Source organism: Vibrio breoganii, from assembly GCF_024346795.1.
GTDB lineage: Bacteria > Pseudomonadota > Gammaproteobacteria > Enterobacterales > Vibrionaceae > Vibrio > Vibrio breoganii.
The window spans coordinates 2,535,733-2,592,254 of sequence record NZ_AP024864.1 but is presented as its reverse complement, the minus strand read 5'-3'; the positions used below and the strand labels follow the sequence as shown (position 1 = coordinate 2,592,254).

Genomic DNA, 56,522 nt, shown 5'->3' with positions numbered 1-56,522 from the left:
CGCAAGCAAGTAGCTGATGGCGTAGCGCACATTCATGCTTCTTTCAACAACACAATCGTAACCATCACTGACCGTCAAGGTAACGCACTAGCTTGGGCTACTGCAGGTGGTTCAGGTTTCCGTGGTTCTCGTAAGTCAACTCCGTTCGCAGCTCAGGTTGCAGCAGAGCGCGCTGGCGAAATGGCTAAAGAATATGGCCTAAAGAACTTGGAAGTTATGGTTAAGGGCCCTGGTCCTGGTCGTGAGTCAACTATCCGTGCACTAAACGCAGCTGGATACCGCATCACTAACATCGTTGATGCAACTCCGATCCCTCATAACGGTTGTCGTCCACCTAAGAAACGTCGCGTTTAAGTTTCGTTTCTAGGAATATTGGAGAAAGAACATGGCTAGATATTTGGGTCCTAAGCTGAAGCTTAGCCGTCGCGAAGGTACTGACTTATTCCTTAAGTCTGGTGTCCGTGCGATCGATACCAAGTGTAAAATTGATAACGCACCAGGTGTACACGGCGCTCGTCGCGGTCGTCTATCTGAATATGGCGTTCAGCTTCGTGAGAAGCAAAAAGTTCGTCGTACATACGGCGTTCTAGAAAAACAATTCCGTAACTACTACAAAGAAGCTGCACGCCTTAAAGGCAACACAGGTGAAAACCTGCTTCAGCTTCTTGAAGGTCGTCTTGATAACGTAGTTTACCGCATGGGCTTTGGCGCAACTCGCGCAGAAGCACGTCAGCTAGTTAGCCACAAAGCTATCTTAGTTAACGGTAAAGTTGTAAACGTTCCTTCATTCAAAGTAGCGGCAAATGACGTTGTTTCTATTCGTGAGAAAGCTAAACAGCAATCTCGCATTAAGGCGGCTCTAGAAGTTGCTGAACAACGCGAAAAGTCAACTTGGATTGAAGTAGATGGCAGCAAAATGGAAGGCACGTTCAAGCGTTTACCAGAACGTTCTGATCTGTCTGCTGACATCAACGAACACCTGATCGTCGAACTTTACTCTAAGTAAGGTTTAAACTAAAGAGAGGACACAATGCAGGGTTCTGTAACAGAATTTCTTAAGCCACGTCTCGTTGATATCGAACAGATTAACACGACACACGCAAAAGTAACTCTTGAGCCATTAGAGCGTGGTTTCGGCCATACTCTTGGTAATGCACTTCGCCGTATTCTTCTATCTTCTATGCCGGGTTGTGCCGTAACAGAAGTAGAGATTGAAGGTGTGCTACACGAATACAGCACTAAAGAAGGCGTTCAAGAAGACATTCTTGAGATCCTACTAAACCTTAAAGGTTTGGCTGTACGCGTAGCGGAAGGCAAAGATGAAGTGTTTATTACACTGAACAAATCAGGCTCAGGCCCTGTGGTTGCAGGTGACATCACCCATGATGGTGATGTAGAGATCGCTAACCCTGAGCACGTTATTTGTCACCTAACGGATGACAACGCTGAGATCGCTATGCGTATCAAAGTTGAACGTGGTCGTGGTTATGTTCCAGCTTCAGCTCGCATCCATACTGAAGAAGATGAGCGCCCAATCGGTCGCCTACTTGTTGATGCTACATACAGCCCAGTAGACAAAATTGCCTACTCTGTAGAAGCAGCACGTGTAGAGCAACGTACTGATTTGGATAAGCTTGTTATCGATATGGAAACGAACGGCACTCTTGAACCGGAAGAAGCTATCCGTCGTGCAGCAACTATTCTTGCTGAACAATTGGATGCGTTCGTAGATCTTCGTGATGTACGAGTTCCAGAGAAAGAAGAAGAGAAGCCGGAGTTCGATCCTATCCTACTTCGTCCTGTAGACGATCTTGAGCTAACAGTTCGCTCTGCCAACTGTCTAAAAGCAGAAGCGATTCACTACATTGGTGATCTTGTTCAGCGTACTGAAGTGGAGCTTCTTAAAACCCCTAACCTTGGTAAGAAATCACTTACTGAGATTAAGGATGTGCTTGCTTCTCGCGGCTTGTCTCTAGGTATGCGCCTAGAAAACTGGCCACCAGCGTCAATCGCTGAAGATTAATCAATATTAGTTAGAAGGATTAGGTCATGCGCCATCGTAAGAGTGGTCGTCAACTCAACCGCAACAGCTCACATCGCAAAGCGATGTTCAGCAATATGGCTAGCTCTCTTGTACGTCATGAAGTTATCAAGACTACATTGCCAAAAGCAAAAGAGCTACGTCGCGTAGTTGAGCCTTTGATTACATTAGCTAAGACTGACAGTGTTGCTAACCGTCGTCTAGCATTTGCTCGCACTCGTGATAACGAAGTTGTGGCAAAACTATTTAACGAACTAGGTCCACGTTTTGCTACCCGTCAGGGTGGTTACACACGTATCCTAAAAGCTGGCTTCCGTGCTGGTGATAAAGCTCCAATGGCTTACATTGAGCTTGTAGATCGCCCAGCTGCTGAAGAAGCTGCTGAGTAATAGTTCAGTTAGAACTGAAAAGCCGGGCATCTGCCCGGCTTTTTTGTGTCTGCAATTTGAGAATGAATACCTTGTTAGCTTGCCCTGACTATAGTCGAATAGCCCATTCATATAGTCTTAGCGACAAGGCTTATGTTAGATAGCCTCTATCCCCACAAACTCGTTAAAGAACCTAATAACCCACTACTTGCGCCCTCTGAGGTCAGGTACTGTATGATAATGGGTGCAAATTGCGATACCAAAACCGGATCGATTCCCAACCCTTCAAAGGTCCTCTTCACTGAATCCATATCGGTAATCATCGACGTCAAACCGGTTGAACCGGTAAAACTGTTTAGCCCTGGAATTAAAGAGCTTAGTTCACTGGAATTCTCATCCGATAATTGTGTTTGAGCCAAAGACAGTAAAGCACCCGCACCACCTGCCGCTTGGGTTGGAGTAACATCCAGCTCACTAGAAAGTAGATCTGCGAGGGGTGTACTTTGCGCTGTATTAAGCTGTTCGCCTATCTGGGAAGTAAGCGCAGACATATCTGGTTGTTTCTCTTCATCATCATCTGAACCAAATAGTCCAAACAAAGCATAACTTGGTGTACTTAAAACCAAGGCACCAATTAAGGTAGATACAGCTAATCCCTTCATTCCGTATTCCTCTTTATTTTAGGTTTCTTAAGTCTAGGAAAAGAATGAACGCTTTGCTGAGTTTGCTTGAATGAATTGGCAATAAAAAACGGCGCTTAGTACGCCGTTTTTCTTGTATGACTCGAAATGAGATTACTGGTTTAATGCTTGCTCTAGGTCAGCGAGGATATCGTCAATGTGCTCGATACCAACCGATAAACGAATCATCTCTGGACTTACACCTGCATTTTTTTGTTCAACCTCCGTCAGCTGACGGTGTGTTGTCGATGCAGGGTGACAAGCAAGGGACTTCGCATCACCGATGTTAACTAAGCGCTTGAAGATCTGCAAAGCGTCATAGAACTTAACTCCTGCCTCGTAACCATCTTTCAAGCCAAATGAAAGGATACTGGATGGCTTACCCTGCATGTATTTCTGAGATAGAGCGTAAAACTCTGAATCGACAAGTCCTGCGTAACTCACCCAGCTGACTTTTGGATGCTGTTGTAGGTAGTTTGCAACCTTAATAGCGTTCTCGCAATGACGCTCCATGCGCAATGAGAGTGTCTCGAGACCCTGCATTAACATGAAGGCATTCATAGGAGACAAAGCCGACCCCGTATTTCGTAGTGGAACCGTACGAGCACGGCCAATAAATGCCGCTTCACCAAAGGCTTCTGCATACACCACGCCGTGGTAAGAAGGCTCTGGTTGGTTGAATACTGGGAATCTGTCCTTGTGTTGCGCCCAAGGGAACTTACCTGAGTCGATGATCATACCGCCCAAAGTCGTGCCGTGACCACCTACGTATTTCGTCAATGAATGAACTACGATATCGGCGCCATGCTCGATCGGTTTGCATATTGCAGGAGTCGCGACCGTATTGTCTACGATGACAGGAACACCTTGCTGGTGTGCTAGCGTGGAGATGGCTTCAAGATCGGCGATGTTACCTGCAGGATTACCAATGGACTCACAGTAAACGGCTTTGGTTTTGTCGTCTATTAGCGCCGCTAGGGTTTCTGGCTTATCATCTGCTGCGAATCTGACCTCAATACCTAAGCTTGGGAACATGTGGGCAAACAGGGTATAGGTGCCACCGTACAACTGTGGCGTCGAAACTATGTTATCGCCTGCTTGTGCCAATGTGAGCACTGCGTAATGTATTGCAGAGCTTCCCGCACTCACCGCAAGACCTGCGATACCGCCTTCTAGTGCCGCCATGCGCTTTTCTAATACATCATTAGTTGGGTTCATGATTCGGGTATAGATATTACCCGGAACGGCTAGATCAAAGAGATCAGCACCATGCTGAGCATCATCGAATTCATAGGCTACGGTTTGATAAATCGGGGTAGCACAAGATTTAGTGGTTGGGTCGGTTTCGTATCCATGATGGATCGCTAGAGTTTCGTCTTTCATCTGCTTATTCCTATCCTTGTGGAAGAAATAAGATGCCATGTTTTGATGGGGTTCGACAAGAGGGGCTGTGTCGCGTTTTTGAATATAGAGTTTGCATAAAAAAAGGCTTTTCCCTAGAGAAAAGCCTTTCTAAACATAGTGTTTGTAAGAATTACAGGATAGCCAGTAGTTCTACTTCAAATACTAGTGCAGCAAACGGAGGGATTGCAGCGCCAGCGCCACGCTCACCGTATGCAAGATCTTGAGGAATGTATAGCTTCCACTTAGAACCAACAGGCATTAGTTGAAGAGCTTCAACCCAACCTTTGATAACGCCAGTTACTGGGAACTCAGCAGGTTGACCGCGAGATACAGAGCTGTCGAATACAGTACCGTCAGTTAGCTCACCGTGGTAGTGAACACGTACTTGTGCGTCAGAAGTTGGAACTTCACCAGTACCTTCAGTCAGTACTTCGTATTGAAGACCAGACTCAAGAACCGTTACTTCAGAACGAAGAGCGTTGTCTGTAAGGAACGCTTCACCGTCTGCAGCTGCTACTTTAGCTTGCTCTGCACGTGCAGATTCAACACGAGTGTGAAGCTCTTGAAGTGCGTTGTTGATCTCGTCAACTTCGATTGCTGGCATGCCGCCAGTTAGAGCTGTTGCGATACCTGCAGCGATAGCGTCAACGTTAAGGCCTTCAAGACCGCTGCCAGCAAGTTGCTGACCCATTTGTAGACCGATACCGTAGCTTGCTTTTTGCTCTACAGTTTCGAATTGAACTTCAGACATAATTGTCACTCTCAGTTTTTTGATATAAAGGCGCAAGCATACCAGTTCTGACCTGCGTTGAAAATTGCTCCTATAAATGCGGGTCAAATTTTATATAAATATTTCAGGGTCTCTTGATCTTTTGGCCACCAAGTTTGTAAAAAGCAAGTCAGCCAACACTGGAGTAGCTCCCAATTTCAGTTAAATTTCGTTCAATTCTGTTTCATAGAGAGAGTCGGGTGTGTTCATTGAGCGGTTTTTTTTATATCCTGATAGAAATGGATAAGTCGGAGTGATATGGGATGAATCGACGTACCCGCTCTAAGAGACACACAGAAGTATTATTAGACACGTGGAACCAAATAGAGTGGAAAGCACTGCCTTCAAAGATTAAAGGTGGAGTGACTTCGTTACCGAAATTACATCGCAGGGCGTTGATGATCATAGTACCTGTTACCTTGATCCTTGTTTTTATGCCAACCCCCAAGATCACTTCAGGGATTGAAGCTGGCACGCCCATCAACGAGAGGGTATCAGTACCCATTAACACTCGTGGTTTGAGTGAGCAATCAGTCAGCGCAACCACGACCACAACAAGCGTTGCCGTGGCAGGTGAAGAACCAGTTAAAGAGCAATGGATCGAGTATGAGGTGAAAGCAGGCGACACCTTAGCCAATGTGTTTCGTGAAAACAGCCTTGCCATGACCGATTTGAATGCCTTGGCAAAGATTGAGGGCATTGATAAACCCCTCAGTCAGATTAAGCAGGGACAGCTTGTACGATTCAAGCGAGATGCAGAAGGTCGCCTAGACATTCTTCAGCTTGAGCGTTCTGGTGATTCAGTGATGTTCTTCAGATTGTCAGATGGTGGATTCGGTCGTAGTAAGTAACTACTTACTACGCTTTTCTTCGCATATCTATATGCGGAATGCCATCCTCAAGATAAGGGGCTGAAAAAGCCTCAAAACCATGTCTTTTATAAAACTGCTCTAAATGCGCTTGAGCGCCAATCTCAATGGCTTGACTGGGCCACAGGTACAGACACTCTGCTACCGCCTTCTCCATCAAGCTGTGCCCAAGCTTTAACTCTCTCACTGATGGACAAACTACCACTCTACCTATGCTAGTTGCCGGGTAAGATAATCCAGCAGGTATGAGGCGAGCACCAGCAACCACACGCTCGTCAATGAGACCGATGAGATGCTTAACCCCATCAAGTAAGTCTTTGCTGTCTAGCTCTGGGTAAGCACACTCTTGCTCGACAACAAAGACATCGACACGAAGCTTTAATACTTGGTAGAGAAGTCGGTTGTCTATTTCGTCAAACGAAAGCAGTTTCCATTCAATCATGTAAGTAAGTACCCATTTACTAAAAGTGTGGCCATTCCCAATAGGTTATCACAACTCATCAGCGATTTGAGATAGAGTCGCTATGTCTATTTTTAAGTCAATTAAGTAATAACAGATAAAAATATAGAATTTCCAGTTATAAATTGAACGCTGCATAATCAAGCGTAATCTCATTAACAGGATGTTAGTATGCTCGACACAGTTGTTCCTCTTACCCCGCGCTCGGCGATTGACTCTAAATTGCCTTATACCGCCCTTAGAAAAGGGGAAGTTGCATTAGTTGGAGCAGGTCCTGGTGACCCTGAACTATTAACGATCAAAGCGCTCAATATGCTGAGACAGGCTGAAGTTATCCTGTACGACTATCTCGTATCAGATGAGATCATGTCGTTAGTTTCTAGCGACGCTATTCTTGTTTGTGTGGGTAAGCGAGCCGGCGCTCACAGTGTTCCACAACATAAAACCAATCAACTGCTGGTCGACTTTGCCAAACAAGGCTATCGCGTTGTGAGGATTAAAGGCGGCGATCCCTTTGTCTTTGGCCGAGGTGCAGAGGAGCTTGAGATCTTGGTCGATAATGGTGTGAGTTTTCAAGTGGTGCCAGGCATTACTGCCGCCTCTGGCGCCACCGCTTATGCAGGCATCCCTCTTACACATAGAGATTACGCGCAGTCAGCTCTATTTGTCACAGGCCACCTCAAAGATGAAGACTCGAGTGTTGATTGGTCTACTTTAGCGAGAAAGAACCAAACCCTAGTCATCTACATGGGGTTAATGAAGTCTGGTTTTATTGAAAAGCAGCTTCAGCAACATGGCAGGGCAGAAGATACCCCAATCGCGATTATTGAGCGTGGTACACAGTCTTCGCAGAAGGTCATCTATGGCAAGCTTTCAGAGTTAAGTGAGCTGTCTACACAGGCCGCATCGCCAGCGCTTATTGTGATAGGAGAGGTGGTTGCTCTAGGGAAGAAATTAGAGTGGTTTAATAAAGACAGTGAGCACAGCCAAGAGTTGGCCTATGTATAATAAAAAGGCCTGAGTAGTAACGACTCAGGCCCTTAAAATGGGTTAGAAGAATTAATCTTCGTAAGCCTCTAATGAGACACCATTAAGAAGGTACCCCGTTTGAGCTAACTCGTGCTCTATAGTTTGCGCTTTTAACTCACCCACTACATACACCACGTCCCATAACTCTTGTACAGGAGCCCCACTTGGGAACTTCACGTAGATGATTTGGTTTGGCGGTGGTGGTGGTACGTGAATACAAGCACCAAAGTAAGGAACGAGCAGAAACTCAGTCACCTGATTTGCATCACCTTCCAGTGGGATTACAAATCCCGGAATCTTGACTTGGCTACCATCAAGTTCTGTACGCACCGAACCCACCATAGATTGCGCTTCTGCATTAGTCCCGTCGTGATTTGAGGCAGATGGCATTCCCTGAATATCAAATTGAGCGCGCTCACTTTCAGGAACCAGATCAATCCAGTTCAGCTGAAGTGGTTCAGCATGGGCTGCAATGTTAAACATTGCTAGCGCTGCAGTAGCAAGCCATAGGGCTATTTTTCTCATAACTTCTCTCTTAAATTCGAATTGTCATGCCATCAGCAAGTGACTGACGATATGCCCTAAATGCTGGAATAAATCCGATGACGACTCCGGCTCCTAGCACTAGGCCAATCAATGTCCACTCATGGGTGGTCAGCATATTCAACTCAATACTTATACCATAAAGTTGCTGCACTATGGGTTGTAGTATTAATAACAAAGCGTAAAGTCCTACGACACCCGTCGCAATACCGGCCATAGTTAGCGCTGTTGCCTCACTGACTAGCAAGACAAAGATGTGGCGAGGTCGCGCCCCCATGGCTCTTAATATAGCCATTTCTCTACGGCGTTCTTGTAAGCTGGTTAACAAGCTACTTAGCATACCCAGTAGACCTGCGATAACCACAAAGCCTGATACCGCCAGTAAGGCTTGCTCTGCAACAGACATCATGCCCCAAAGTTCATGTAAGGCAATGCCAGGGAGTATCGCACTCAGAGGCTCTTTGTTGTACGTGTTAATTTGTCGCTGCAGAGTAAAGGTTTGTATCTTAGATTTTAACCCCAGCATGAAGGCGGTAATTTCTTTAGGCTGAAAATCAATCTTCTCTAGCACTTCAGCTCCGGGGTTACCCCCCATGTTCGTGCCTGATTCCCACCCCACATGAATCGCTTCAATAGCCTCTAAAGAGACATGTACCGTTTTATCTACAGGCGTCCCTGTCGGCGCTAATATGCCGACCACTTTGAATGGAAGGTTGTCGTGCCTTGCAAAGCCAACGTCGGCTATGCCGTGGGCGATGATGATCTCTGTACCTACTTCGTAGCCCAGAGTCTTAGCAACATCTGCTCCAATGGTTGCTTCAAAAAGACCATTGAATGGCTTACCTGCACTGAGCTCTAGGTGTTGTTTCTTGCCGTATTTGTAGTGATCAAAATAGGCTTGGGTGGTGCCCATTACCCTAAAACCCTTGTGGGAATCGCCAAGTGAGATAGGGATAGCCCAGTCTACGGCAGGGTTGTTGCTGAATTCTTCATAGCTCTTCCAATCGATATTATTGGTGGCATTACCAATACGAAAGACGGAGTAGAGTAGTAGGTTTACTTGTCCTGAGCGAGCACCCACTATCAAGTCAGTGCCAGAGATAGTGTTAGCAAAGCTGTTTTTAGCTTGGGTACGAATACGTTCTACGCCAAGGAGTAATATGACGGAGATTGCCACTGTTAAAATGGTGAGAAAGGCTGTGGTCTTTCGGTTTGATAGGCTTTTCCAAGCTAAATGCGCGGTCGCGTTCATTAATTTAAGGCTCCGGTTTTAACTAGGTTGATATCTTGCAAGTTGATACCCGTATCGAACAGTTTTTCAAGCGTTGGGTCATGGCTAACAAAAACCAGTGTTGAGTTAGCTTGCTCTGCCTGCTCCATAAGTAGCTCGATAAAAGCGGTTCGGTTTGCATAATCGAGCGCAGAGGTTGGTTCATCGGCAATGATCAGCTGTGGCTTGCCAATGAGTGCGCGCGCCGCTGCGACACGTTGTTGCTGTCCAATACTCAACTCAACTACAGGCTTATTCAATAGCTCTTCAGCTAGATGAAGTCGCAACAACAGCTCGCGGCCCTGCTGCTTAAGATCTCCGTCTACAGCATTTTTCCTTTGCTTAGAAAAATGGCAAGGAAGCACCACATTATCAATCACAGATAAATAAGGGAGTAGGTTAAATTGCTGGAAAATATAACCAATGTTATCGGCACGGAATCTATCTCTTTGAGTTTGAGATAGGGAAGATAACTCAGTGTCCAACACTTTGAGAGAGCCACTTTCACAAGAGGCAATACCTGTCAGAAGGCTAAGCAGTGTCGATTTACCGCAACCACTTGGACCCTTGATAAACACATGCTCTCCTCTATTTACCTTGAGTTTCGGTATATCTAGGGTTGGCGTTGGGTTATCTGGCCATGAAAAGCGAACATCTTGCAGTTCGATAACGGTGTCTATTTGAGAGTGTTCGGTCACTATGTTTCCTATATCAATCTGTTGAAAAGTGACAGGAGATGGCCACCACCTGAGTAGCGGCCATTTTTTGATTAAAGCTTGATAACAGTGTTGCCTTTGGTGAGTTCCGTAGCAATCTGTGCAGAGTCGGTTAGCAGGTTAACACGAATCGTCTGCGTGCCACTGAATAGCTTGAACCAGTCGCTATCAATCTCGGTAAGTTTGCTGACATCTTTACATTGGTACTGATACGCAATGTTGAATTCACCGTGGCCACCACTATGGTCATGCGAGTCATGATGATCGCCGTGATCATGTTCAGAATGGTCGTGCGTGTCGTGGTCATGATGCTCGTGCTCATCAGCATGTTTATCATGGTCGTGTGAGTCATGGTCATGTCCATCATGATGATCAGCATGATCGTCATGATCGTGACCTTCATGATCAGAGTGGTCATGACCTTCATCACCACCGAGAGTATGTGAGACTTGTGCAGTGGAAAGCTCACAGCCTGCTGCTGAGCTCATTTTTAAGATAGAGTCAGCTGCATTGAGTTGAGTAAGTGCTTTTTCCAGAGCTTGGCGCTGCTCATCGTTGCTTGGTGCGTGCTCAAATCCAACCACGTCTGCACCTGGAGCAAGAATTTCCACAAGAAGGTCTCGGCCATCTTGAGCAATGTTAAACTCAACACTGCCGTGAACGTGAGCACTATGTTGACGGAAGTTTTCTTCAGCATGAACTGAAACGGAGGCTACCGCTAGCGTTACAGCGCTTAGGGTGAATAGTGGCTTAACAGCTTTTATCATTGTTCTAATTACCTAAAGAAGTAGAAACGACGCATTCTAGCGTCGAAATCTTTCAATCATATTTCTCTGCTATCTCTAACCCTAACCAATTGCGTTGGAGCCAGTTAACAGAACTCAGACAGTCAAGCTTCTAAAAAGTTTGAGTTTTATAGGTTTTCCCTAACTAAAGTGATCACTTGTTGTATCTCTTCAGCGGTTAACTCACCCTCTTTAGCCCAAAGGATATTGCCGTTGTTATCTTGAACCGCAATCAACGAGGTCTTTGGTTCAAGATCCCAGGCTTTAGCCACTGCGCCATTTTCATCTAACACGATTGAGGAGTGCGGGAATTCAATTTTGCTGTCCTCTGCACTCGACTTTACAAATGAGCTAGTACCCCAAATGGCATCGTCTTGATTGACTATGGTTGTGGTTTGGTATTTATCCTGTGGGAAGTCGGCTTGGACGATTGCATCTATCATTGGCTTATTTAAAGCCTTAGCTGCAGAGCGACCGGCAATAGCTTGTATTACGCGCGTCTTACCCACCATGCTTGCTGAATCCCACTGATGATATGTTATATCATCATTTTTTACCATCGCTTCCCCATGACCAGCAACGCTCACCATTGGAGCTTTCTCTCCGGTGGTTAGATTCAGTGCCCATGAAGACAAAGGTAGAGTCATTCCCAGAACTGCGATTAAGTGTTTTGCTTTCATATATCTTCCGTTGTTGTGCTACACGCGATAGTTGGCTTTAAGTATATGTTAAATAGATTATTTCACACTTAACACTAGTCGTTTTGTGGTGGGAAACAAACTCCCGTTCCACCAATTCCGCAATAACCATTGGGATTTTTGGCTAAATATTGCTGGTGGTATTCCTCTGCAAGGTAGTAAGGGCCAGCTGTTGCGATCTCTGTGGTAATAGAAGGTTTACCTGATTGAGCTAATAGCTGTTGATAGGCCGTTTGCGACTCTTTTGCTGTATTCATTTGCTCATCGCTGTAGGTGTAAATAGCAGAGCGATATTGAGTGCCTCTGTCATTACCTTGACGCATCCCTTGAGTGGGGTCGTGCTTTTCCCAAAATACTTGCAGTATCGTCGTTAAAGAAACCTGACTTGGATCGAAGATGACACGCACGATTTCGGTATGACCCGTTTGCCCAGAACAGACCTCTTCATAGGTTGGATTGGGCGTATAACCACCGGCATAACCGACGGATGTAGAGACAACCCCAGGGATATTCCAGAAAAGACGCTCCGCTCCCCAAAAACATCCCAAACCGAGTAATATTTGCTGGCAACTTTTTGCTGGTGGCATGGTCAAATCTGTGTGGTTTACAAAGTGTTGTCCCGACTCAAGGATGGGATTATCACGACCGGGTAGTGCATCTTCCTTTGAAATCAGGATTTGTTTGTCAAACATGTGGCCTCCTAGCGAAAGTAAGTGATTTTTTAAATTTTTTATCATGGATCAATCCTTTATACTATTTAGTCGCTCCCTTGGGGAATTTTTCTGGCTACACACCTCTGTTTCGTTACAGGAAGTACAGTAACAATTACATAATGAATCAACGCGTAATACGGATATTTATCGCTTTCGCTTTTTTGGTTTTTAGCCAATTAGGTCGAGCTGAGGCTACTCTCAACGTTAATGGACTTTCTGATAAGGCCGAAGACAACGTTGAGGCATATCTGTCTGCAATTCCTGAACAAGAGTATTCCACATCCCTTCGTTTTCAGTCTCGTATTGAAGAGAGCATAGTTCAAGCGGTCAGGGCTTTGGGCTATTACCATCCTGAACTCACCTTTACTGTCAACGAAGAAGACCAAGAGCTTAATGTCGATGTTAAGTTGGGCGATCCTGTGATTATCGAAGAGTTGGATATTCAACTGAGTGGTGAAGCAGAAGATGACCCGGCATTTGAGGCGTTAATCAAGGCCAGCAAACTTAAGAAAGGTGCGCAGCTCAGTCATGGTGATTATGACGATCTAAAGTCCGGCCTGCGCAACTTGGCGCTCAAGCGAGGCTATTTTGAGGGAGACTTCAGCGTTACACGCCTAGAGGTTGCCCCAGATCTCAATCAGGCGTTTATACATCTGCATTACGAAAGTGGTATTCGCTACACCTTCGGCCCTACTAGCGTGTCAGGCTCACAAATAGAGCGAGACAGAGTCTTCTCACTGATCCCATTCGAGCAAGGTGACCCTTATCTTGCTAGTGATATAGGAAAGCTCAACCAAAATCTGTCCAGCACTTCATGGTTCGCTTCTGTGTACGTAGAGCCAGATCTAAGCCAAGTTGGTAATGGAAACAGAGAATTGCCGATGGCGATTCGTCTCTCTCCGCAATCTCGCCACCAAGTGGAAACGGGTATTGGTTACTCAACGGATGTGGGAGTCAGAGGCTCATTGAACTGGAAACGTCCATGGTTGAACCCTCAAGGTCATAGCTTTACCAGCAGTTTTTCACTGTCCAAGCCTGAACAGGAAATTGTCGTTGGTTATAAAATCCCACTGGAAGATGTGCTTCACGAATACTATCGAATTCAATACGGTATGAAATACCTAGATAACAACGATACGCAAAGCTTTGAGTCGAGCTTAGGTTTAGAGAGGCACTGGCAGCTCGAGAGTGGCTGGCACCGCACCGTGTTTATTCGTCTTCTTAATGAAGATTTTACCCAGGGTATTCAGGAAGACCGCTTTACTATGCTATTGCCAGGGATTTCCTATTCCAAAACACGCTCACGCGGTGGGGCTATGCCTACCTGGGGTGATAAGCAGACGATTTCCTTTGAGTATGGCGATCCCGCCGTTTTATCTGAAGCTCGTGTATTACGAGTGCAAGGAAGAACCACATGGATTCGCAGTTATGGTGGCAATCATCGCGGTATCTTCTATATCGGTGGTGGTGCCAACTTTACTGAATCTGTGTTCGACCTACCACCATCTTTGCGTTTCTTTGCCGGTGGTGATAACAACCTCCGTGGTTATAAATACGAGTCGGTTTCTCCGAAGGATAGTGAGGGTAAACTAACGGGTGCTAAGTTTATGGCCACGACTAGTCTAGAGTATCAGTATCGAGTCTATGGAAACTGGTGGATGGCCGCCTTTGTGGATTATGGCGACGCATGGAATGAAACACCCGAGGGAAAAACCGGTACCGGTGTTGGCATAAGGTGGGCGTCACCTGTGGGGCCAGTTAGGCTTGATTTCGCCTTTGGTTTGGATGTAGAAGAGGGTACAGATAAGTTCCAGCTTCACTTTGGTTTGGGGCCTGAGTTGTAATGACGCAAGAATCACAACAAAACGAACAGCAAGCAACAGCGGAAACTCCGCCTGTTACCAAGAAAAAACGCTCCTTGTGGCGTCGTTTCTTGCGTGCGATTGCTCATCTATCGCTGGGTATGCTCGCTCTGATTTTGTTCGTCATCATTACGTTATGGGTACTGCTTTTCACTAACCCAGGGCTTAATGGCATTATTTGGACAGCAGAAAAGTTTGTCCCTGAATTAAAGGTAGAGGACACAGAAGGCGCGCTACTTAACGACTTCCAGCTTTATGGCATTGAATATAACAACCCTGACCTGTTTGTCGCATTGCAGGCAGAAAAGCTTGCGCTAGACATACAGCTGCGCTGCATTCCTAAGGTTGAGTTGTGCATTAAAACCTTAGGTATAGAGGGAGCCACCTTTGCCCTCACCGATATCGCGCCAAGTGAAGAGGTGGCAGAGCAGGAACCAAGTGAGCCCATTACCAGTGTCTCTCTTCCTTTCGGTCTGGGCGTAAAGATTGAGCGCCTGTATCTGAATAGAATCGATCTGGATATCTTGGGTAATAAGATCGCATGGAGAGAATTTGAGACTGGAGCGCAAATGCGCTTTGATAGCCTTACCTTGAATCCGACGCGCCTTGATGGCGGCCGGCTAACACTTGCTACAAGTGAAGGTGAGCCCGAGGTGGTACAAGAGGCCAGCGCTGATTCGCCCAAGTCAAAGATTGTTTTACCTGAGGTATGGATCCCCCTTAGCGCCAAGATTGACGATATTACCGTCACCGACTTTAAAATGACCTCGCCAGAGGTAGAAATAGACCGAGCGCATTTGGTTGGTTCTGCCAAAGGAAATAACGTTACCGTTGAAACCTTTGAATTGGCTATGCCACTTGTCGATTTAAATCTAGATGGCGAAGTTGAACTCAAAGAAGACTACCCACTCACTATTAATACCGATGCAAAGATAAAGCAAACCACGCTTGCAGGTCAGACACTGTCATTAAATGCCGAGGGCAGTGTGGCTGATTTAGCGCTAAGTGCAGGGTTGAGAAAACTCATTGTTGCGGATATTGATGCCAAGCTAGAGCCTCTAGATCCCGACATTCCATTTGATATCGATTTAAGGCAAGCGCAAGTGCAATGGCCGTTGCAAGGCGAGGCCGATTACAAAGCTCAAATAGCCTCTCTACAAGCCAAGGGTATTTTGGACAAGTACACCCTCGACTTAATGGGTGCAGCGCAGGGCAAGACAATTCCTGATGTGGATCTTACTGTGGATGGGGAAGGTAGCCTAGAGCACATAGATCTAGAAAGTATCGATGTTAAAACGCTGCAGGGTGTTATCGAAGGCAGTGTGATGGCGAATTGGGCTAGCCCTATCAACTGGGCCGCCAACCTTCAATTACAGCATATTCAACCAGGGAGCTATTGGCCGGAGGCTGAAGGCGATATCAGCGGGAGTTTAGCAACAACCGGTCGATTGCCAGAGAAAGGCGGTTGGGAGGTTGAGCTTTCCGAACTTGATATTGACGGCATATTCCGTGATTACCCGCTCAATATTAATGGTGTACTTGACGCCAAAGACGCGACAGGCAAGGGAGACTATCGATTTAATACTCCGGGCTTAGTTGTGGCGCATGGGCAGAACAATATCCGTATTTCAGGGGACCTTGATCAGAACTGGAATCTGGATACCAAACTCGATATTCCAGCAATAAAGCATACAGTGCCAGATTTAGATGGATCTGCTATTGGATTAATCGAACTTCGAGGGCCCTTTGCTGAGCCTGAGGTCATTGCTGATGTCACGGCGAACAAGATTGCTTGGCAAGATCAGCTGACGATTGAGTCTATAACCCTGAAAGGAGATGTTGAGCCATTGCCGACTCCGGGCGGAAAGCTCAACTTGGTTGTGCAAGGCTTGCAGCATCTGGAGCAGAAAGTAACGCGCAGTGAGTTTAGTTTTAATGGCACTCAACAGCAGCACAGAGCGTCATTTAGCATTGACTCAGAGATGGTCAAGGGTGGCGTGAGCGTATCCGGTAGCCTAGAAACCGAGCCTGGTATTAAGTGGAAGGGCGAACTGCAAGATGCCAGCCTGACCACAGTACAAGGCGAATGGACGCTAGATCGTAGTCCGAAGCTTTCCTATGACGTTGACACACAAGTGGCATTTGTTGAGACTCACTGTTGGTTACAGGCCGACTCTAAGCTGTGTCTTGATAAGGATGTGCAAGCAGGCCAATCTGGCGAGGTGTTTGCTAGTGTTCAGAATTTCAATTTCTCCCAAGTCGCATCACTGCTGCCAAAAGAGGTCACCTTAGTGGGTAAGGTTGATGCCAATGCCCGTGCAAAATGGTCACCAACAGCTTTGCCTGAGGTAGAGGTTAAGGTCGACCTTCCTAAGGGAAGTGTCACACAACAGCTAGATCGCCCTGTGACGGTCGGATGGAACAAAGCCGACCTTAAGGCGAGTCTTGTGAAAGACGACCTTAAGGCTGAGTGGTTAATTGATTTGACCGACAACGGCGATATCAAAGGGCGCGTTGACTTAGATAAGGTATCTAAGGAAAACAAACAGATAGATGCTCGCTTGCAACTCCAGCAGATCACTTTGGGTATGCTAGAGCCCCTGTTCGGTGAATTCAGCAAGGTGGGCGCCGATATCAACTCTGACATTCAATTACAAGGTCCCGTTGAACAGCCCAAGATCTTTGGCGATTTTAGAGTTGAGAATATTGTCGCCACAGGTGATGTCAGCCCTATTGATGTGACTTCAGGTCAAGTAATAGCAAAATTCTCCGGTTATCAGGGAGACTTTGACGCCAAGATCAAGACCGAAGAAGGCGAACTCTTGATCTCGGGTAACAATGATTGGCAAGACATGAAAAATTGGCGAGCTAATTACAATATATCGGCCAATGAATTGCTGGTGGACGTTCCCCCTGTGGTGAAGGCGAAAATTGAGCCTGATATTGATGTCGCTGTTTCTCCTGGTCTCATCGACGTCAAAGGAGAGGTGAGATTACCTTGGGGAAGAATCACCGTTGAAGAGCTTCCACCGTCAGCGATTTCAGTGTCTTCGGATGAGGTGATTTTAGATAAAGACCTAAAACCATTAGAGAAAAGCTCTGATTTCCCATTTGCGATTAAGACGGACATTAAGGTCATTATTGGCAACGACTTCTTGTTGAGCGCCTTCGGCTTGAAAGGCGGCCTTGTTGGTGAGATTAATGTATCTCAAAAGAATGAGGCTCCGTTCATTCTTGGAGAGGTAAACATTGTCGATGGTAAATATCGCTCCTTTGGTCAAGACTTAATTATTGATGAAGGTAAGGTTCAGTTTAATGGGCCAGCAGACCAGCCATATCTGTTGATAAAGGCGATTCGAAACCCAGACAATACTGAAGATGATGTTATCGCGGGTATCCAAGTTACAGGCCCCGCTGATGAACCGAGCATCGATGTGTTCTCAGTGCCCTCGATGCCTCAAGCGAATGCCTTATCGTATATTTTGCGAGGGCAGGATATAGACAGCGACTCTGGCGGTAACTCCATGACGACAGCGCTTATCGGTTTGAGTTTGGCTCGAAGTGGACGTGTCGTCGGTGAGATCGGCGAAGCCTTTGGCGTAAGCGATCTGCAACTAGATACAGCGGGTACCGGAGATGATTCTCAGGTTACGGTAAGTGGCTACATTCTCCCTGGCTTACAGGTCAAATACGGTGTGGGTATTTTTGAACCCGTTGGTGAGTTCACATTCCGCTATCGATTGATGAAAGACCTGTATTTAGAAGTGATGTCAGGCACAGACAGCGCCGTAGATTTGTTGTATCAGTTTGAATTCGATTAAACATAGGGTGAAGGTATGCAGCATTTAGTTTTTGTTTATGGAACCTTGAGACAAGATGAAGCGAATCATTACCTTCTGCAAGGAAGTGAGTTTCTAGGCTTGTTTGAGACTCCACCACAGTACGCTCTTTACGACTTCAGCACGCTTCCTGGCATTGTTGAGGGACACGAGGTGATTACAGGAGAGGTCTATAGGATCAGCGATGAAGTACTAGTGAAGCTAGATATTTTTGAAGATGTGCCTATTGAATACAGAAGAGAAACCATCGACACTCCCTTCGGTGAAGCATGGATCTACCTTTACCAAGGAACTGAATCAGGCAAAGCGATAGAGTCAGGAGACTGGAATTTACGTAACTAGGCTAATAGGCTTTGGTCATATTAAACAAGGATGTATGTATGAAATGGATGTTAACGGCGTTGAGTTGCGTGATGCTATGGGGCTGTGTGGGTAAACCGGATCAGATCACTCCGGTAAACAACTTTGAGTTAGAAAGGTATCTTGGTAAGTGGTATGAGATTGCGCGTCTTGACCACTCCTTTGAGCGGGGCATGAATCAAGTATCAGCAGAATATACGATGCGCGAAGATGGCGGCGTTAAGGTGCTTAACAGTGGTTATTCCACGGAAGATAAAGAGTGGAACAGTGCTGAGGGTAAGGCCTATTTTGTTGAGTCTGAAGACTTAGGATACTTGAAGGTTTCCTTCTTTGGGCCTTTTTACGGCTCCTACATCGTGTTTGAACTAGAAAAGCAGAACTATGATTATGCCTTTGTCTCAGGGCCTAATCATTCCTACCTTTGGCTACTCTCGAGAACACCGCAAATCAGTGATGACATAAAGCAGAAATTTAAAAGCCAAGCAAAAGAGCTTGGCTTTGATACTAGCGAACTAATCTGGGTCGAACAGACTGTGGATTAGTACTGTTCTGGGTTATCGCGCAGGAAACCGTGTAAGGTTTCAATCATCTCGGTTGAACCAGCAAAGAATGGAACACGTTGGTGCAGTTCTTCTGGTTTGATCTCCATGATACGGCCTTCGCCATCTGTCGCTTCACCGCCCGCTTGTTCCGCTAGGAAAGCAATTGGGTTGCACTCATAAAGAAGGCGTAGCTTGCCCGTTGGGTAAGCACGGGTGCTAGGGTAAAGGAAGATACCGCCAAGTAGCAGGTTACGGTGGAAATCTGATACCAAAGAACCAATGTAGCGAGAAGTGTAAGGACGCTTACCTACTTCATCTTCTTCCTGGCAGTATTTGATGTACTTCTTCACACCAGCAGGGAAGTTAATGTAGTTACCCTCGTTGATAGAGTAGATAAAGCCCTGCTTAGGAATACGCATGTCTTCGTGAGACAGGCAGAAAGAACCGATAGACGGATCGTAAGTGAAGCCGTGAACGCCTTTACCCGTAGTATAAACTAGCATGGTTGAAGAACCGTAGATCACGTAACCAGAAGCCACTTGCTCTGTACCTGGCTGCAAGAAGTCACGCTCTTCTGCTAGGCCGCCAATTGGCGACAAGCGACGGTAAATAGAGAAGATAGTACCAACAGATACGTTTACGTCGATGTTGCTAGAGCCATCTAGTGGGTCCATCAATACAACGTATTTCGCTTGTTTGTTTACTTCTTTGTCGAAGCAAACTACTACGTCTTCTTCTTCACTCGCAATACCACAAACTTGGTCACGATTTTCTAGTGCGGCTTTGAAGGTATCGTTTGCTAACACATCAAGTTTTTGTTGTGCTTCACCTTGGATATTTTCTTCACCGGCTGCACCCGTAATATCGACAAGGCCAGCCTTGTTGATTTCACGGTGTACGATTTTTGCCGCCAGATTAATAGACGACAAAAGAGAAGAGAGTTCACCGCTAGCATGGGGGAAATCATGCTGCTTCTCTATGATAAATTCACCTAACGTTCTTAAATTGGACATGGGGGGTTCCGTTTATTTGTATGACAAGTTCTTTTTTTAGCCAAATATACAGGACAAAACATATTACGACACGCGAAGTAACTGATCTATTTCACAGTTTTCTGACTTTCATCACTCGCAATGCTATGGGTTAGTGTCCAGAATCTGGTTAGAATCAATTATAAGGCTTATTGACTCACCTTGGGATAGAGCCACCTCTCAAAGCAAATGGAAACTTTATGCATATTCATATACTCGGAATTTGCGGCACCTTTATGGGTGGCGCTGCGGTACTAGCAAAGCAACTTGGTCACAAAGTGACGGGTAGTGATGCGAATGTTTATCCTCCAATGAGCACATTGCTTGAGTCGGAAGGGGTTGAAATCATCCAAGGCTACGACCCTGATCAACTGGAGCCTCGTCCAGATCTCGTGGTGATTGGTAATGCAATGAGTCGCGGTAATCCTTGCGTTGAATATGTGTTGGACAACAATCTTAAATACACCTCAGGCCCGCAGTGGTTACAAGAGTTCCTTTTACACGATCGTTGGGTGCTGGCTGTGGCGGGCACTCATGGTAAAACGACTACTTCAAGCATGCTGGCTTGGATACTGGAAGATTGTGGCTATGAGCCAGGATTTCTTGTAGGCGGTGTGCTGGGTAACTTCGACCAATCGGCTCGCTTAGGCGGCAGCATGTTTTTTGTGGTAGAGGCGGATGAATACGACAGCGCCTTCTTTGACAAGCGTTCTAAGTTTGTTCATTACCACCCTAGAACTCTAGTGATGAATAACCTCGAGTTTGACCACGCAGATATCTTTGATGACCTAGAAGCCATCAAGCGCCAGTTTCATCATCTAGTCAGAACCGTTCCGAGTAACGGACGAATTTTATCTCCTGCTGACGATGAAGCCTTGAGTGATGTATTGACGCGCGGATGCTGGAGTGAAACCGAATTCTCCGGCAAAGAGTGGCAAGTGAAAAAACGAAAAGCAGACGGCAGTCACTTTGAGGTGTATTTGAAGCAACAGAAAGTGGGTGAGGTGAATTGGAACCTAGTAGGCGACCACAATGTAAATAATGCCTTGATGGCAATAGCGGCGGCGAGACACGTGGGCGTTGTTCCTGACTTGGCTTGCGAGTCTTTGGGGCGATTTATTAATACCAAGCGCCGCTTAGAGCTGAAAGGGGAAGTCAATGGTATCACCGTTTACGATGATTTTGCCCATCACCCAACAGCGGTTGAACTCACTTTAGATGGTTTGCGTAATAAAGTCGGAGAGCAACGAATCTTTGCGGTACTAGAGCCAAGGTCGAGCACCATGAAGATGGGCGTTCACAAAGATACTCTTGCGGCTTCCCTAGGCTTGGCTGACAAGGTATTCCTTTATCAGCCTGACAGCATCGAATGGTCAGTGGAGGATATTGCACGGCAGTGCTCTCAGCCAGCACAAGCGTCCAACTCAGTGGATGATATTGTCAAATCTTTAGTGGAAGAGACTAAGCCAGGCGATCATATATTGGTGATGAGTAATGGCGGCTTTGAGGGAATCCATACTAAGCTTCTACAAGCACTACAGGTAGCGGAACATTAATGCAGCGTAGCCAACAACAAAAAAGCATCACACTGGCCATGACGGGAGCCTCTGGGGCTCCTTACGGCTTAGCATTGCTCAAGAAACTGCTAGAAGCGGATTATAAGGTCTTCTTTCTTGTCTCTTCTGCGGCCCGCGTGGTGTTAGCCACTGAACATAACCTTAAGCTTCCTAGTGGTCCTGATGCCATCAAAGCGGCATTGGTGGCGCATTTGGGGTGTGATGACTCTAAGCTGGTGGTGTGTGGTAAAGAAGACTGGTTCTCTCCAGTGGCATCAGGCTCAGCCGCGCCTAAGCAGATGATTGTGTGCCCTTGTTCTGCAGGAAGCCTTGCCTCCATAGCTCATGGTATCTCTGACAATCTTATTGAGCGCGCTGCAGACGTGGTGCTTAAAGAGCGTGGTCAGTTAATTCTAGTGGTGCGTGAGACGCCATTTTCCACCCTACACCTAGAGAATATGCTTAAGCTGTCGAAGATGGGGGCGACTATTATGCCTGCCGCTCCAGGGTTCTATCATCAGCCGCAGTCCATTGAAGACCTGGTTAATTTTATGGTGGCGCGAGTGCTCGACCATATCGGTGTCAATCAAGACTTGGTGCAGCCTTGGGGCTACGATAGACGCCAGTAATTACTTCAAAACAGCAACGCCAGCATATTGCTGGCGTTGTCATTTCTAACCTTTATCAATGTAGGTTGAGTTTGAACTACAGGTTCTCCTCGGCAAATTCGGCTAATCGACTGCGCACTACACCGTTGAGGTGAATGTTTGCTGAGCCTTCAAAATTTTTGAAGCGCTCCACCATATAAGTAAGGCCTGAAGTTACAGGGGTTAAATAAGGGGAGTCTATCTGTGCAAGGTTGCCAGAGCAGACAATCTTGGTACCTTCACCACAGCGAGTAATAATGGTCTTGATCTGCGAAGCGGTAAGGTTTTGGCACTCATCGAGTAAAACAAAAGCGTTTTGGATGGAGCGTCCGCGCATAAAGTTGATGGATTTAAACTGAATGTTAGCCTTCTCACAGATGTAACGCAGTGACCCCTCCGTGCAGTGGTCATTCTTGTGTAGCGCTTCTAGGGTATCGGTGACCGCAGCAAGCCAAGGCAACATTTTTTCTTCCTCGTTGCCGGGTAAAAAACCGATAGACTCGCCAATCTCTGGCGTATTACGAGTCACGATGATCTTATCAAACATATTATGTTCAACGGATTGCTCTAGAGCAGCTGCCATGGCGAGCAGGGTTTTACCACTGCCTGCTGCACCGGTTAATATCACCAAGTCGATATCAGGGTCCATAAGGGCATCGAGCGCCATTCCTTGATAGATATTTTTTGGTTTAATATCCCAGGCACGACGACTCATCATCTTGTCTCGGCTTAGGTCTTTTAGAGTGACTGACTCTGAATCCATCTCAGTGACACGTGCAGCAAAGTTACTGTCAGAATCTAGAATGTACTGGTTGATGTAGGGTTGTTCGATACTGGATTGGTTGATTAAGTGGTGGGTTTTTCCGGCTAGAGCAATGGAGTTAACGTCGTTTATCTTGTCCCAAAATGTTCCTTCGTATTCTACAAATCCCTTAGTTAAGTACTGCACATCGTCAATGAGTTGGTCGGTGCGGTAGTCCTCTACGTGGCGGACACCGGCTCCCTTGGCGCGTAGCCGCATATTGATGTCTTTGGTGACGAGCACGACATCACGTGGTGAGCGTTTGTTTTGTAGGTAGATAACGGCATTGAGTATTCGATTATCCCCAGCCTTATCCGCAAAGGCCTTTACCGTTTCTTGCAGTTCAAAATCAGCCAGTATGGAAAGTGTGCCTGTAGATTTTGATTCATTATTAAAACGGATACCTTCGGATATTTGGTCTGGCGTTGCTTCGCGGAACAGATCCTCTAAGGTACGAATCGCAACACGCGCATCACGAGCAACATCTCGTTTGCTGTCTTTGATTCGGTCTAGTTCTTCTAAAACCGTCATGGGAATGACGACGTCGTGTTCTTGAAAGGAATAAATGGCGTGTGGTTCGTGAAGTAGGATGTTGGTGTCGAGTACGAAAATCTTGCGTTCGCTATCACCCATAAGCGTCTCCTTTGCTTATCTGACGTTGTGTATCCAAGCGATCTCAAAACCCAGTTTGTAGACTGATGAAGAGAGCTCAGTTAGACAGTTAAAACCTCTTCTATTTTGAGTGTAGTTTGGTTTCATTTGTTTGACAGTTTGATTGCATAATTTATATCCAGCGAAATTAAGGTTTTACGTGCCCAGCATGCACCGATGTACTATCATGTCGCCCTTTTTCTGATAGGAAACTTAGCCAGTTTTGCTCGGTTTTCTTCTACTATTGTTAGAGTCAATTATACAAAAGGGTTTTAGCTGAATGGCATTTGCGATTGGTCAACGTTGGATTAGTGATACAGAAAGTGATTTAGGTCTTGGAACGATAGTTGCCATTGATGCACGAACGGTAACCTTGATGTTTGCCGCCTCAGAAGAAGAGCGACTGTACGCTATCAGTGATGCCCCGATTACTCGTGTCACCTTTGCTGTTGGCGACACCATCGAAGCGCATGAAGGCTGGTCACTGAACGTCGATCAGGTCATTGAAGAAAAAGAGGTGCTTTGCTACGTAGGTACGCGTGAAGATACCGGTGAGCAAGGCGTGGAGCTTCGTGAGATTTTCTTAAGTCACCAGATCCGTTTCAACAAGCCACAAGATAAGCTGTTTACCGGACAAATTGACCGCATGGACAATTTTGTATTGCGTTATCAGGCTTTGAACAACCAATACCAGCAGCATAGAAGCCCACTTCGAGGGTTGACAGGTATGCGTGCGGGTTTGATTCCTCATCAGCTGTTCATTGCTCAAGAAGTCGGTCGTCGATACGCACCGCGTGTTTTACTGGCCGATGAGGTAGGTCTAGGTAAGACCATTGAAGCCGGCATGATCATCCATCAACAAGTGCTGGCGGGTCGCGCGGAACGAATTCTTATCGTGGTGCCTGAAACCCTAACACACCAATGGCTGGTGGAAATGATGCGTCGCTTCAATTTGCACTTCTCGGTGTTTGATGAAGAGCGCTGTGTTGAGGCCTATGCAGAAGCCCATAATCCATTTGATACGCAGCAATTGGTGCTTTGCTCGCTGGACTTCCTTAAGAGCAGCCCTAAGCGTCATCAACAGGCGTTAGAAGCCGAGTGGGACTTATTGGTAGTCGATGAGGCTCATCACCTTGAGTGGAGTCTTGAGGCGCCAAGCCCTGAGTATATGGCTGTTGAATCGCTAGCATCCAAAATTCCTGCTGTGTTGCTGTTAACCGCAACGCCTGAACAACTTGGTCGTGAAAGCCACTTTGCGAGGTTACGCCTATTAGATCCAGATCGTTTCTATGATTACCAAGCCTTTGTTAGTGAAGAAGAAAACTACGCTCCTGTGGCTGAGGCTGTAAGCCAGTTGCTATCCGGTCAAGCGCTAGCTAATGATGCTAAGAATCAGATCACAGAGCTGCTATCCGAGCAAGACGTAGAGCCAATGTTTAAGGCCATATCCGATGACCAGCACCCTGAACAGCAGGCATCAGCAAGACAAGAGTTGATTGATAACTTGATGGATCGCCATGGTACGGGACGCGTATTGTTCCGAAATACTCGTGCTGCGATCAAGGGCTTCCCTGAGCGCCGAGTACACCTGCTGCCTATGCCTTTGCCAGAGCAATACGCTCGCGCCATTAAAGTGTCAAAGATGTTCAATGTTGACCTGCCAATTGAAAAACAAGCAGGCATCATGCTTTACCCTGAAGAGGTTTTCCAAGAACTGGGAGATACCGGGTCGTGGTGGCAATTTGATAGCCGAGTAGATTGGCTGATCGAGAAGGTGAAAGAAAAGCGCTCTGAAAAGGTACTGGTTATTGCCTCAAGAGCCACGACAGCATTGCAGCTTGAACAAGCATTGCGTGAGCGTGAAGGCATTCGAGCTACGGTGTTCCATGAAGGTATGTCGATCATAGAGCGTGATAAAGCGGCCGCTTACTTTGCGCAAGAAGAGGGCGGCGCGCAAGTACTGATCTGTTCAGAAATAGGCTCAGAGGGTCGTAACTTCCAGTTTGCTAATCAGCTAGTGATGTTTGACCTGCCATTTAACCCAGACTTGCTAGAGCAGCGTATTGGTCGCTTGGATCGTATTGGCCAGAATTCTGATATTGATGTATTCGTTCCTTACTTAGAGGGAAGTTCTCAGGGCGTACTGGCGCATTGGTACAATGAAGGTCTTAACGCCTTTGCTGAAACCTGCCCAACGGGTCGCACAGTGTATGAGAAGTTCTCTTATGAGTTGACTGAGATGATCGCAACCGGTGATAGCTCAGCGCTTCCCGATGTGATTGCTCAATCGGCAAAGATTAATCAACAGCTTAAACAAGACCTAGAGCAAGGCCGTGACCGACTGTTAGAGATGCACTCTAATGGCGGTGATCGAGCGCAAGACTTGGTTCATGAAATTGCCTCTAAAGACAACGATACCCAGTTCGTTAGCTTTGCCCTTAGTCTATTCGATTGTATTGGCCTAAACCAAGACGATAAGGGAGAGAATGCATTGGTCGTAACGCCTTCTGAGCACATGCTAGTGCCGAGTTACCCTGGTCTTCCATACGATGGCGCCACCATCACCTTTGATCGTGATACGGCGCTTTCCCGTGAAGATATGAACTTCATGTCTTGGGAACACCCAATGATTCAAGGCGGTATTGATTTACTGCTGAGTGAAGGGGTGGGAGCGTCAGCGGTTTCTTTATTAAAAAACAAAGCCTTGCCAGTAGGTACTATGCTTTTAGAGTTGGTGTATCTGGTTGATGCACAGGCGCCTAAACGCAGTGGTATTTCTCGCTTCTTACCGCAAACGCCAATTCGCTTGATGCTAGACGGTAAAGGCAACGATCTCTCCGAACAGGTTGAGTTTGGTAGCTTTAATCGTCAGTTGAGCCCAATTAACCGTCATATGGCGAGTAAGTTGGTTACCTCTGTTCAATCGCAGGTTCAGGCCTTGATTGCTATGGGTGATGAGAAAGTACTGCCAAAGCATGAGCAGGTTAAGCAGCAAGCTAAGGCTGAAATGCAAGCTAGCCTCAGTGCTGAGCTAGAACGTCTACTTGCCCTTAAAGCGGTTAACCCTAACATTCGAGACGAGGAAGTATCGGCAATCGAAGAGCAAATTAGCGAGCTCGATGGCTTTATTTCTCAAGCGCAGATTCAATTGGATTCCTTACGCTTGATCGTTGTTTCCCATAACTAATACTGGAGTGAAAACATGGCCATGACTGAGTACCATCCTCCAGTAGACCCGTGGATAGATATCATTTATCAAGATGAGCACATCTTGGTGGCCAATAAACCTGCTGGCTTGTTGTCTGTTCCTGGTAGGGAAGAGCGCCACTACGATAGTTTATGGAGTCGTCTTGTCGAGGAGTACCCTGAGATCCAAGTGGTGCATCGCTTGGACATGGCCACTTCCGGTTTGATGTTATTTGCCCTCAACAAAGAGGCCGAGCGTCACCTTAAAAAGCAGTTTCAATACCGCTTAACGCACAAGGTGTATTACGCACGTGTGTGGGGTGAGCTTGAAGAAAAAGAGGGGATCGTCGATCTCCCTCTGATCTGTGATTGGCCAAACAGACCAAGACAGAAGGTATGCACCCACGATGGCAAGCCTTCAAGAACGGATTATCAAAAGGTATTGCAGGAAGAAAAGACCTGTATTGTGCGTCTGTTGCCTATTACTGGACGATCACACCAACTGCGTGTGCACATGAATGAAATGGGACACTCCATTGTTGGCGATGAATTCTATTCTGAAGGGGAGGCGAGGGCCTATTCTGAACGCTTGCAGCTGCATTCAACGGAACTGAGCTTTTATCACCCTAAAGATGGCAAATTAGTCAGTATGTTTGTGCCATGCGACTTTTATCCTGAGGCAGAACCTTTAGTATTGAAACTCTACTCTGCAGAGCCTGAGTTACCAGACTATAAAACCTTGCCAAAGCATTAAGGATTACGCATGCCACAATCGTTACCTAAGGTTGTCTTCTTAGATAAGGCGACCATTCCTGCACATGCTCACTTTCGTGAATTAAGCTTTCCACATCAATGGGTGGAGTATGATTACACCTCGCTTGATGAACTAGAAGAACGATTAGTTGGCGCTGAGATTGTCATCAGCAATAAGGTCGCGCTTAATGGCGAAATACTTAAGCAGTTCCCTAGCATCAAGTTGATAGCAGTCTCTGCCACGGGAACCAACAATGTTGATTTGGATTACTGCGCCCAGAATCACATAGCAGTGTGCAATATCCAAGGGTATGCCACACGCTCTGTACCTGAGCATGTGATTGGGATGATCTTTGCTCTCAAGCGCAATCTGTTCGCTTATCATCAAGATATAGAAAAAGGTGTGTGGCAAAAAGACAAACAGTTTTGTTTCTTCACGCATCCTATTACTGACGTAGCAGGGGCAACGATAACGATTGTTGGCAGTGGCAGTTTGGGGCAAGCGGTCGCTACCCTAGCAAGCGCTGTGGGCATGAAGCCTATCTTTGCCGAGCGTAAGGGTGTGTCGCAGGTGAGAGAGGGCTATGTGAGCTTTGAAGAGGCTCTACAGCAGGCAGATATAGTCACCTTGCACTGTCCGCTTACCCAGAGTACAACGGATTTGATTGCACGAGATGAGTTAGCTTTAATGAAGCCGACCTCGGTTCTGATTAACACGGGTAGAGGCGGTTTAGTGAACGAAGCTCATTTAGTCGGAGCGCTTAAATCGGGTGATATAGCGGGGGCGGGATTTGATGTGTTTACCCAAGAGCCAGCTGATACCTCCAATCCCTTGCTTGCCAATATGTCACTGCCTAACCTATTACTTACCCCGCATGTAGCGTGGGGGAGCGATTCTGCATTGCAAAGCCTTGTGGATATTCTTCTCAATAACATTGATGACTTCATGGCAGGAAAGCACTCAAACAGAGTTGTTTAGTACAAAAGTATTTAGCACAAAATGAAGAGTACAAATAAAAACGGTCACCTAAAGAGGTGACCGTTTTTCATCTAAATACAGTTTAGCCTTGCGGCTTAATCACGAGTACGTTTACTGGAGAGTTATGTACCACCTTACTCGCCACTGAACCCAAAACAACATTATCGATTCGTGAGCGCTTGTGGCTTGGCATGACGATTAAGTCTGCGCCTAGCTTTTCGGCATAATCGATAATGGTAGCGTAGGGCTTACCTTCAGCGATATGAACCTGATAAACCAGTTCTGGGTCTACAAAGCTATCTGCGAAGTTTCGAAGCTGAGCTTCCACATCCTTCTTCATATCTTGTACGGCATCCTTAGGGAAGTAGGTTGCCACCATGGACATATGAATCCCTGGTAATACGTTCAGAAGATGCAGCTGTGCATTGCTTTGCTTGGCATGCCAAACGGCTGCCTTTAAGGCTTTATCACTGAAGCCTTTTTCGTTCAGGTCAACGGGGACTAAGATCTGTTTGTACATGGGAAATGCTCTTGAATTTTTGTCGTGCTATTGCCCCATAGTGTAGACCATGGGGCATTGAGCGAAATCAAACTATGCGTTGATAGACTCTCTAGCTCGACGTCGTTTTTGATTTAGTGCCATTAATAACACTAGAATCAATGCAGGAAGGAATACCCACTCCTTCATTGGTCGCTCTGCTTTTTGAATGATGTGTTTGATTTCCCAGTCAAAATCTATGCCTGCAGCTTCTGCAGGGCTACCGAATTCGACCATATCCACAATCACGTTATCATCATTTTGAGAAAGCATTAATCCCATTGAAGAAATGCGGTCCTCTGCGGTGCTGGCATTGTCATCAAACGGCAATCGAACCGTTTTGCTGATGAACTTGCCTTCGAGGTTTTCACCCTCTACAACCATTTGCAGAGCCTTGCCTATTGGCATTTGCTCAACAACGGTGGAGATTTCAGTCGCAGGGACTTCCAATTGAGCAGGGTAAATTTGATCCCACCAAAAGCCTGGACGGAAGAAGGTAAAGGTCAGTACTAGCAGGGCAATGGTTTCCCACCACTTATTGCGAGTTAACCACCAACCTTGCGTTGCAGCAGAAAATAGCAACATTGCGGCGGTCGCAGAGAGTATGGTCAGCATCAGGTGCCACCAACTGTCTATTCCCATCATCAGAAGCTGAGTATTGAAGACAAACATGAACGGCAGAATGGCCGTACGTATGTCATAGGTAAAGCCTTGGATACCCGTACGAATAGGGTCGGACTTTGCAATTGCCGCGGCAGCAAAAGCCGCCAAGCCTACTGGCGGTGTATCATCGGCAAGGATACCGAAATAGAACACAAACAGGTGTACAGCAATCAGAGGGATGATCAGCCCGTGCGCGGCACCTAAGGTGACAATAACCGGAGCCATCAAGGTCGACACAACAATATAGTTGGCTGTGGTCGGTAGTCCCATACCTAAGATAAGACTGATAACCGCAGTAAACAGTAACATCATGATGACGCTACCGCCGGAGATGAACTCGACAAAGTCCGTCATCACCAAGCCAATGCCAGTAAGCGTTACTACGCCAACTACGGTACCAGCCGCTGCTGTCGCGACACCGATGCCTATCATGTTACGCGCACCTGAAACCAGAGCTTCTAGCAGGTCATGAAAACCGATCTTAACGGCTTTAGCGATCTCATTATCTTTATTAAATAAAGCCATTAATGGACGCTGGGTAATTAGAATGAAGACCATGAATACCGTAGCCCAGAAAGCAGATAGACCCGGTGAGAAACGCTCTACAGTCAAACACCAAACCAACACCACTATAGGTAGCAAAAAGTGCAGACCAGATTTGACGGTAGGGCCTACATCTGGGATCTCTGTTAGATCTGGATCCATCTCGGCATGGTCCTGATACTGGGAGGAAATACGCACAAGCCCAACATAAGCGATGAGCAAAGCCACAGTCACAATTGGAGTCGCGGCTGCGCCAAATACGTCTTTGGTCCAGCCAATGCCGTAGTATACCGCTGCACTAATTACGCACAGACCCAGAATGGTGCCAGTGAAAGAGAGTAGGCTTTGCAGTTTGGTTGGCGTATGGCGACGAGGTAAGCCTTCCATGCCCGCCTTACAGGCCTCTAAGTGCACAATATAGATAAGGGCAACATAAGAGATGAGCGCAGGTAATAGAGCGGCTTTAATCACCTCGACATAGGATATCCCTACATACTCAACCATCAAGAATGCAGCAGCACCCATGATAGGAGGGGTTAGCTGGCCATTGGTGGAGGCTGCAACCTCTACGGCACCCGCTTTAGTGCCAGGGAAACCAACGCGCTTCATCAGTGGAATGGTAAAGGTACCAGTAGTCACTACGTTGGCGATGGATGAGCCTGATACTAAGCCTGATAGACCAGAGGCAACAACCGCAGCTTTAGCGGGGCCTCCGCGCATATGACCAAGTAGTGAGAAAGCGACCTTAATAAAGTAAGCACCGGCACCAGCTCTTTCTAACATGGCGCCAAACAGTACAAACAAGAATACAAATGAGGTCGAAACCCCCAGAGCAACACCGAATACACCCTCAGTAGTCAGCCACAAGTGAGACATAGCCTTATTCAAGCTTGCGCCTTTGTGTGCAATGACATCTGGCATGTGTGGGCCAGCAAAGGTGTAGGTAAGGAATAAAGCAGCAACGACCATTAGCGGTGGACCGAGCGCGCGACGAGTTGCCTCTAGAAGCAGAACCATGCCGATCACCGAAGCCACAATATCCGTCGTGGTTGGTGCACCAGAACGCTCAGCTAATTGGGTATAGAAGAGATAAATGTAGCCGGCAGCCAAACTGCCCAGCAATGCCAAGACCCAATCAACGGCAGGAATTCTATCTCGCGGTGAGCCCTTTAATGCTGGATAGGCGGTAAAGGCAAGGAATATGGCAAAAGTGAGATGGATAGAACGAGCTTCGGTATCGTTGAGGATAGCGAAATTGAAAATGAATGGCAGTGGTGAAGCGTACCAAAGCTGAAACAGTGACCAGCATAGCGGCACAAACCATAGGATTCGCCCTGGAATACCCGAAGGGTTTCTTGCCCCAGTATCCGCTTGTGCGACGATCTCTTGTGCCTCTTGAGAGGGAGTCGTTGAATGTGTCATTAGTGTGTCCTAATTCTGTTGACGCGAGGATTGGTTAGGCGCGCACCTTTAGGTACTCATACCAATCGTACTAAGTAACTGGTGATTCTAGCCGGTTAAAATACTCGATAACTGCGTTAGTATTTTTGATTGTAGAATAACTACTTATCGAAAAATTCTGCCTTGTTCTCGAGCATTTTTCCTGCGCTATTTCTGATCACTTACTCAGTGTGATTGGTATCAATAACCTTAGACCAAGCCCAAATACTAGCCAATAAATTGCAATATAAAGAGAGGGGGTTGCCAAATGGAGGCAAACAGAAAGCCCCAGTCAAGAATGGGACATTGGCTAGTAAACGTAAGGGGATGCTGTGCTACCCCCTATTTCCACCGAACAAAAGTAAGGAGGCTTTAGCCTCCTTATCTTATTGGGTTACTTGATAAGGCCTACTTCTTTGTAGTACTTCTCTGCACCAGGGTGAAGAGGAATAGATAGGCCGTCTTTCACCATGTTCTCTTTCTTAAGATTTGAGAATGCAGGGTGTAGACGTTTGAAGGTGTCAAAGTTTTCAAATACCGCTTTAGCGACTGTGTAAGCTACTTCGTCTGAAACGTCAGAAGTCGTGACCATAGTTGCCGCTACACCGAAGCTGTTAACGTCTTGGTCTGTACCACGGTACATGCCAGCAGGTACTGTGCTAAATGCATAGTAAGGGTTATCAGCGACGATCTTATCGATCTCTGGACCCGTTGCTGGAACTAACTTCGCGTTACAAGAGGTTGTTGCTTCTTTGATTGATCCATTTGGGTGACCAACCATGTAGATGAAGGCATCAATCTTGTTATCACAAAGCGCTTGAGAACGCTCAGAGCCTTTTAGTTCAGAAGCAAGTTTGAAGCTGTCGTTAGTCCAGCCCATAGCGTCCATGACTACGCCCATTGTCGCGCGGTCACCAGAACCAGGGTTACCAATGTTGACACGCTTACCAGCTAGATCAGAAACGTTATTAATGCCAGAGTCTTCGCGTGCAATGATGTTAAAAGGTTCTGTATGAAGAGAGAATACAGCGCGAAGCTTTTTGTAAGGACCTTGGTCAGAGAATTTGCTGGTTCCGTTGTAGCCGTGGTACTGCCAATCTGACTGAACGATACCAAAGTCTAATTCGCCAGAACGCATAGTGTTTACGTTGTAGATAGAACCGCCAGTAGACTCAACTGAACAACGTACATTGTGTTCATTACGGTCTTTGTTAACAAGCTTACAGATTGCACCACCAGTAGGGTAGTAAACACCTGTTACTGAACCAGTACCAATAGTAATGAACTCTTGCGCTGAAACTACGCCTGCGGCCATAACTGCTGCAGCAATCGCACCAAGCTTAATCGCTTTCTTAAATGCCATGATGTTTCTTCCTTATATCCATGATCATACCAACAGCCTTCTATGTGCTATTGAAGTTTCCTGTATGGAAACGGCATCTTTTTCAATCCCAATTGAGCCAACAGCACTTGTTGTAATGTTAAATATTCGATCCAACCGAATCTTCTTAGTTTAGATCGACTTTAGAAGAAACGTTCAACATAACAGCAATTACAGAGGGTAAATCGTTGAAAAAGTGGCTGCATCATAGCAAAAAATAAGCAGAAAGAGAGTGAGCAGGATGATGGAGAATAGAAAATCGGTTGCTTATATGAGGAGTTAAAGGTGTTGATTTTGTGAAATGATCTTTAAAAACAATGAGTTATTATTAAATGGTTAATAGGTTGTAATTTTAATGAGATGTGATCGACTTCACAGCCTAATAACTAAGCTGTGAAGGTAAGAAAGGGGATTTTATCCAGCGTATTCAAAGAGTTCGCAAACAGAGTCGAACAGTTGTTTAGTGCTGATCTCAAGGGTAGGGGTGATGAAAATAGTGTCATCGCCGGCAACAACACCAAGAATGCCTTCAGACTTACCAAGAGAGTCGAGTAAGCGAGCAATCAGCTGAGCACCAGCAGGCCCTGTATGAATGACGACTAATGCATTGTTGTAGTCAATATCCAGTACCAACTCACGCAAAGAGCTTGATACCGTAGGAACGCCAAGCTCTGCGGGCAGACAGTAAACCATCTCCATTTTCGCGTTTCGTGTACGAACAGCGCCAAACTTGGTCAGCATACGAGAGACCTTAGATTGGTTTATGTTGTCAAAGCCTTCAAGTTTAAGTGCTTCTACAATCTCGCTTTGCGAGCCGAAACGTTCTTCTTTTAAAAGGGATTTGAACTCGCGGACTAAACGGTCCTGTTTTTCGCTGTTTCGCATTCGTTGTTCCACATATTATTGGTTTTATTAGTCGCATGAGGGGAACCCTCACGTCAGTTAGTGTCTCACAGAACTGTAATATACCCAAGTAATGGGTGAGATGTCTCATGAAAACTGGTTACTTACTTTTCCAATACGTGAGAAGGGTCTTTTAATACTAAAATTGCCGCTTTGATGAGTGAGTAAGGTCGCAAAGGTGTCGTTACGTGTTTGTAAAGGTAAAGTAAATATTATAGTTTCGAGGCTATATAAGAACTAAAACAACAATTACCTCTATCTTACCCAAGGAGAACACAATGAAAGTCGCTGTTATCGGAGCTGCTGGTGGTATTGGACAAGCACTGGCACTTCTACTAAAAAATAATCTTCCTGCTGGCTCAGATCTCGCTCTATACGATATTGCACCGGTTACTCCTGGTGTTGCAGCGGATCTTAGTCATATCCCTACTCCAGTATCAGTCGTTGGTTTTTCAGGACAAGATCCTACTCCGGCTCTAGAGGGAGCTGACGTGGTATTGATCTCTGCGGGTGTTGCTCGTAAACCCGGCATGGATCGTGCGGATCTGTTTAATGTGAACGCGGGCATTGTGAAATCTCTTGCGGAAAAGATTGCTGTTGTATGTCCAAAAGCGTGTGTGGGTATCATTACTAACCCTGTGAACACTACGGTTGCTATTGCTGCTGATGTACTGAAAAAAGCCGGTGTTTATGACAAGCGTCGTTTATTCGGCGTAACAACACTTGACGTTATTCGCTCTGAAACCTTTGTTGGCCAACTTAAGGGTCTAGATCCTACTCAGTTAGATGTGCCAGTTATCGGTGGCCACTCAGGCGTCACAATTCTTCCGCTATTGTCTCAAGTGAAAGGCGTTGAATTTACTAGCGAAGAGATAGCATCACTGACCACTCGTATCCAAAACGCAGGTACAGAGGTTGTTGAAGCGAAAGCGGGTGGCGGTAGTGCGACACTATCTATGGGTCAAGCGGCATGTCGCTTTGGTCTGTCCCTGGTTCGTGCTCTACAAGGCGAAGCTAACGTGGTTGAGTGTGCGTATGTCGAAGGCAGTGGTGAACATACTCGCTTCTTTGCACAGCCAGTTAAACTGGGTACAGAAGGCATTGAAGAGGTATTGGATTACGGCGTGCTAAGTGAGTTTGAAAGAGCTTCTCTCGATGACATGCTTGAAACTCTATCTGGCGATATTGCTAAGGGTGAAGAGTTCGCTAAATAAGCTATCTCTAACAACCGAGTAATAATGACTGGAAGCGGATCTTTATGATCCGCTTTTTTGATCCCGCAACAGATAACCGGCGTAAAAACCTGTATTCATCAAGAGTGAGGCGACGGCTATGGATATGGATAAGATCACGACGGGAATGTGGGTAGAGTCTTCAGAAGGCCTGGGGCGCGTCCTAGCCGTAGATAAGAGAGACGAGATGGTGCTTGTAGAAGGTTTGCACGATGAGCAGTGGGCTGTGCCAGCCAGTTCAGTGAATCAAGATGCTCAGTTGCATCCAGGGTGCGACAAATACTATTAGGGTAGAATAAGGTAAACGAACGCCACTCTTTTGAGTGGCGTTTTTGTAATTAGCTTATTTGTTACGTTTGACCGCAAGATGGGCTAAGGCTTCAAGGGCCTCTTTTTCAATTGAGTCAGGCAAGATAGCCAGAGCTGCAATCGCTTTGTCGGCTTCGTCATTAGCGACCTTAGTGGTGTATTCCAATGAACCCGTATCATGCATAGCCTGCATAATCTCATCCAAGCGTTCCATACCATTAGCTTGCTCAATCGCTTCAACAATCATTTCGCGCTGTGCGTCTGACCCATTTTGCATGGCGTAGAGAAGCGGTAGGGTAGGCTTTCCTTCTGCAAGGTCATCCCCTACGTTTTTACCCATCTCTTTGCCGTCAGCGGTGTAATCCAATACATCATCGATAAGCTGAAACGCCGTACCTAGATGGCGGCCATAGTTTTGCATCGCGGTTTCTAGATCTGGAGTAGAGTTCGTTAATATTGCTGCAATTTGCGAAGCTGATTCAAATAGGCGTGCGGTTTTAGAGTAGATCACCTGCATATAGCTTTCTTCGGTTGTAGAAGCATCATTGCAGTTCATCAATTGCTGAACCTCACCTTCAGCGATCACATTAACCGCTTCACTCATCAACTCGAGGATCCTCAAAGATCCTAGGCTTGTCATCATTTGGAATGAGCGGGTGTAGATATAATCACCCACCAAAACACTGGCCGCATTACCAAAAGCGGCGTTGGCGGTTTCTTTTCCTCGGCGCATATCCGATTCATCAACCACATCATCGTGCAACAGCGTTGCTGTGTGAATGAATTCAATGAACGCAGCAGCGGTGATATGCCCTTCACCTTCATACCCCAAAGCACGAGCCGATAGCAGCGTGATAAGCGGGCGTAAACGCTTTCCACCACCGCTAACAATGTAGTGCCCCAATTGATTGATTAGAGCGACTTCTGAGGTCAGCTGAGCGTGAATTGTTTGGTCTACTTTTACCATGTCGTCGGCAGTGAGGGCCTGAATAGCGCTAAAGTCCATTGTACTTCCGGTTTTGAGTCGCTACGGGGAGTAGCTGGGATGATAATTAATGTTGAATTTTACACTAAAAAACGTTGCCAAATACACCCGTAAAAGGCATCATTCTCGCACTTTTATGTGGCGATTATCTTTTCGCCAATTTTTTTAAAATATGGCTTGTTTTATGTGATGCGTTCACGTAGAATCTGCGCCCTATTGATGAATTAGTTAGCGCACACCCAAACTACAAATTTAAGTTAAAGGCTGTGCGGAAAAAGCGGAGTAAAATATGTACGCTGTTTTCCAATCTGGTGGTAAACAACACCGTGTAAGCGAAGGCCAAACTCTTCGTTTAGAGAAATTGGACGTTGAAACTGGTGCAACTGTTGAGTTTGACTCAGTTCTTATGATCGCTAACGGTGAAGAAATCACTGTTGGTGCACCTCTTGTTGAAGGTGGCAAAGTTGTAGCTGAAGTGGTTAAGCACGGTCGTGGCGATAAAGTAAAAATCGTTAAGTTCCGTCGTCGTAAGCACTCTCGTAAGCAACAAGGTCATCGTCAGTGGTTCACTGAAGTGAAGATCACTGGCATCAACGCTTAAGTTATAGGAGAGTTTAACAATGGCACACAAAAAAGCTGGCGGTTCTACTCGTAACGGTCGCGATTCAGAAAGCAAACGTCTTGGCGTTAAGCGTTTTGGTGGCGAATCAGTTCTAGCGGGTAACATCATCGTTCGTCAACGTGGTACTAAATTCCACGCTGGTAACAACGTTGGTATCGGTAAAGACCACACTCTTTTCGCTCTTACTGAAGGTAAAGTGAAATTTGAAGTTAAAGGTCCTAAGAACCGTAAATTCGTTAGCATCGATTCTGAGTAATTAATACTTAGATTCAAGCTGAATTCAAAAGCCCTGCCGATTCGGCGGGGTTTTTTATTTTAAAGGTACTCGGTTTCTTGGTCCTGGGTCCTAGGGAATACTCTAGGGCCTAGCACCCAGATACCTAGCACCTAAAAGAGTTGGATCTGCTAAAGTTGATCCAAGCAAGATATTCACACCAATACGGAGTGAGAAATGAAATTCGTAGATGAAGCAACTGTAAAGGTAGAAGCAGGCGATGGCGGTAACGGCATTGTTAGTTTCTGGCGTGAAAAGTTTATAACGAAAGGTGGTCCCGATGGCGGTGACGGCGGTGACGGTGGTGATATCTACCTTGAAGCTGACGAAAACCTGAATACGCTGATCGATTACCGTTTCCAACGCTTTTATGCAGCAGATCGTGGCGCAAATGGCCGTGGCGGTAACTGTACTGGTAAGCGTGGTAATGACCTGACACTTAAGGTGCCAGTAGGCACGCGCGCCGTAGACATCCATACCAATGAGGTTGTGGGTGAGGTTGCAGAGCACGGCAAGAAAGTAATGATCGCAAAAGGCGGTTGGCACGGACTGGGCAACACCCGTTTTAAATCATCAGTGAACCGAGCTCCTCGTCAAAAGACTATGGGTACTAAAGGAGAGGTTCGTGAACTTCGCCTAGAGCTACTGCTATTGGCTGACGTAGGTATGCTTGGCCTGCCAAATGCGGGTAAGTCGACCTTTATTCGTTCAGTTTCTGCAGCTAAACCAAAGGTAGCGGATTACCCGTTTACGACTCTTATCCCAAGCTTGGGTGTAGTGAGTGTGGTTCCAGAAAAGAGCTTTGTAGTTGCTGATATCCCTGGTTTGATCGAGGGTGCCGCAGATGGCGCTGGCCTTGGTATTCGCTTCTTGAAGCACCTAGAGCGCTGCCGTGTATTGCTGCATATGATCGATATCATGCCGGTTGATCAAAGCGATCCTGTGCAAAATGCTCTGACCATCATTGATGAACTTGAGCAGTACAGTGAGAAGCTAGCAGATAAACCACGCTGGTTGGTATTCAACAAGACTGATCTTATGCCTGAAGAAGAAGCGAATGAAACGATCCAAGAGATCTTGGACGCGCTTGGCTGGGAAGAACAGTACTTCAAGATTTCAGCAATCAATAAACACGGCACCAAAGAGTTGTGTTACAAACTTGCTGACTTTATGGAAACACTTCCTCGTCAAGCGGAAGAAATTTCAGAAGAAGACAAAGTCGACTTTATGTGGGATGACTACCACAAAGATGCGATGTCAGGCAGCAACGTTGTTACTGAAGACGACGATGACTGGGATGACGACGAAGAAGATGACGGTCATGTTATCTACGTTCGTGACTAGTATCTTTTGTAGACAATAGCCTGAACAATAAACATAATAAAAAGAGCCTGGAGACTATCCCGGCTCTTTTTTTGTCTGTGCGAAACAGAATTTATCTCAAGGATCAGAGATCATGCACCTAAACCAGAAAATCTCTAATCTCGATGCGTTTATCTTCACCCATTATCGTATCGTCCATGGTGTACGCATCGCTGTAGCCTTTGTTCTTACCTTAATTGCAGCGACGTACTTTGAGGTTCCGGAGCGAACTTGGATCCTCATTACTCTATTTGTGGTGATAGGACCAATCTCCTACCTTGGTAACGTTTTGCCAAGGGCTTGGCATCGTGTCCTCGGCACTTCTCTTGGGGCAATATCAGGAATCATCGGCATTGCTATCAGTCAGTATTCTGTGGCGCTAATGTATTTGTGGTGTGCGGTGATCATCTTTCTGAGCGCCTACTTTGCACTTGGTAAGCGACCGTACGTAGGGATATTGATAGGTATTACCTTAGCGGTCACCTTGGGGGCTGCAAATGCCGATGTAGATGTGGCGATGTGGCGCGGCGTTGATGTGACATTGGGCTGTATTATTGCGGTACTGTTTTGCCTTATCTATCCACAGCGTGCATTCATCCATTGGCGCCTGCGCATCGCAAACACTCTCAAAACCCTTTCTAAGGTTTATCATCTTTCCTACTCTCCCAACGTGATAGAAAAGCCTAATCTTGAGCCGTTTCAAAATACGCTTGTTAAAGAGATGACCACTATTACTACTCTTACGTCACCATCGATCAAAGAAACCAAACTCAAGCGCCAGCTGCTCGATGCCATTCAGATTCAATTGCGCAATTTGCTGAGTACTATTGAGCTCCTTAACCATTCCTATTGGAGTGACAGAGAAAGTCATTTAAATATGCTGTGGTCTAAATCGCTAAAACAATGCCAGCAGCAAGTGGAGCAAGAGCTTGAAGACCTGGCTTATCTAGTCGAAAAGGGCGAGGTTCGAGGTAGCATTCGTATTGAAGAAATGGATGAGATTATTGGTGAATTAAAAGACATTATCGCTGAATTAGGCGGTGAAAAGTCCAATATCTATGGCTATGTTTGGCTTAACCTGAAGCTTATTGAAGATCTCGGAAATCTTAAGAAATTGCTGATCTTAGCCCTTAACCTCTCACAAAAATCATAAGTTCGCTTTGGTCTTCAATTTTGGTTGTTCTTAATCAATTAAATTTGAATTATCAGTATTGTTTTATATGCAAACCCAATAGAATATTGTTTTTATTTTAAACAATCCTCAAAGAGATAGAATGGAATCTAAACAACGCGCTGTTTCTCGCCTTATCGCTCAAGCGGGACAGATGTTGCATGCTCATGGAGCTGAAAGCGCGCTTATCGGTGGCATAATGGAGCGTATTGGTCTTGCCTGTGGTATGGATGAAGTCGAAGTATCACTCTCTGCTAGTTCATTGGTTGTGACTACGGTTACCCATGAGCATTGCATGACCACCACACGACGCTGCCCCGATAGGGGAATCAATATGCGCGCGGTGACAGAAGTACAGCGTATCTGCATCATGCTAGAAAAAGGCATCCTAGATTACGACCTCGCCCAGCAGAAGCTGAATAAAATCACCCCGGAGCGTTACAATCGCTGGCTAGTGGTGTTTATGATTGGTTTGTCTTGTGCCTCGTTCAGTCACCTTGCCGGAGGTGATAGCGCCGTATTTGCGATGACCTTTGTGGCTTCTGCTATCGGCATGATTGTCAGGCAAGAGATTGGCCATCGTCACTTCAACCCACTACTCAACTTTGCGACTACAGCTTTCGTCACCACCTTTATTTCAGCGCAAGCGGTAGTGTTTGAGATTGGTAACAGCCCCAATGTCGTCATGGCATCGTCGGTTCTTATGCTGGTTCCCGGCTTCCCTTTAATTAACTCTGTTGCGGATGTCTTGAAAGGGTATATCAATATGGGCATTGCTCGATTTGTGATGGGCAGTCTGCTTACACTGGCAACCTGTTTAGGGATTGTCGCAGTGAGCGGTGTGTTAGGCATGTTTGGGGTGACACTATGAGTGATTTGTTTGCTTTACTCTTGGGGCTTATTGACGACATGTTCTTTGCCGCCATTCCTGCGGTCGGCTTTGCACTGGTTTTCAATGTGCCTAAGAGTGCGCTGTTCTATTGCGCGCTAGGCGGCGCTATTGGCCACGGTTCGCGCTATTTGATGATGCAGTTTGGCATGCCTATAGAATGGGCTACCTTGTTTGCTGCTACCATAGTTGGCTTTATCGGAGTCGCGTGGTCGCATCGATTCTTGGCTCACCCAAAGGTGTTTACCGTTGCCGCAATGATTCCTATGGTTCCTGGGGTATATGCCTTCAATGCGATGATTGCCATGGTAGAAATTAGCCAATCAGGCTACACCCATGAATTATTTGCTGGCTTAATAGAGAATTTCCTCACCGCAATGTTTATCATTGCAGGACTTGCAGTTGGGCTCGCTATGCCTGGCTTATTTATTTATCGTCGTCGCCCTATTGTTTAGAGGAATATCCCAATGATCGTCAGCATGATTGCCGCTATGGCTAACAACCGTATTATCGGCAAAGACAACCAAATGCCGTGGCACCTACCAGCCGATTTTAGCTGGTTTAAGAAGTGCACTATGGGTAAGCCTGTGATCATGGGGAGAAAGACGTATGAATCTATCGGTCGCCCTTTGCCCGGCAGGCACAATATTGTTATCAGCCGCGACGCCGAGCTAACAATTGAAGGCGTGACAACGGTTACCTCGATTGAATCAGCATTAGAGGTGGTCGCGGATGAGGCAGAGGTGATGATTATTGGCGGTGGCTCTATCTATGAACACTGCTTGCCTTTGGCACACAAGCTGTACTTGACCTACATTGACCTTGAAGTAGACGGAGATACCCAATTCCCAGACTGGGGAAAAGGCTGGAAACAAACCCATTCTGAGCAGTACTTATCTGATGAGAAGAATGCCCATGATATGCAGTTTGTGGTGTTGGAAAAGGGCTAAATAACTAGCCCTATCAGATCATATTACAGCGCTGCTTGTGTAAAGTAGCGCTTGTCCTCCCAGCGAAGCATGGTCATATGATTGCCCCATACGCAGCCGGTATCTAAGCCGATAACATTGTGTGAATCAGTGCCCATCAATGCTGCCCAGTGTCCAAATATGGATTTCTTTGGTAGCGACACTCTCTGTTCTAGTTCAAACCAAGGTATCAATTCGTTCTTGTCTACTTCTTCTGGTGGCAGTTTGCTGTCCATATCTAAGCGTCCATCATGATAACAATAACGCATGCGCGTCATTGCATTGATGGTAAACCTTAGGCGGGGCATCCCCTCTAGTGCAGGATCCCAGATGTCGGGAGAGTTGCCGTACATCTTTTTAATCAGCTTTTTCCAGTTATCCCCAGATAGTACCTGCTCCACTTCTTGAGAGGCTTGGCGTGCTTCATCGAGGGTCCAAAGCGGATAGATACCAGCATGACTCATCACGAATTCTGGATGCTCCACGAGTAATGGTTGGTGACGAAGCCAGTCTATTAACTCAGAGCAATCATCCGCATCAAAGATAGGTAAGGTATTGTCTTTTGGCTTGGCCTTATGAACCCCTAATGAAATGGCAATAAGGTGCAAGTCGTGGTTACCCAAGACCACTTTTGCTGAATCACCCAATGAGCGAATAAATCGCAGCGTTTCTAGTGATTTTGGGCCACGTGCGACAAGGTCTCCGGCAACCCAAAGTGTGTCTTGTTGTGGGTCGAAGTGGACTTTTTCTAGCAGTAACAGGAGTTCATCCATGCAACCTTGGATGTCTCCAACAAGATAGTTGGACAAGAAAACCTCTAATTAATTGATAACGTTTGGCACGGAAAGGTTGAAAGGGGCGATCTGAGCTTTAAAGGTATCACCGTCGTCAGATTGCATAATATAGTGCCCCTGCATGACGCCCACTGGTGTCTCTAGAGCGGTACCGCTGGTATAGGTGTAATCGTCATGTGACGCAATAACAGGCTGCTCTCCAACGACACCATCACCTTCTACGGTGATTTGCTTGCCATTGCCATCGGTAATTAACCAGCAGCGAGAGAGAAGTTGTACGGAATGAGGGCTGAGATTTTTTATGGTGATCATGTATGCAAATACATAGCGGCCATTATCGGGTTCCGATTGTTCCGCTATGTATTTGGTGTGTACATGACATTTGATACAAGGTTGACTGACGTCCATGTGGTCTCCTTGTTAGAGCGTGTTAGCTCTAGTGGTTGTCGGCAAGCCAGTTAGCCATATCGACAAATTGTTCCAGAGTTAAATTCTCCGGACGCATGCCTGGGTTGATCCCCAGTTGTTCCATTACTTCTGCGCTAACTAGTGATTTATAGCAGTTGCGAATAGTCTTACGGCGCTGATTGAAGCCTTCACGACAGACTCTATCTAGCCATTTCAGGTCTTTCGCTGGATATGGCAGTGTCTCGTATGGCATCAGTCGAATAACCGCAGAGTCGACCTTTGGTGGCGGAACAAATGCGGTAGGCGGCACTTCTAAAACGGGCATCACCTTACAGAAGTATTGAGCCATAACGGTCAATCGGCCATAAGCTTTACTACCTGGCCCAGCCGCCAAGCGATTAACCACTTCTTTTTGCAGCATAAAGTGCATATCTTCAATGTCTTTATGGAACTCAAAAAGGTGGAACATCAATGGAGTAGAGATGTTGTATGGCAGATTACCAAAAATGCGCAATTTATTGTTTGGCTTTACTAGTTGAGTAAAGTCGAAACGCATCGCATCACCTTCGTGAATGGTCAATTTTTCACTGAGGTCAGGGTGGTTGCGTAGACGCTCTGCAAGGTCTCTATCTAGCTCAATCACAGTTAGCTTATCAACTAACTTACCAACAGGCTCAGTAATAGCACCTAGGCCTGGGCCAATCTCGACAAGGTTTTGACCTGGTCTTGGATTGATGGATGATACGATACCGTCAATGATGTACGGATCGTTTAGAAAGTTTTGACCAAAACGTTTACGCGCTTTGTGTCCTAAGTGGACATCATTTCTCATTGTTTTTTCTCAACTAATTCTATCGCGTGGGAAAGTGCAGTTTGGAAACTTCCTGTATCCGCGTTACCTGTGCCGGCCAAATCCAAGGCAGTGCCATGGTCGACAGAGGTTCTAATAAAGGGTAGACCTAAAGTGATATTCACTGAACTACCAAAGCCTTTGTATTTTAGCACTGGTAGCACTTGGTCGTGGTACATACCCAAAACCACATCAGCATCTTGTAGATACTTGTGATTAAAAATGGTGTCAGCAGGCAACGGACCTACAATGTCCATGCCTTGCTCTCTAAGCTTATCTAAGGTTGGGGAAATTGTTTGAATTTCCTCTTGCCCTAGGCAACCATCTTCCCCTGCATGAGGGTTTAAGCCACAAACGTAGATTCGAGGCTTAGGAAGGCCAAATTTAGTGACCATATCCTTATGCAGTATCTGCATGATTTGCTCAATTCTTTCTTCAGTTACCGCTTTCGACACGTAGGCTAACGGTATATGCGTGGTAACGAGTGCAACTCTTAACCCTTCTGTTGCCAGCATCATTACGACCATAGGCGTATTGGATTGCTCAGCAAAGAACTCGGTATGTCCACTAAAGGCCACTCCCGCTCGGTTAATTACCCCCTTGTGCACAGGGCCGGTCACTATAGCGGCAAATTCATCATTCATACAGCCTTGAGCGGCTCTTTCTAGTGTTTTTAACACATAGTGGCCGTTAGCCTCATCAAGTTGACCAATTACGGCTTCTTTGGCCATCGGAATATGTTCAACGGTCAGTGTTCCTTTACGTTGAGGTGATGGGGCTTGTTTTGCATCGTAGTCGAGCAAGTCAACGTCTATACCTAGATGCTGAGCACGCTGCTGCAACATGTTTTTGTCAGCGCACACCACTAACTGGTGTGGGTAATCACTGTCCACTAGAGATAAGACTAAATCAGGGCCAATGCCGGCAGGCTCACCTGCGGTAATAATGACGCGATTACAGCTCATTGCTGACCTCTTCGTCATCTTGGCTTTGTACCATTTCGATAAAGGCACTGGCTCTAAGTTCTTGCATCCACGCTGAGGCTTCTTCGTTAAATTTACGATTGAACAAGATTCTGTAGGCTTTATTGTTCATAGCACTATCAGTGCGATCCACTTCACGGCGATCAATCACCTCTACAATGTGCCAGCCATGCACTGTTTGGAATGGTTCACTAATCTGACCCACAGGCAAGGTTTCTACTTGGTGTTTGAATTCAGGTACGTATAGGTCAGGCGTTTGGTAGCCAAGCTCACCATCACGAGCGGCAGAGCCTGGGTCTGCACTGTATTGCTGTGCTAGTTCACCAAAGGTTGCTTCACCCGCTCTGATTTGGCGAATAAAGCCATACAGTTCTTTCTGTGCTCCTTCATCACTTAGGATTACAGAGGTCTTAATGAGGATATGACGCGCATTAACCTCTGTTACAGCAACAGTCTCAAGGCCTTGCACATCTTCAATTTTCAAAATATGGAAACCAATACCACTGCGGAATGGACCTATGATGGCATCTTTACCTTGGGTCGTGATTTGGTCGGCAAAGATGGTTGGCATTTCTTCTTTACGCATCCATCCCCAGTCACCGCCTTCTAGGGCTTTAGGTCCCTTAGAGTAGGCGATCGCAAGTTCAGAGAACTTCTCACCCTTGCTCAAGCGCTCAACCAGCTCGTTAGCTTGTTCTTCAACCTCAGTCTTTGATTGATCATCATTGAATCTAAGCTGAATATGGCCCACGCGATAGTTAACGCTCTTGTTGGTTTCCTGCGCCAACATACCGGCCATTGACTCTACCTCGGCAGGAAGGATGTTAATTCGACGACGAACTAAGGCATTACGTGCCTCTGAGATGGCGACTTCTTTACGAATTTGCTCACGGAACTCAGTGTAGGTTAAGCCTTGTGCTTGAACGCTCGCAATCAACTGTGCTTGGGATTGCTTATTGCCTTCAGCAATGCTTTGCACTGCGTCATCGAGACGATTGTCGTCAATTCTTACGCCAATTCGCTCAGCTTCTTGAGACTGCAGTTCATCCATGATCAACTTGTCGATCACTTGCTCATTAAGCACGTCCGCTTCAGGAAGTGCTTGTTGGTTTTCTTGAGCGTTGAACTTAAGTGTCTTCATCGCACTATCAATGTCGCTCTGCAAGATTACGCCATCGTTAACGATTACAACTACTCTGTCCATTTCTACTGGCGCAGCTAGGCTAATAGCGGGCAGTAGCATCAGGAGCATAGTCGTGACGAGTCGTTTAAACTTATTCATTATTTTTCCAATACATCTTCTTTGTGGTCATCGGCATGTTGCCAATGAGATATTTAATTATTCAGGTAGAAAGGACGACCGTAACCTAGAGCGTTACCTCCGTCACCATAATCCGTACCAAAGTTAGTGCCAAATCCGATAATGCCGATATTAAAGCTAATATTCTCTTCATATTCCGGGCCAGGAGTAGGAGTACCGACCCCTCCAGGCCAAGAACGAAGTTGGTCGGTGTAGGTGATACCCACATACCAACAATCGGAGGTGTAGGTGACTCGTGCTAGGGCCTCTAGCATAATGTCTTCGGTAGTATCATAGAAATATTGAGCATTAAAGTTCCAATTTCTACTGAGTTTGTAGCCACCTAATAAACCGACCTGCGAAATACCATCGGTGGTGATTGAATCTAGGTTGATAGAATTACCTACTGTTTTATCTAGATAACTTCTAGTGACATAGCGATAGTTGGTTTGGATATAACCTGGGCCTTGACGATACTCAATAGTACTGTTGGCTAACTGTACCTCTGAATCACTGATGTCATATTGAATGCCACCATGATAGAAGAGATAGTCATTGAAGTTAAAGTCACTCTCGATCGCCCAGGCTGAATAGTTAGAATCAGCAGGGTCGGTTTCGCTCGTGTTACCCGTGTTCAGGTAGTAGATCTGACCAAACGCCAGATTCATACGCTCTCTGTAATTAGAGTCGTAAAAGCGAGTTGTTGCGCCATAACTGATCTGATTAGCCGCCGCTATTTTGTCAACGCCACTGTATTTACGTGTTCTAAACAAGCCGTAGTAGTCAGTTTGCATAAGCGTTGTATCGTAATCATAGATGTTGCTTTGATCTTCATAGGGTACGTACAAGTATTGGACTTTCGGCTCTAATGTCTGCGTATACCCATCAATAAAGCTTGTTCCGCGCTCTAGATAAAGAGTACCTGTGCTTCGAAACTCGGGAATGATACGCGCGACGTTTGAGTCTAGGTTTCGGGTATCCTCTAGCGAGAGATCTACACCATCAAGGTCTTGATGGTAGTAGGTACCCAGTACTCGCCCTTCGGTTTCCCAACTGCCCCAAGTGGTATGCAGTGGTATGGTTAAACCTGGTTCTATATGCAGTCTTGTCGCTTGACCTGGCTTAGCATTACGCTCGTCATCGGTATCAAAGTGGGTTGCGTGGCTGACCATATCAAAATCAAGATACGGTAAAAGCTCTGGATAGAAATACTTCGCGCTCAACTGCGGAACCATACGGTAGGGTAGGTCTGTGGTCGTTGATAACAACTGGAAGTCACGAAGCAATAGGCTCGTATCCCAATGGTCATTACGATAAGACACCTTGCCTTGTTGCAGTAACTGTCCGTCTTCACGCTCACCAATGCTAGACGATACGTCTCTAAAGAAGTAAATATCACTGACTTTGGCGTAATCAACTTCTAGCTTCCAGTTTCGGTCAAACACGCCGTAGTGGGTATAGCCTACCCCCCAGCGATCGCCAAGCTCAGGATACTTCTGATCGTCCGCTAGGTACTGACCTTCAATTTGACCACGTCCCCAACCACTCAAATACCTAAACTTGCCATCTGTTTGCAGACCACGTTCGGACATATACTTGAATGTGGTTTCTAAATCGTAGTTTGGTGCAAGGTTCCAATACACTGGTACTTCAAGTTCAAAGCCATCACTCGTCCCATACGCAACGGTAGGGTAGAGAAAACCGGTTTTACGCGTATCACCAATAGGTACAGTCAGCCAAGGCAGATAGAAAACAGGCACATTCTGAATCTCGAATCGAGGATTATAAAGCGTGGCTTCTTCTGCTTCTTGGTCAATTTGGATAGATGAGGAAACTAGGCGCCATGAATTGTCATCTTCTGGACAAGAGGTGATAGAGCCATCTTCTAACTCATAGTACAGCTTTCCTTCAACGCGAATCACCTTAGCGTCGCCACGTCCGTTCTGACACAGCAAGTTGTAGTTTGCCATTTCTAGAGTGGTGACATCAGTGTCTAAATTGGAGGTTGCGGTTTCTGATACGGTCTTAATTTGACCGTCAGACATTTCCACATTGCCTCTTGCAACTATGGTATTTTCAGCTTGATAAAGGGTTACGGTATCCGCATTAACGCGTTTTGTTCCCTGGGTAACCTTTACATTGCCTCGGTAAGTGGCTTCTTTACCGTTGATACCATCGAGAGAATCTGCCTCTACGTGAGTGGGCAGTTCCTCTTCTTCTTCGGATTTTTCCGGAATCAGACATTGCGAGGTGAGGTCAAAGGTCTGGTCTTCGGCTGCAGAAACGATGGCCGTCAGCTCAGCTGCTGGCTCGGCATTTTGTTCTGCAGTTGAATTATCAGTGAGTTCTGTTTGGGAGTCGCTAAGATCAACTTGTGAAACTGAGCCTTGATCTTCTTGTGAGTTCTCCTGCACACTAGTTTCTGCCTGCGCATTTGTAACACACAATGCTGTGGTTATTGAAAGAGCGAGCCAGGTGCGGGGAAATTTTGACATCGAATTAGAAACTTCCTTGATGATGAATAAGTCCGTAGACTGTAATTGACCGTTTACTTGGTCGAATGTTCCTTATGATAATAGAATTTGGAGCGTCAGGCACTAAAAGAGCACATTACTCTATAAAAATTAGTAGATTGAGAAAAAAGCATGTATTTTTTTGGCAAAATTTTAGGCGCATTTTTTGGTTTTCTGTTTGGTGGGCCTATTGGCGCATTCATCGGATTGTATATTGGACACCGCTTTGACCGAGCAAAAGCGATCAATCAAGCTCGTCAGGGTGGCTTTTCTGGATACCAGAGAACCGTGAATCCAGCGCAGCAAATAGAGTTTTTTAAAGCTGCGTTTTCGGTGATGGGCCATGTAGCGAAAGCAAAAGGTCAGGTAACCGAGAGCGAGATTCATCTTGCAAGCGTCATGATGCAACGTATGAATCTGAATGATGAGCAGAGACGCATTGCTCAAGAAGCATTTCGTGAAGGCAAGTCATCGTCTTTTCCGTTGCGAGAAGTACTTGGTCGCGTTCGTGAAGTGAGTGGGCGCAGGCATGATCTGATGCAGTTCTTCCTTGAACTGCAGATTTCCGCCGCCTTTGCCGATGGAAGTATTCATCCGAATGAGCGTGATGTTCTGCATATCGTGGCTGAAGTGTTGGGCTTTAGCGCCGCGCAACTTGAGCGCCGATTAAAGATGCAAGAAGCCGCTTATCGCTTCCAACAAAGTGGTGGCTATGGCGGACAGTACTCAGGTGGTGGTTATCAACAGCAAGCTACGACTCAAGATCAGCTTGCCGCTGCTTATGAAATCCTTGGGATAGAAGCCTCTGCTGAGCCTAAGGAAATTAAGCGTGCTTATCGCAAGTTAATGAATGAGCATCACCCGGATAAGCTGTCAGCAAAAGGCTTGCCGCCTGAGATGCTTGAAGTAGCAAAAGAAAAGGCGCAAGAGATCCAGAATGCCTATGATGTAGTGAAGAAAGAACGAGGCTTTAAATAAGGGTACTCTATGACGCCAAATTACGATGATGTGCTGAGCTTTTGGTTCGAAGAGCTGAATCCAAGCGATTGGTTTCGCTCTAGTGCTGAAATCGATCAACAGATTCAACAGCGATTTGGTGAGTTGCACGCTAAAGCTTGCGAATGCGAGTTGGCCTACTGGCGCCAATCTCCGAAGGGGAGGTTGGCTGAGATTATCGTACTAGACCAGTTTTCTCGTAATTTATTCAGAGAGTCACCATTGGGGTTCGCAAGTGACCCTCTAGCCCTTGCCTTAGCTCAAGAGGCAGTTTCCCTTGGCGTTGACGCCAAACTCCCTCCTAAGCAGCGTAGCTTTCTTTATATGCCTTATATGCACAGTGAATCTCTGTTGATTCACGAACATGGATTACAACTGTTTACTCAAAGCGATTTACAGCAAAACGTTGAGTTTCACCTCAAGCATACCGCTATTTTACAGCGGTTTGGTCGCTACCCTCATCGAAACAAGGTTTTAGGTCGAGAAAGCAGTAGTGAGGAAATAGAGTTCCTCACTCAGCCTGGTTCAAGCTTTTAGTCGGCTTTGTTGAGCTTCCAATTGTAATCAAAGCTCACTTTTCCTTCAAAGCCCGTGAGATCAGAGCGATACTTTGCGAGGTGCCTGAGTACACCTTGTTCCCCATCAAAATCCACCGCAAACCAATCATAGATAGAAGACAGTTGCAGCTTGGCATTGCTTAGTTTTGCCCCCTTACCACTGTTGATAAAGGCTTGTGCGCTTTGTTCTAGCAGTTGTTCGGTATTGTCTGCGGTAAATGCCTGCACCTGAAGGTTAGGGCAACCTAGACTGGCACAATTAACGGCGTAGTGAGTACGAGGGTCTTGCCAGATTGGTCGCAGAATTCGGTGTTCAATATCGTTGAGACTCAATGGCTTACCTGCTACCTCAATAATCTCCTCTCCCCAAGGTCCAAAGCTAAATAATCCGCCGAGCTTAGTGATGGATTTTACTGGGTAGTTATCTAGGATGAGGTCCACAGTCAAAGCATTGTAAAGATTAACCCAATAGGCGTATTGCTCTGCCTGAGCGTACTGACGAGGGTCGATGCCGGCTAAAGATGAGACATAGGCTTTGAGGGCTTGCTTGTCTTTGTCTGTGACAGAGGCATAACGAAACAGCGTATTTTCCCCTCGTTCAACCAGATAAGCATCTAGCAGAATCTGCCACTGGCTGTGATCGATGCGTTGCGTGCTTTGAGTATGCTTGTCCCAAAATGGCCAAGGTTCAGATTTTGGCGCACTAAAGGCGTCAAATGACAGCAGTGACAGAATCAATATCCATACTTTGTACATGTCTTTCTCCAGTGTGATTTTATACCCATCGTACTTTCTGATCACTTACTTAGTGTAATTGGTATTAGCAACAAAAAAGGCCTTGTATAAACAAGACCTTTCAATTGGGAACTCTATTTCAACAAATTATGCTTAACGCATAAATGCCGGGATTTTGTTCTCATATTCTGTGATTTTCTCAGCGTGCTGCAGCGTCAAACCAATGTTATCTAGGCCATTCAGCAAGCAGTGGCGACGAAACTCATCAATTTCAAAGCTGTACTGCTTGCCATTTGCTGTCACTAGCATTGCTTCTAAGTCTACCGTCACCTCAGCGCCTTCATTCGCTGCAACAAAGGTGAATATCTCATCGACTTCTTGCTCCGTTAAACGCACTGGAACCATCTGGTTGTTGATGGAGTTACCATAGAAAATATCGGCAAAGCTTGGTGCAATCATCACTTGAATACCGTAGTCAGCCAGCGCCCAAGGTGCGTGCTCACGTGATGAGCCACAGCCAAAGTTCTCGCGTGCTAGCAGAATACTTGCGCCCTTGTAGCGAGGCTCATTCATTACAAACTCTGGGTTTGCTTGCTCACCAGCATCATCTAAGAAGCGCCAGTCATGGAACAAGTGCTGACCAAAGCCTGTGCGAGTTACCTTTTGTAGGAACTGCTTTGGAATGATGGCATCCGTGTCCACGTTAGCAGCGTCAAGAGGAACGACTAAGCCTGTATGTTGTTTAAAACCTGACATGTTATTTCCTCTTACTGCTGTTCAAAAGTGCGAATATCAACAAAATGACCCGCGATTGCGGCCGCTGCTGCCATTGCTGGGCTAACTAGGTGCGTACGACCTTCACGGCCTTGGCGTCCCTCAAAGTTACGGTTGCTGGTAGAAGCACAACGCTCTTTTGGACCCAAGCGGTCGTTATTCATTGCAAGACACATAGAGCAACCTGGTAGGCGCCATTCAAAGCCCGCTTCGATAAAGATCTTATCTAGGCCTTCAGCTTCTGCTTGCGCTTTTACTTGCTCAGAACCAGGAACGATAAGCGCTTGAACGTGGCTTGCAACTTGGCGACCTTGTGCCACTTTTGCTGCAGCGCGCATGTCTTCAATTCGAGAGTTGGTGCAAGAGCCCACAAATACTTTATCAACAGGGTAATCAGAAAGCGACTTGCCCGCTTCTAGTCCCATGTAAGCCAGTGCTTTTTCTGCAGAGGCTTTCTCTACAGGGTCGCTGAAACTTGTTGGGTTAGGAATTGGCGTATCAACTGAGATGACCTGACCTGGATTTGTTCCCCATGTTACTTGAGGTTTGATCTCTGTCGCGTCCAGTGTAACGATTGCATCAAACTCCGCATCATCGTCAGACTTTAGGCTAGACCAGTAGGCAACAGCCTCATCCCAATCACTGCCTGTTGGCGCAAACTTGCGGCCTTTAATGTAATCAAAGGTCGTTTGATCTGGAGCGACTAGGCCTGCTTTAGCACCGAGCTCAATCGCCATATTACATACTGTCATACGGCCTTCCATAGACAGATCGGTAATCGCCTCACCACAGAACTCAACTACATAGCCAGTGCCGCCAGCAGCCGTTGTCTTGCCGATAATAGCGAGTACGATGTCTTTAGCGGTAATGCCTTCTGCAACCTTACCCTTAACCTCAATCTTCATGGTTTTAGCACGAGATTGCTTTAGGGTTTGAGTCGCTAGCACGTGCTCAACTTCAGAGGTACCGATGCCAAATGCGATGGAGCCAAATGCGCCGTGAGTCGCGGTATGAGAATCACCACACACAATGGTCATGCCCGGAAGGGTAATACCTAGCTCAGGGCCCATAACGTGCACTATGCCTTGATATTTATGGTTCAAGTCATAAAGGCGAACACCAAACTCAGCACAGTTGCGAGACAATGTTTCCATTTGGATGCGAGCCATTTCACCAGAGGCATTGATGTCTTTGGTGGTGGTGGATACGTTGTGATCCATAGTGGCGAAGGTTTTGCTTGTTTGACGTACGCGACGCCCTTTTTCACGCAGACCATCAAACGCTTGTGGTGAGGTCACTTCATGAACTAGGTGGCGGTCAATGTACAAGATAGGGTTTTCACCCTCAGCTTCTACCGCAATGTGCGCATCGTAGATTTTTTCGTATAAGGTTTTAGCCATTATTCTTTCCTTTTTCCTTCGCAAACGAATGCGAAGGAAATTCATCCATTTTAAGAGTTGCGAATGTATTCAGCGATCTTATCGCCCATCTCTGACGTCGTCAGCGCTGGCTTGTCACCCGCCAGATCTGCGGTAAGCTCACCGGCCGCTAGGGCTTTAGAGACTGCATTTTCGATATCTTTTGCTGCGGCTTCTTCACCTAGGCTGTAGCGTAGCATTAGCGCTGCAGATAGGATTTGCGCTACTGGGTTAGCAATGTTTTTGCCAGCGATATCTGGAGCACTGCCACCTGCTGGTTCGTATAGACCAAAGTTGCTTTCATTTAGACTCGCTGAAGGTAGCATGCCCATAGAGCCTGTGATCATTGCGCATTCATCAGAGATGATGTCGCCGAAGATGTTTGAGCACAGCATGATATCGAATTGAGACGGGTCCTTGATAAGTTGCATTGTGGCGTTATCAATGTACATGTGATTTAACTCAACATCAGGGAAGTCCTTCGCGACTTCTTCTACCACTTCGCGCCAAAGGATAGAGCTTTGTAAAACGTTCGCTTTATCAATGGAGTAGACGTTTTTGTCACGCAGGCGAGCTGACTCAAACGCGATGCGAGCAATACGCTCAATCTCATAGCGATGGTAAACCTCAGTATCAAAGGCTTTCTCATTTGCGCCTTCGCCTTCACGGCCTTTCGGTTGGCCGAAGTAAATACCGCCCGTTAGCTCGCGAACCACTACGATATCGAAGCCACGGTCTGAGATGTCTGCACGAAGCGGAGAGAAGCCCTCTAAGCCTTTGTGGATTTGTGCTGGACGTAGGTTACAGAATAGTTGGAAGTGTTTACGCAGAGGAAGTAGGGCACCACGCTCTGGTTGATCGTTTGGTGGTAGGTTTTCCCATTTAGGGCCGCCTACAGAACCAAACAAGATAGCATCAGAAGCTTCACAACCGTTTAGTGTTGACTCAGGTAGTGGAGAACCGTGATTGTCGATAGCAATACCACCTACATCATGCTCACTACGCTCAAACTTAATAGAGTGTTTGCTTTCAATTGCATCAAGAACTTTATGCGCTTGTTGCATTACTTCTGGGCCAATACCGTCACCCGGTAAAACGGCAATCTTGTAAGATTTATCTGCCATGAAATGGTCTTCCTTAAATTTATAAATGTTTGAGCTGCCCCTTGCGAATAGGACAAGGGGCGAAAGTATTAAACGGTTTCTTTGTTTCTTTTTTGCTTCATCACTTCGATTTGATCGGCACGATGAATGCTATTAATTACGTGAAGAAGTGCTTGTCCGGATGCTTCTACGATATCGGTCGCAAGACCTGTACCATGATATTTGCGCCCTTTGTAGTTGGCGATGATATCTGCCTGACCTAGACCGTCTTCACCTTCCCCTTTTGCTGTAAGGTCGAACTTATCTAGATCAATCTCGTAGCCAGTTAAGCGGTAAATACATTGGTAAAGAGCATCAACAGGACCGTTGCCCACTGCAGCTTCGCATTTTTCTTCATCGCCACATTGCAATTTGATGCTAGTGGTAGCCATTACACTACCAGATTGAACGCTTAAGTAGTTAAGCTTGAAGAAGTCATCTTCGTCACGAAGGTTGGCAAAGTGCATAAGCGCTTCAAGGTCGTAGTCGAATACCTGGCCCTTGCGGTCGGCCAATTTCAAGAAATCAGCGTACAAGGTATCAAGGTTATACTCTTCTTCTTTGTAGCCCATGCTATCCATATGGCTCTTCACTGCAGCACGGCCAGAGCGACTGGTCAGGTTCAGCGCTTGGTTTTTAAGGCCGATAGACTCAGGAGTCATAATTTCGTAGGTGTTCTTATTCTTTAGCATGCCATCTTGGTGGATACCTGAAGAGTGGCTAAAGGCATTGGCACCTACAATCGCTTTGTTTGCTTGAACTGGCATGTTACAAAGCTGAGAAACCAACTTGCTGGTACGGTGAATTTCATCGTGTTTAAGGTTGGTTTGAACACCTAAGAAGCTCTCGCGAGTCTTGATGATCATCGCGACCTCTTCTAACGAACAGTTGCCCGCACGTTCGCCGATACCGTTGATGGTGCCTTCGATCTGACGAGCACCTGCTTGTACCGCTGCAATCGAGTTTGCCACAGACATGCCTAGGTCATCATGACAGTGCACAGAGATGATCGCTTTATCGATGTTAGGAACGCGATTAAATAGGGTCTCGATGATGCTACCAAACTCATTAGGAACGGTGTAGCCCACAGTATCCGGGATGTTGATAGTGTTGGCACCAGCATTGATTGCCGACTCCACCATACGACATAGATTGTCGATAGGGGTACGGCCTGCGTCTTCACAAGAGAACTCAACATCATCGGTGTATTTACGTGCGTGTTTTACCGCGTTCACACCCATTTCAATAACATCATCGTAGCTACGACGAAGCTTGTCTTGAACATGAATGGTTGAGGTTGAGATAAAGGTGTGAATTCGGAACTGGTCCGCCACCTTTAGCGCCTCTGCAGCCGCGTCGATATCTTTAGCGACTGCGCGTGACAGTGCACAGATACGGCTGTTTTTGATGTGTTTCGCAATGGTTTGTACTGACTCAAAATCACCCGGGGAGGAAATAGGGAAGCCAGCTTCAATAACGTCCACACCCAAGCGCTCGAGTGCATAGGCAATCTGTAGTTTCTCTTTGACTGTTAAGCTCGCAGAAAGTGCCTGCTCGCCATCTCGTAGTGTGGTGTCAAAGACAATGACCTTATCGCTCATGTTGGCATCCTTTTTCCAGCGTTGTGATTAAATTTCAGCATAAAAAAACCCGCATTCAAGTTGCGGGTTTTATCAATCTTGGTGGTGTTTTTCGCCCACTAGCAACCCGCGTGTTTAAGTCACGATCAGGAGGAGCAGTAGAGAAGTTGAAACACCAAATTTCATAATAGAAAAACAATCCACCAATTAAGTTAACAAATTAGTACCGCAATTCGCCTGCAAGCGTCAAGGGGTAAGTGGAATAAATCTTCAACATTTCTTCAAAATTAGATTTACCCGTAAAACTTGCCATCTTAATTTCATCTTTAACGCATTGATTAAGCTAAATTAATCACTTTCAACGTTTTTGATTAATTTAACTCCTCTCTATTTCAGTTTTACATCACTATAATTAATCAAGTGAGTAATTAAACGGTGGTGAGAGTTAGATGTCTAGAAAGGCGGGTCGCCCAGCGGAAAAGACAGAGGCGCGAGAGAGTCTTATTCGAAGCGCCAAGTTATTGTTTAGCAGTATGCCCTATGAAAAAGTATCAACGCGCCTGATTGCAGAGAAGGCGGGAGTAAACTCGGCCATGATTCGTTATTACTTCGGTAATAAAGAAGGGTTATTTGAAGCCA

The 56,522-nt window shown here is 46.2% G+C and carries 55 protein-coding genes (2 of these 55 only partly in view); 27 read left to right on the top strand and 28 right to left on the bottom strand.

The features are described from left to right. The 4 genes in view from rpsK to rplQ are tightly spaced (at most 31 nt apart) and all read left to right on the top strand, a layout consistent with a single transcriptional unit that may run on beyond the window. Positions 1-354: the 3' portion of a 30S ribosomal protein S11 gene (rpsK, locus tag OCU35_RS11965; RefSeq protein WP_004398450.1), read on the top strand. Its footprint begins 36 nt before the window's first position; the window shows 354 of its 390 coding nt (coding positions 37-390); the start codon falls outside the window, past its left edge; it ends in the stop codon at positions 352-354. A gap of 31 nt (positions 355-385) precedes the next feature. Further along, complete coding sequence (rpsD, locus tag OCU35_RS11960) at positions 386-1,006, top strand: 30S ribosomal protein S4 (protein ID WP_017029080.1); 621 nt, start codon at positions 386-388, stop codon at positions 1,004-1,006. A 24-nt stretch (positions 1,007-1,030) separates the two neighbouring features. Then, on the top strand, positions 1,031-2,023 hold the full coding sequence (locus OCU35_RS11955; RefSeq protein WP_017029079.1) for a DNA-directed RNA polymerase subunit alpha: 993 nt from the start codon (positions 1,031-1,033) through the stop codon (positions 2,021-2,023). A gap of 26 nt (positions 2,024-2,049) precedes the next feature. Beyond that, positions 2,050-2,430 (top strand): 50S ribosomal protein L17, encoded by a 381-nt coding sequence (rplQ, locus tag OCU35_RS11950; protein ID WP_017029078.1) that lies wholly within the window; start codon positions 2,050-2,052, stop codon positions 2,428-2,430. Positions 2,431-2,576: 146 nt separating this feature from the next. On the opposite strand, the gene OCU35_RS11945 is transcribed toward rplQ, so the two are convergent. From OCU35_RS11945 to OCU35_RS11935, 3 genes are all read right to left on the bottom strand, one after another. Further along, positions 2,577-3,071: a DUF2780 domain-containing protein gene (locus OCU35_RS11945; protein WP_261825415.1), complete on the bottom strand. Its 495-nt coding sequence runs from the start codon at positions 3,069-3,071 to the stop codon at positions 2,577-2,579. A 132-nt stretch (positions 3,072-3,203) separates the two neighbouring features. Continuing rightward, on the bottom strand, positions 3,204-4,472 hold the full coding sequence (locus OCU35_RS11940) for an O-acetylhomoserine aminocarboxypropyltransferase/cysteine synthase family protein (protein WP_261825414.1): 1,269 nt from the start codon (positions 4,470-4,472) through the stop codon (positions 3,204-3,206). A 151-nt stretch (positions 4,473-4,623) separates the two neighbouring features. Then, on the bottom strand, positions 4,624-5,244 hold the full coding sequence (locus OCU35_RS11935; protein ID WP_017029075.1) for an FKBP-type peptidyl-prolyl cis-trans isomerase: 621 nt from the start codon (positions 5,242-5,244) through the stop codon (positions 4,624-4,626). Positions 5,245-5,525: 281 nt separating this feature from the next. On the opposite strand from OCU35_RS11935, the gene OCU35_RS11930 reads away from it, so the two are divergent. Continuing rightward, positions 5,526-6,113: a LysM-like peptidoglycan-binding domain-containing protein gene (locus OCU35_RS11930; RefSeq protein ID WP_017029074.1), complete on the top strand. Its 588-nt coding sequence runs from the start codon at positions 5,526-5,528 to the stop codon at positions 6,111-6,113. 7 nt (positions 6,114-6,120) lie between these two features. Here the strand turns inward: OCU35_RS11930 and OCU35_RS11925 are convergent, their stop codons facing one another. Next, a complete protein-coding gene (locus OCU35_RS11925) occupies positions 6,121-6,573 on the bottom strand; it encodes a GNAT family N-acetyltransferase (RefSeq protein ID WP_261825413.1) in 453 nt (150 codons plus the stop codon). 189 nt (positions 6,574-6,762) lie between these two features. On the opposite strand from OCU35_RS11925, the gene cobA reads away from it, so the two are divergent. Beyond that, entirely contained in the window at positions 6,763-7,599 is an 837-nt protein-coding gene (cobA, locus tag OCU35_RS11920) for a uroporphyrinogen-III C-methyltransferase (RefSeq protein ID WP_261825412.1), read from the top strand. A gap of 51 nt (positions 7,600-7,650) precedes the next feature. On the opposite strand, the gene OCU35_RS11915 is transcribed toward cobA, so the two are convergent. From OCU35_RS11915 to msrA, 6 genes are all read right to left on the bottom strand, one after another. After that, the gene (locus tag OCU35_RS11915) at positions 7,651-8,145 is read right to left on the bottom strand and encodes a DUF3299 domain-containing protein (RefSeq protein ID WP_102446192.1); all 495 of its coding nucleotides are present in this window, start codon (positions 8,143-8,145) and stop codon (positions 7,651-7,653) included. A 10-nt stretch (positions 8,146-8,155) separates the two neighbouring features. Beyond that, the gene (locus tag OCU35_RS11910; protein ID WP_102555731.1) at positions 8,156-9,415 is read right to left on the bottom strand and encodes an ABC transporter permease; all 1,260 of its coding nucleotides are present in this window, start codon (positions 9,413-9,415) and stop codon (positions 8,156-8,158) included. Then, a complete protein-coding gene (locus tag OCU35_RS11905; protein ID WP_102489774.1) occupies positions 9,415-10,131 on the bottom strand; it encodes an ABC transporter ATP-binding protein in 717 nt (238 codons plus the stop codon). The genes OCU35_RS11910 and OCU35_RS11905 overlap by 1 nt, the downstream gene beginning before the upstream one ends. A gap of 71 nt (positions 10,132-10,202) precedes the next feature. Further along, positions 10,203-10,916 (bottom strand): zinc uptake protein ZrgA, encoded by a 714-nt coding sequence (gene zrgA / locus OCU35_RS11900; protein ID WP_261825411.1) that lies wholly within the window; start codon positions 10,914-10,916, stop codon positions 10,203-10,205. 146 nt (positions 10,917-11,062) lie between these two features. Next, positions 11,063-11,614: a YtfJ family protein gene (locus OCU35_RS11895; protein WP_065209424.1), complete on the bottom strand. Its 552-nt coding sequence runs from the start codon at positions 11,612-11,614 to the stop codon at positions 11,063-11,065. Positions 11,615-11,688: 74 nt separating this feature from the next. Next, positions 11,689-12,324: a peptide-methionine (S)-S-oxide reductase MsrA gene (msrA, locus tag OCU35_RS11890; protein WP_261825410.1), complete on the bottom strand. Its 636-nt coding sequence runs from the start codon at positions 12,322-12,324 to the stop codon at positions 11,689-11,691. Positions 12,325-12,464: 140 nt separating this feature from the next. On the opposite strand from msrA, the gene tamA reads away from it, so the two are divergent. From tamA to OCU35_RS11870, 4 genes are read left to right on the top strand one after another with little or no spacing between them, the layout of a single operon-like run. Then, positions 12,465-14,189, top strand: coding sequence for an autotransporter assembly complex protein TamA (gene tamA / locus OCU35_RS11885; protein WP_102549604.1), 1,725 nt, complete (start codon positions 12,465-12,467; stop codon positions 14,187-14,189). Beyond that, a complete protein-coding gene (gene tamB / locus OCU35_RS11880; protein ID WP_261825409.1) occupies positions 14,189-18,028 on the top strand; it encodes an autotransporter assembly complex protein TamB in 3,840 nt (1,279 codons plus the stop codon). The genes tamA and tamB overlap by 1 nt, the downstream gene beginning before the upstream one ends. Positions 18,029-18,043: 15 nt before the next feature. Continuing rightward, positions 18,044-18,388, top strand: a complete 345-nt coding sequence (locus tag OCU35_RS11875) for a gamma-glutamylcyclotransferase family protein (protein ID WP_017029063.1) — start codon at positions 18,044-18,046, stop codon at positions 18,386-18,388. A 38-nt stretch (positions 18,389-18,426) separates the two neighbouring features. Further along, the gene (locus OCU35_RS11870; protein ID WP_017031376.1) at positions 18,427-18,948 is read left to right on the top strand and encodes a lipocalin family protein; all 522 of its coding nucleotides are present in this window, start codon (positions 18,427-18,429) and stop codon (positions 18,946-18,948) included. On the opposite strand, the gene fbp is transcribed toward OCU35_RS11870, so the two are convergent. Continuing rightward, positions 18,945-19,961: a class 1 fructose-bisphosphatase gene (gene fbp / locus OCU35_RS11865; protein ID WP_017242779.1), complete on the bottom strand. Its 1,017-nt coding sequence runs from the start codon at positions 19,959-19,961 to the stop codon at positions 18,945-18,947. The two genes, OCU35_RS11870 and fbp, sit on opposite strands and share 4 nt — an antisense overlap. 218 nt (positions 19,962-20,179) lie before the next feature. Here fbp and mpl point away from each other — a divergent pair, with 218 nt between their 5' ends. Both mpl and OCU35_RS11855 read left to right on the top strand, forming a co-directional pair. Next, positions 20,180-21,535 carry a UDP-N-acetylmuramate:L-alanyl-gamma-D-glutamyl-meso-diaminopimelate ligase gene (gene mpl / locus OCU35_RS11860; RefSeq protein WP_261825408.1) on the top strand — a complete coding sequence of 452 codons (1,356 nt, stop codon included), beginning with the start codon at positions 20,180-20,182 and terminating at the stop codon, positions 21,533-21,535. Further along, positions 21,535-22,164, top strand: a complete 630-nt coding sequence (locus OCU35_RS11855; RefSeq protein ID WP_017029059.1) for a flavin prenyltransferase UbiX — start codon at positions 21,535-21,537, stop codon at positions 22,162-22,164. Before mpl ends, OCU35_RS11855 begins: the two co-directional genes overlap by 1 nt. A gap of 76 nt (positions 22,165-22,240) precedes the next feature. Here the strand turns inward: OCU35_RS11855 and OCU35_RS11850 are convergent, their stop codons facing one another. Continuing rightward, on the bottom strand, positions 22,241-23,617 hold the full coding sequence (locus tag OCU35_RS11850) for a PhoH family protein (protein WP_017031373.1): 1,377 nt from the start codon (positions 23,615-23,617) through the stop codon (positions 22,241-22,243). Positions 23,618-23,915: 298 nt separating this feature from the next. On the opposite strand from OCU35_RS11850, the gene rapA reads away from it, so the two are divergent. The 3 genes from rapA to OCU35_RS11835 are packed head-to-tail and all read left to right on the top strand — an operon-like array spanning position 23,916 to position 28,553. After that, a complete protein-coding gene (gene rapA / locus OCU35_RS11845; RefSeq protein WP_065209430.1) occupies positions 23,916-26,822 on the top strand; it encodes an RNA polymerase-associated protein RapA in 2,907 nt (968 codons plus the stop codon). 15 nt (positions 26,823-26,837) lie between these two features. After that, positions 26,838-27,575, top strand: a complete 738-nt coding sequence (gene rluA, locus OCU35_RS11840; protein WP_102483691.1) for a bifunctional tRNA pseudouridine(32) synthase/23S rRNA pseudouridine(746) synthase RluA — start codon at positions 26,838-26,840, stop codon at positions 27,573-27,575. A gap of 9 nt (positions 27,576-27,584) precedes the next feature. Then, positions 27,585-28,553, top strand: a complete 969-nt coding sequence (locus OCU35_RS11835; protein ID WP_102501784.1) for a D-2-hydroxyacid dehydrogenase — start codon at positions 27,585-27,587, stop codon at positions 28,551-28,553. A gap of 82 nt (positions 28,554-28,635) precedes the next feature. Here the strand turns inward: OCU35_RS11835 and OCU35_RS11830 are convergent, their stop codons facing one another. From OCU35_RS11830 to argR, 4 genes are all read right to left on the bottom strand, one after another. After that, positions 28,636-29,073 carry a universal stress protein gene (locus OCU35_RS11830; protein WP_017242774.1) on the bottom strand — a complete coding sequence of 146 codons (438 nt, stop codon included), beginning with the start codon at positions 29,071-29,073 and terminating at the stop codon, positions 28,636-28,638. Positions 29,074-29,145: 72 nt separating this feature from the next. Beyond that, the gene (locus OCU35_RS11825) at positions 29,146-31,719 is read right to left on the bottom strand and encodes a TRAP transporter permease (protein ID WP_102426974.1); all 2,574 of its coding nucleotides are present in this window, start codon (positions 31,717-31,719) and stop codon (positions 29,146-29,148) included. 412 nt (positions 31,720-32,131) lie between these two features. Then, positions 32,132-33,100, bottom strand: coding sequence for a TAXI family TRAP transporter solute-binding subunit (locus OCU35_RS11820; protein ID WP_102426975.1), 969 nt, complete (start codon positions 33,098-33,100; stop codon positions 32,132-32,134). 432 nt (positions 33,101-33,532) lie between these two features. Beyond that, complete coding sequence (argR, locus tag OCU35_RS11815) at positions 33,533-34,003, bottom strand: transcriptional regulator ArgR (protein ID WP_017029051.1); 471 nt, start codon at positions 34,001-34,003, stop codon at positions 33,533-33,535. 296 nt (positions 34,004-34,299) lie between these two features. Here argR and mdh point away from each other — a divergent pair, with 296 nt between their 5' ends. Next, positions 34,300-35,235: a malate dehydrogenase gene (mdh, locus tag OCU35_RS11810; protein ID WP_017029050.1), complete on the top strand. Its 936-nt coding sequence runs from the start codon at positions 34,300-34,302 to the stop codon at positions 35,233-35,235. A gap of 124 nt (positions 35,236-35,359) precedes the next feature. Further along, a complete protein-coding gene (locus tag OCU35_RS11805; protein ID WP_237334482.1) occupies positions 35,360-35,542 on the top strand; it encodes a hypothetical protein in 183 nt (60 codons plus the stop codon). A gap of 54 nt (positions 35,543-35,596) precedes the next feature. Here the strand turns inward: OCU35_RS11805 and ispB are convergent, their stop codons facing one another. Next, the gene (gene ispB, locus OCU35_RS11800) at positions 35,597-36,568 is read right to left on the bottom strand and encodes an octaprenyl diphosphate synthase (protein ID WP_261825407.1); all 972 of its coding nucleotides are present in this window, start codon (positions 36,566-36,568) and stop codon (positions 35,597-35,599) included. Positions 36,569-36,836: 268 nt separating this feature from the next. Between ispB and rplU the strand changes: the two genes are divergently transcribed. The 7 genes from rplU (at position 36,837) to folA (ending at position 41,815) form a co-directional block, all read left to right on the top strand. Then, positions 36,837-37,148 (top strand): 50S ribosomal protein L21, encoded by a 312-nt coding sequence (gene rplU, locus OCU35_RS11795; protein WP_017029047.1) that lies wholly within the window; start codon positions 36,837-36,839, stop codon positions 37,146-37,148. A gap of 19 nt (positions 37,149-37,167) precedes the next feature. After that, complete coding sequence (gene rpmA / locus OCU35_RS11790; protein ID WP_017029046.1) at positions 37,168-37,425, top strand: 50S ribosomal protein L27; 258 nt, start codon at positions 37,168-37,170, stop codon at positions 37,423-37,425. Between the two features lie 195 nt (positions 37,426-37,620). Beyond that, positions 37,621-38,787 (top strand): Obg family GTPase CgtA, encoded by a 1,167-nt coding sequence (gene cgtA, locus OCU35_RS11785; protein ID WP_017029045.1) that lies wholly within the window; start codon positions 37,621-37,623, stop codon positions 38,785-38,787. A gap of 112 nt (positions 38,788-38,899) precedes the next feature. Next, positions 38,900-39,958 carry an FUSC family protein gene (locus OCU35_RS11780; RefSeq protein WP_261825406.1) on the top strand — a complete coding sequence of 353 codons (1,059 nt, stop codon included), beginning with the start codon at positions 38,900-38,902 and terminating at the stop codon, positions 39,956-39,958. A 121-nt stretch (positions 39,959-40,079) separates the two neighbouring features. After that, positions 40,080-40,847, top strand: a complete 768-nt coding sequence (locus OCU35_RS11775) for a threonine/serine exporter family protein (RefSeq protein WP_017242770.1) — start codon at positions 40,080-40,082, stop codon at positions 40,845-40,847. Then, positions 40,844-41,320 carry a threonine/serine exporter family protein gene (locus OCU35_RS11770; protein ID WP_017242769.1) on the top strand — a complete coding sequence of 159 codons (477 nt, stop codon included), beginning with the start codon at positions 40,844-40,846 and terminating at the stop codon, positions 41,318-41,320. Before OCU35_RS11775 ends, OCU35_RS11770 begins: the two co-directional genes overlap by 4 nt. A 12-nt stretch (positions 41,321-41,332) precedes the next feature. Further along, entirely contained in the window at positions 41,333-41,815 is a 483-nt protein-coding gene (gene folA / locus OCU35_RS11765) for a type 3 dihydrofolate reductase (RefSeq protein WP_261825405.1), read from the top strand. A 23-nt stretch (positions 41,816-41,838) separates the two neighbouring features. Here folA and apaH read toward each other — a convergent pair whose 3' ends face one another. Genes apaH through lptD form a run of 6 tightly spaced genes read right to left on the bottom strand, consistent with a single transcriptional unit; the run spans position 41,839 to position 48,663 of the window. Next, the gene (gene apaH / locus OCU35_RS11760) at positions 41,839-42,642 is read right to left on the bottom strand and encodes a bis(5'-nucleosyl)-tetraphosphatase (symmetrical) ApaH (protein WP_261825404.1); all 804 of its coding nucleotides are present in this window, start codon (positions 42,640-42,642) and stop codon (positions 41,839-41,841) included. A 12-nt stretch (positions 42,643-42,654) separates the two neighbouring features. Then, a complete protein-coding gene (gene apaG, locus OCU35_RS11755) occupies positions 42,655-43,035 on the bottom strand; it encodes a Co2+/Mg2+ efflux protein ApaG (protein WP_017029039.1) in 381 nt (126 codons plus the stop codon). A 28-nt stretch (positions 43,036-43,063) separates the two neighbouring features. After that, a complete protein-coding gene (gene rsmA / locus OCU35_RS11750) occupies positions 43,064-43,867 on the bottom strand; it encodes a 16S rRNA (adenine(1518)-N(6)/adenine(1519)-N(6))-dimethyltransferase RsmA (RefSeq protein WP_017029038.1) in 804 nt (267 codons plus the stop codon). Next, complete coding sequence (gene pdxA, locus OCU35_RS11745) at positions 43,864-44,850, bottom strand: 4-hydroxythreonine-4-phosphate dehydrogenase PdxA (RefSeq protein ID WP_017029037.1); 987 nt, start codon at positions 44,848-44,850, stop codon at positions 43,864-43,866. Before pdxA ends, rsmA begins: the two co-directional genes overlap by 4 nt. Continuing rightward, entirely contained in the window at positions 44,840-46,150 is a 1,311-nt protein-coding gene (gene surA / locus OCU35_RS11740; RefSeq protein ID WP_017242766.1) for a peptidylprolyl isomerase SurA, read from the bottom strand. Before surA ends, pdxA begins: the two co-directional genes overlap by 11 nt. A gap of 53 nt (positions 46,151-46,203) precedes the next feature. Continuing rightward, on the bottom strand, positions 46,204-48,663 hold the full coding sequence (lptD, locus tag OCU35_RS11735; RefSeq protein WP_261825403.1) for an LPS assembly protein LptD: 2,460 nt from the start codon (positions 48,661-48,663) through the stop codon (positions 46,204-46,206). Positions 48,664-48,813: 150 nt separating this feature from the next. Here lptD and djlA point away from each other — a divergent pair, with 150 nt between their 5' ends. Continuing rightward, positions 48,814-49,659, top strand: a complete 846-nt coding sequence (gene djlA, locus OCU35_RS11730) for a co-chaperone DjlA (RefSeq protein ID WP_102426980.1) — start codon at positions 48,814-48,816, stop codon at positions 49,657-49,659. Between the two features lie 9 nt (positions 49,660-49,668). Then, positions 49,669-50,214: a DUF924 family protein gene (locus tag OCU35_RS11725; protein ID WP_102426981.1), complete on the top strand. Its 546-nt coding sequence runs from the start codon at positions 49,669-49,671 to the stop codon at positions 50,212-50,214. On the opposite strand, the gene OCU35_RS11720 is transcribed toward OCU35_RS11725, so the two are convergent. The 5 genes from OCU35_RS11720 to leuA form a co-directional block, all read right to left on the bottom strand. Further along, a complete protein-coding gene (locus OCU35_RS11720; protein WP_261825402.1) occupies positions 50,211-50,990 on the bottom strand; it encodes a DUF547 domain-containing protein in 780 nt (259 codons plus the stop codon). The two genes, OCU35_RS11725 and OCU35_RS11720, sit on opposite strands and share 4 nt — an antisense overlap. Positions 50,991-51,122: 132 nt before the next feature. Further along, positions 51,123-51,725: a 3-isopropylmalate dehydratase small subunit gene (gene leuD, locus OCU35_RS11715; protein WP_017028784.1), complete on the bottom strand. Its 603-nt coding sequence runs from the start codon at positions 51,723-51,725 to the stop codon at positions 51,123-51,125. Between the two features lie 11 nt (positions 51,726-51,736). Continuing rightward, positions 51,737-53,143, bottom strand: coding sequence for a 3-isopropylmalate dehydratase large subunit (gene leuC / locus OCU35_RS11710; protein WP_017028783.1), 1,407 nt, complete (start codon positions 53,141-53,143; stop codon positions 51,737-51,739). 50 nt (positions 53,144-53,193) lie between these two features. Beyond that, positions 53,194-54,285, bottom strand: coding sequence for a 3-isopropylmalate dehydrogenase (gene leuB, locus OCU35_RS11705; RefSeq protein WP_065209438.1), 1,092 nt, complete (start codon positions 54,283-54,285; stop codon positions 53,194-53,196). 68 nt (positions 54,286-54,353) lie between these two features. Continuing rightward, positions 54,354-55,904, bottom strand: coding sequence for a 2-isopropylmalate synthase (gene leuA, locus OCU35_RS11700; protein WP_065209439.1), 1,551 nt, complete (start codon positions 55,902-55,904; stop codon positions 54,354-54,356). A 428-nt stretch (positions 55,905-56,332) separates the two neighbouring features. On the opposite strand from leuA, the gene OCU35_RS11695 reads away from it, so the two are divergent. After that, positions 56,333-56,522, top strand: partial view of a TetR/AcrR family transcriptional regulator gene (locus OCU35_RS11695; protein ID WP_261825401.1) — the 5' end (the start) only. Its footprint extends 461 nt past the window's final position; the window shows 190 of its 651 coding nt (coding positions 1-190); it begins with the start codon at positions 56,333-56,335; the stop codon falls past the right edge of the window.

Excerpts from the sequence above, each read along its gene's own strand:
- rpsD (WP_017029080.1), top strand. The coding sequence starts at position 386 with ATGGCTAGATATTTGGGTCCTAAGCTGAAGCTTAGCCGTCGCGAAGGT.
- OCU35_RS11955 (WP_017029079.1), top strand. The coding sequence starts at position 1,031 with ATGCAGGGTTCTGTAACAGAATTTCTTAAGCCACGTCTCGTTGATATC.
- rplQ (WP_017029078.1), top strand. The coding sequence starts at position 2,050 with ATGCGCCATCGTAAGAGTGGTCGTCAACTCAACCGCAACAGCTCACAT.
- OCU35_RS11945 (WP_261825415.1), bottom strand. The coding sequence starts at position 3,071 with ATGAAGGGATTAGCTGTATCTACCTTAATTGGTGCCTTGGTTTTAAGT.
- OCU35_RS11940 (WP_261825414.1), bottom strand. The coding sequence starts at position 4,472 with ATGAAAGACGAAACTCTAGCGATCCATCATGGATACGAAACCGACCCA.
- OCU35_RS11935 (WP_017029075.1), bottom strand. The coding sequence starts at position 5,244 with ATGTCTGAAGTTCAATTCGAAACTGTAGAGCAAAAAGCAAGCTACGGT.
- OCU35_RS11930 (WP_017029074.1), top strand. The coding sequence starts at position 5,526 with ATGAATCGACGTACCCGCTCTAAGAGACACACAGAAGTATTATTAGAC.
- OCU35_RS11925 (WP_261825413.1), bottom strand. The coding sequence starts at position 6,573 with ATGATTGAATGGAAACTGCTTTCGTTTGACGAAATAGACAACCGACTT.
- cobA (WP_261825412.1), top strand. The coding sequence starts at position 6,763 with ATGCTCGACACAGTTGTTCCTCTTACCCCGCGCTCGGCGATTGACTCT.
- OCU35_RS11915 (WP_102446192.1), bottom strand. The coding sequence starts at position 8,145 with ATGAGAAAAATAGCCCTATGGCTTGCTACTGCAGCGCTAGCAATGTTT.
- OCU35_RS11910 (WP_102555731.1), bottom strand. The coding sequence starts at position 9,415 with ATGAACGCGACCGCGCATTTAGCTTGGAAAAGCCTATCAAACCGAAAG.
- zrgA (WP_261825411.1), bottom strand. The coding sequence starts at position 10,916 with ATGATAAAAGCTGTTAAGCCACTATTCACCCTAAGCGCTGTAACGCTA.
- OCU35_RS11895 (WP_065209424.1), bottom strand. The coding sequence starts at position 11,614 with ATGAAAGCAAAACACTTAATCGCAGTTCTGGGAATGACTCTACCTTTG.
- msrA (WP_261825410.1), bottom strand. The coding sequence starts at position 12,324 with ATGTTTGACAAACAAATCCTGATTTCAAAGGAAGATGCACTACCCGGT.
- tamA (WP_102549604.1), top strand. The coding sequence starts at position 12,465 with ATGAATCAACGCGTAATACGGATATTTATCGCTTTCGCTTTTTTGGTT.
- tamB (WP_261825409.1), top strand. The coding sequence starts at position 14,189 with ATGACGCAAGAATCACAACAAAACGAACAGCAAGCAACAGCGGAAACT.
- OCU35_RS11875 (WP_017029063.1), top strand. The coding sequence starts at position 18,044 with ATGCAGCATTTAGTTTTTGTTTATGGAACCTTGAGACAAGATGAAGCG.
- OCU35_RS11870 (WP_017031376.1), top strand. The coding sequence starts at position 18,427 with ATGAAATGGATGTTAACGGCGTTGAGTTGCGTGATGCTATGGGGCTGT.
- fbp (WP_017242779.1), bottom strand. The coding sequence starts at position 19,961 with ATGTCCAATTTAAGAACGTTAGGTGAATTTATCATAGAGAAGCAGCAT.
- mpl (WP_261825408.1), top strand. The coding sequence starts at position 20,180 with ATGCATATTCATATACTCGGAATTTGCGGCACCTTTATGGGTGGCGCT.
- OCU35_RS11855 (WP_017029059.1), top strand. The coding sequence starts at position 21,535 with ATGCAGCGTAGCCAACAACAAAAAAGCATCACACTGGCCATGACGGGA.
- OCU35_RS11850 (WP_017031373.1), bottom strand. The coding sequence starts at position 23,617 with ATGGGTGATAGCGAACGCAAGATTTTCGTACTCGACACCAACATCCTA.
- rapA (WP_065209430.1), top strand. The coding sequence starts at position 23,916 with ATGGCATTTGCGATTGGTCAACGTTGGATTAGTGATACAGAAAGTGAT.
- rluA (WP_102483691.1), top strand. The coding sequence starts at position 26,838 with ATGGCCATGACTGAGTACCATCCTCCAGTAGACCCGTGGATAGATATC.
- OCU35_RS11835 (WP_102501784.1), top strand. The coding sequence starts at position 27,585 with ATGCCACAATCGTTACCTAAGGTTGTCTTCTTAGATAAGGCGACCATT.
- OCU35_RS11830 (WP_017242774.1), bottom strand. The coding sequence starts at position 29,073 with ATGTACAAACAGATCTTAGTCCCCGTTGACCTGAACGAAAAAGGCTTC.
- OCU35_RS11825 (WP_102426974.1), bottom strand. The coding sequence starts at position 31,719 with ATGACACATTCAACGACTCCCTCTCAAGAGGCACAAGAGATCGTCGCA.
- OCU35_RS11820 (WP_102426975.1), bottom strand. The coding sequence starts at position 33,100 with ATGGCATTTAAGAAAGCGATTAAGCTTGGTGCGATTGCTGCAGCAGTT.
- argR (WP_017029051.1), bottom strand. The coding sequence starts at position 34,003 with ATGCGAAACAGCGAAAAACAGGACCGTTTAGTCCGCGAGTTCAAATCC.
- mdh (WP_017029050.1), top strand. The coding sequence starts at position 34,300 with ATGAAAGTCGCTGTTATCGGAGCTGCTGGTGGTATTGGACAAGCACTG.
- OCU35_RS11805 (WP_237334482.1), top strand. The coding sequence starts at position 35,360 with ATGGATAAGATCACGACGGGAATGTGGGTAGAGTCTTCAGAAGGCCTG.
- ispB (WP_261825407.1), bottom strand. The coding sequence starts at position 36,568 with ATGGACTTTAGCGCTATTCAGGCCCTCACTGCCGACGACATGGTAAAA.
- rplU (WP_017029047.1), top strand. The coding sequence starts at position 36,837 with ATGTACGCTGTTTTCCAATCTGGTGGTAAACAACACCGTGTAAGCGAA.
- rpmA (WP_017029046.1), top strand. The coding sequence starts at position 37,168 with ATGGCACACAAAAAAGCTGGCGGTTCTACTCGTAACGGTCGCGATTCA.
- cgtA (WP_017029045.1), top strand. The coding sequence starts at position 37,621 with ATGAAATTCGTAGATGAAGCAACTGTAAAGGTAGAAGCAGGCGATGGC.
- OCU35_RS11780 (WP_261825406.1), top strand. The coding sequence starts at position 38,900 with ATGCACCTAAACCAGAAAATCTCTAATCTCGATGCGTTTATCTTCACC.
- OCU35_RS11775 (WP_017242770.1), top strand. The coding sequence starts at position 40,080 with ATGGAATCTAAACAACGCGCTGTTTCTCGCCTTATCGCTCAAGCGGGA.
- OCU35_RS11770 (WP_017242769.1), top strand. The coding sequence starts at position 40,844 with ATGAGTGATTTGTTTGCTTTACTCTTGGGGCTTATTGACGACATGTTC.
- folA (WP_261825405.1), top strand. The coding sequence starts at position 41,333 with ATGATCGTCAGCATGATTGCCGCTATGGCTAACAACCGTATTATCGGC.
- apaG (WP_017029039.1), bottom strand. The coding sequence starts at position 43,035 with ATGGACGTCAGTCAACCTTGTATCAAATGTCATGTACACACCAAATAC.
- rsmA (WP_017029038.1), bottom strand. The coding sequence starts at position 43,867 with ATGAGAAATGATGTCCACTTAGGACACAAAGCGCGTAAACGTTTTGGT.
- pdxA (WP_017029037.1), bottom strand. The coding sequence starts at position 44,850 with ATGAGCTGTAATCGCGTCATTATTACCGCAGGTGAGCCTGCCGGCATT.
- surA (WP_017242766.1), bottom strand. The coding sequence starts at position 46,150 with ATGAATAAGTTTAAACGACTCGTCACGACTATGCTCCTGATGCTACTG.
- lptD (WP_261825403.1), bottom strand. The coding sequence starts at position 48,663 with ATGTCAAAATTTCCCCGCACCTGGCTCGCTCTTTCAATAACCACAGCA.
- djlA (WP_102426980.1), top strand. The coding sequence starts at position 48,814 with ATGTATTTTTTTGGCAAAATTTTAGGCGCATTTTTTGGTTTTCTGTTT.
- OCU35_RS11725 (WP_102426981.1), top strand. The coding sequence starts at position 49,669 with ATGACGCCAAATTACGATGATGTGCTGAGCTTTTGGTTCGAAGAGCTG.
- OCU35_RS11720 (WP_261825402.1), bottom strand. The coding sequence starts at position 50,990 with ATGTACAAAGTATGGATATTGATTCTGTCACTGCTGTCATTTGACGCC.
- leuD (WP_017028784.1), bottom strand. The coding sequence starts at position 51,725 with ATGTCAGGTTTTAAACAACATACAGGCTTAGTCGTTCCTCTTGACGCT.
- leuC (WP_017028783.1), bottom strand. The coding sequence starts at position 53,143 with ATGGCTAAAACCTTATACGAAAAAATCTACGATGCGCACATTGCGGTA.
- leuB (WP_065209438.1), bottom strand. The coding sequence starts at position 54,285 with ATGGCAGATAAATCTTACAAGATTGCCGTTTTACCGGGTGACGGTATT.
- leuA (WP_065209439.1), bottom strand. The coding sequence starts at position 55,904 with ATGAGCGATAAGGTCATTGTCTTTGACACCACACTACGAGATGGCGAG.